At 69.5% G+C, this 57543-nt stretch carries 50 protein-coding genes, 2 tRNA genes and 1 pseudogene (1 of these 53 running past the window's edge); 23 read left to right on the forward strand and 30 right to left on the reverse strand.

From position 1 onward, the window contains the following. Positions 1-28 precede the first annotated feature (28 nt). Positions 29-101: transfer RNA gene (locus tag ABD236_RS27600), tRNA-Ala, on the reverse strand. Positions 102-252: 151 nt separating this feature from the next. Between ABD236_RS27600 and ABD236_RS27605 the strand changes: the two genes are divergently transcribed. Continuing rightward, on the forward strand, positions 253-801 hold the full coding sequence (locus ABD236_RS27605) for a helix-turn-helix domain-containing protein (protein WP_101389140.1): 549 nt from the start codon (positions 253-255) through the stop codon (positions 799-801). Positions 802-825: 24 nt separating this feature from the next. Continuing rightward, the gene (locus tag ABD236_RS27610) at positions 826-2196 is read left to right on the forward strand and encodes a serine/threonine-protein kinase (RefSeq protein ID WP_344078121.1); all 1371 of its coding nucleotides are present in this window, start codon (positions 826-828) and stop codon (positions 2194-2196) included. A gap of 99 nt (positions 2197-2295) precedes the next feature. On the opposite strand, the gene ABD236_RS27615 is transcribed toward ABD236_RS27610, so the two are convergent. Together ABD236_RS27615 and ABD236_RS27620 are read right to left on the reverse strand one after the other, a co-directional pair. Then, positions 2296-3606 carry a hypothetical protein gene (locus ABD236_RS27615; RefSeq protein ID WP_344078123.1) on the reverse strand — a complete coding sequence of 437 codons (1311 nt, stop codon included), beginning with the start codon at positions 3604-3606 and terminating at the stop codon, positions 2296-2298. Positions 3607-3749: 143 nt separating this feature from the next. Beyond that, the gene (locus ABD236_RS27620; RefSeq protein ID WP_003958712.1) at positions 3750-3884 is read right to left on the reverse strand and encodes a DLW-39 family protein; all 135 of its coding nucleotides are present in this window, start codon (positions 3882-3884) and stop codon (positions 3750-3752) included. Between the two features lie 210 nt (positions 3885-4094). Here ABD236_RS27620 and ABD236_RS27625 point away from each other — a divergent pair, with 210 nt between their 5' ends. Next, the gene (locus tag ABD236_RS27625; RefSeq protein ID WP_344078125.1) at positions 4095-4469 is read left to right on the forward strand and encodes a DUF6344 domain-containing protein; all 375 of its coding nucleotides are present in this window, start codon (positions 4095-4097) and stop codon (positions 4467-4469) included. Positions 4470-4749: 280 nt separating this feature from the next. On the opposite strand, the gene ABD236_RS27630 is transcribed toward ABD236_RS27625, so the two are convergent. From ABD236_RS27630 to dnaA, 9 genes are all read right to left on the reverse strand, one after another. After that, positions 4750-4823, reverse strand: a tRNA-Ile gene (locus ABD236_RS27630). Positions 4824-4934: 111 nt separating this feature from the next. After that, the gene (locus tag ABD236_RS27635; RefSeq protein ID WP_344078127.1) at positions 4935-5504 is read right to left on the reverse strand and encodes a DUF3566 domain-containing protein; all 570 of its coding nucleotides are present in this window, start codon (positions 5502-5504) and stop codon (positions 4935-4937) included. Positions 5505-5591: 87 nt separating this feature from the next. After that, positions 5592-8204, reverse strand: a complete 2613-nt coding sequence (gene gyrA, locus ABD236_RS27640; RefSeq protein WP_344078129.1) for a DNA gyrase subunit A — start codon at positions 8202-8204, stop codon at positions 5592-5594. A gap of 44 nt (positions 8205-8248) precedes the next feature. Beyond that, positions 8249-10312 carry a DNA topoisomerase (ATP-hydrolyzing) subunit B gene (gene gyrB / locus ABD236_RS27645; protein WP_344078131.1) on the reverse strand — a complete coding sequence of 688 codons (2064 nt, stop codon included), beginning with the start codon at positions 10310-10312 and terminating at the stop codon, positions 8249-8251. A 523-nt stretch (positions 10313-10835) separates the two neighbouring features. Further along, positions 10836-11387: a DciA family protein gene (locus tag ABD236_RS27650; protein WP_283142577.1), complete on the reverse strand. Its 552-nt coding sequence runs from the start codon at positions 11385-11387 to the stop codon at positions 10836-10838. Further along, on the reverse strand, positions 11384-12505 hold the full coding sequence (gene recF / locus ABD236_RS27655; protein WP_344078135.1) for a DNA replication/repair protein RecF: 1122 nt from the start codon (positions 12503-12505) through the stop codon (positions 11384-11386). The genes ABD236_RS27650 and recF overlap by 4 nt, the downstream gene beginning before the upstream one ends. Before the next feature lie 43 nt (positions 12506-12548). Further along, positions 12549-13427: a phosphogluconate dehydrogenase (NAD(+)-dependent, decarboxylating) gene (gene gnd, locus ABD236_RS27660; RefSeq protein ID WP_067162137.1), complete on the reverse strand. Its 879-nt coding sequence runs from the start codon at positions 13425-13427 to the stop codon at positions 12549-12551. A 119-nt stretch (positions 13428-13546) separates the two neighbouring features. Then, on the reverse strand, positions 13547-14677 hold the full coding sequence (dnaN, locus tag ABD236_RS27665; protein ID WP_101389151.1) for a DNA polymerase III subunit beta: 1131 nt from the start codon (positions 14675-14677) through the stop codon (positions 13547-13549). Between the two features lie 928 nt (positions 14678-15605). Beyond that, the gene (dnaA, locus tag ABD236_RS27670; protein ID WP_344078140.1) at positions 15606-17384 is read right to left on the reverse strand and encodes a chromosomal replication initiator protein DnaA; all 1779 of its coding nucleotides are present in this window, start codon (positions 17382-17384) and stop codon (positions 15606-15608) included. 386 nt (positions 17385-17770) lie between these two features. On the opposite strand from dnaA, the gene rpmH reads away from it, so the two are divergent. From rpmH to ABD236_RS27715, 9 genes are all read left to right on the forward strand, one after another. Then, complete coding sequence (rpmH, locus tag ABD236_RS27675) at positions 17771-17908, forward strand: 50S ribosomal protein L34 (protein ID WP_006381191.1); 138 nt, start codon at positions 17771-17773, stop codon at positions 17906-17908. 18 nt (positions 17909-17926) lie between these two features. Then, positions 17927-18298, forward strand: a complete 372-nt coding sequence (gene rnpA / locus ABD236_RS27680) for a ribonuclease P protein component (protein WP_344078143.1) — start codon at positions 17927-17929, stop codon at positions 18296-18298. Continuing rightward, the gene (yidD, locus tag ABD236_RS27685; RefSeq protein WP_067162142.1) at positions 18295-18630 is read left to right on the forward strand and encodes a membrane protein insertion efficiency factor YidD; all 336 of its coding nucleotides are present in this window, start codon (positions 18295-18297) and stop codon (positions 18628-18630) included. Before rnpA ends, yidD begins: the two co-directional genes overlap by 4 nt. A 3-nt stretch (positions 18631-18633) precedes the next feature. Continuing rightward, entirely contained in the window at positions 18634-19920 is a 1287-nt protein-coding gene (gene yidC / locus ABD236_RS27690; protein ID WP_344078146.1) for a membrane protein insertase YidC, read from the forward strand. 14 nt (positions 19921-19934) lie between these two features. Continuing rightward, positions 19935-20444 carry a Jag family protein gene (locus ABD236_RS27695; RefSeq protein ID WP_344078148.1) on the forward strand — a complete coding sequence of 170 codons (510 nt, stop codon included), beginning with the start codon at positions 19935-19937 and terminating at the stop codon, positions 20442-20444. 148 nt (positions 20445-20592) lie between these two features. After that, entirely contained in the window at positions 20593-21312 is a 720-nt protein-coding gene (rsmG, locus tag ABD236_RS27700) for a 16S rRNA (guanine(527)-N(7))-methyltransferase RsmG (protein WP_344078150.1), read from the forward strand. A 280-nt stretch (positions 21313-21592) separates the two neighbouring features. Continuing rightward, positions 21593-22672 (forward strand): ParA family protein, encoded by a 1080-nt coding sequence (locus tag ABD236_RS27705; protein ID WP_344078152.1) that lies wholly within the window; start codon positions 21593-21595, stop codon positions 22670-22672. Beyond that, the gene (locus ABD236_RS27710) at positions 22669-23772 is read left to right on the forward strand and encodes a ParB/RepB/Spo0J family partition protein (RefSeq protein WP_344078154.1); all 1104 of its coding nucleotides are present in this window, start codon (positions 22669-22671) and stop codon (positions 23770-23772) included. Before ABD236_RS27705 ends, ABD236_RS27710 begins: the two co-directional genes overlap by 4 nt. 330 nt (positions 23773-24102) lie before the next feature. Further along, positions 24103-24720 (forward strand): GNAT family N-acetyltransferase, encoded by a 618-nt coding sequence (locus tag ABD236_RS27715; protein ID WP_344078157.1) that lies wholly within the window; start codon positions 24103-24105, stop codon positions 24718-24720. A 115-nt stretch (positions 24721-24835) separates the two neighbouring features. On the opposite strand, the gene trxA is transcribed toward ABD236_RS27715, so the two are convergent. The 7 genes from trxA to ABD236_RS27750 all read right to left on the reverse strand — a co-directional run bounded on the left by trxA (position 24836) and on the right by ABD236_RS27750 (position 34456). Continuing rightward, positions 24836-25168, reverse strand: coding sequence for a thioredoxin (gene trxA, locus ABD236_RS27720; protein ID WP_344078159.1), 333 nt, complete (start codon positions 25166-25168; stop codon positions 24836-24838). Between the two features lie 56 nt (positions 25169-25224). Next, positions 25225-26187 carry a thioredoxin-disulfide reductase gene (gene trxB, locus ABD236_RS27725; RefSeq protein WP_344078162.1) on the reverse strand — a complete coding sequence of 321 codons (963 nt, stop codon included), beginning with the start codon at positions 26185-26187 and terminating at the stop codon, positions 25225-25227. 105 nt (positions 26188-26292) lie between these two features. Beyond that, entirely contained in the window at positions 26293-27264 is a 972-nt protein-coding gene (locus ABD236_RS27730) for an anti-sigma factor family protein (RefSeq protein ID WP_344078165.1), read from the reverse strand. Beyond that, positions 27261-27974 carry an RNA polymerase sigma factor SigM gene (gene sigM / locus ABD236_RS27735; protein ID WP_344078168.1) on the reverse strand — a complete coding sequence of 238 codons (714 nt, stop codon included), beginning with the start codon at positions 27972-27974 and terminating at the stop codon, positions 27261-27263. Before sigM ends, ABD236_RS27730 begins: the two co-directional genes overlap by 4 nt. A 62-nt stretch (positions 27975-28036) precedes the next feature. Beyond that, on the reverse strand, positions 28037-29764 hold the full coding sequence (locus ABD236_RS27740) for a protein kinase family protein (RefSeq protein WP_344078171.1): 1728 nt from the start codon (positions 29762-29764) through the stop codon (positions 28037-28039). Between the two features lie 129 nt (positions 29765-29893). Beyond that, entirely contained in the window at positions 29894-32065 is a 2172-nt protein-coding gene (gene murJ / locus ABD236_RS27745; RefSeq protein WP_344078174.1) for a murein biosynthesis integral membrane protein MurJ, read from the reverse strand. A gap of 54 nt (positions 32066-32119) precedes the next feature. Next, on the reverse strand, positions 32120-34456 hold the full coding sequence (locus ABD236_RS27750) for a DUF6049 family protein (RefSeq protein ID WP_344078177.1): 2337 nt from the start codon (positions 34454-34456) through the stop codon (positions 32120-32122). Between the two features lie 240 nt (positions 34457-34696). Between ABD236_RS27750 and ABD236_RS27755 the strand changes: the two genes are divergently transcribed. Further along, positions 34697-36139 (forward strand): CCA tRNA nucleotidyltransferase, encoded by a 1443-nt coding sequence (locus ABD236_RS27755; protein ID WP_344078180.1) that lies wholly within the window; start codon positions 34697-34699, stop codon positions 36137-36139. Between the two features lie 185 nt (positions 36140-36324). Here the strand turns inward: ABD236_RS27755 and ABD236_RS27760 are convergent, their stop codons facing one another. The 4 genes from ABD236_RS27760 to ABD236_RS27775 all read right to left on the reverse strand — a co-directional run bounded on the left by ABD236_RS27760 (position 36325) and on the right by ABD236_RS27775 (position 40108). After that, positions 36325-36849: an LppU/SCO3897 family protein gene (locus ABD236_RS27760; protein ID WP_344078183.1), complete on the reverse strand. Its 525-nt coding sequence runs from the start codon at positions 36847-36849 to the stop codon at positions 36325-36327. A gap of 108 nt (positions 36850-36957) precedes the next feature. Then, positions 36958-38211 (reverse strand): MFS transporter, encoded by a 1254-nt coding sequence (locus ABD236_RS27765; protein WP_344078186.1) that lies wholly within the window; start codon positions 38209-38211, stop codon positions 36958-36960. A gap of 80 nt (positions 38212-38291) precedes the next feature. After that, positions 38292-39374 carry an inositol-3-phosphate synthase gene (locus ABD236_RS27770; protein WP_344078189.1) on the reverse strand — a complete coding sequence of 361 codons (1083 nt, stop codon included), beginning with the start codon at positions 39372-39374 and terminating at the stop codon, positions 38292-38294. 50 nt (positions 39375-39424) lie between these two features. Then, a complete protein-coding gene (locus ABD236_RS27775; RefSeq protein ID WP_344078192.1) occupies positions 39425-40108 on the reverse strand; it encodes a PadR family transcriptional regulator in 684 nt (227 codons plus the stop codon). A gap of 375 nt (positions 40109-40483) precedes the next feature. On the opposite strand from ABD236_RS27775, the gene ABD236_RS27780 reads away from it, so the two are divergent. Together ABD236_RS27780 and ABD236_RS27785 are read left to right on the forward strand one after the other, a co-directional pair. Then, positions 40484-43171: a transglycosylase domain-containing protein gene (locus tag ABD236_RS27780; protein WP_344078195.1), complete on the forward strand. Its 2688-nt coding sequence runs from the start codon at positions 40484-40486 to the stop codon at positions 43169-43171. A 112-nt stretch (positions 43172-43283) separates the two neighbouring features. After that, entirely contained in the window at positions 43284-44798 is a 1515-nt protein-coding gene (locus ABD236_RS27785) for a glycosyltransferase family 87 protein (RefSeq protein WP_344078198.1), read from the forward strand. 76 nt (positions 44799-44874) lie between these two features. Here ABD236_RS27785 and ABD236_RS27790 read toward each other — a convergent pair whose 3' ends face one another. The 3 genes from ABD236_RS27790 to ABD236_RS27800 all read right to left on the reverse strand — a co-directional run bounded on the left by ABD236_RS27790 (position 44875) and on the right by ABD236_RS27800 (position 47538). Then, positions 44875-45906: an alanine racemase gene (locus tag ABD236_RS27790; protein WP_344078201.1), complete on the reverse strand. Its 1032-nt coding sequence runs from the start codon at positions 45904-45906 to the stop codon at positions 44875-44877. Between the two features lie 68 nt (positions 45907-45974). After that, on the reverse strand, positions 45975-47093 hold the full coding sequence (locus ABD236_RS27795) for a lipid II:glycine glycyltransferase FemX (RefSeq protein WP_344078204.1): 1119 nt from the start codon (positions 47091-47093) through the stop codon (positions 45975-45977). Between the two features lie 124 nt (positions 47094-47217). Continuing rightward, positions 47218-47538 carry a hypothetical protein gene (locus ABD236_RS27800; protein ID WP_344078206.1) on the reverse strand — a complete coding sequence of 107 codons (321 nt, stop codon included), beginning with the start codon at positions 47536-47538 and terminating at the stop codon, positions 47218-47220. Between the two features lie 271 nt (positions 47539-47809). Here ABD236_RS27800 and rpsF point away from each other — a divergent pair, with 271 nt between their 5' ends. From rpsF to rplI, 4 genes are all read left to right on the forward strand, one after another. Continuing rightward, on the forward strand, positions 47810-48100 hold the full coding sequence (gene rpsF, locus ABD236_RS27805) for a 30S ribosomal protein S6 (RefSeq protein WP_067162183.1): 291 nt from the start codon (positions 47810-47812) through the stop codon (positions 48098-48100). Positions 48101-48175: 75 nt separating this feature from the next. Then, complete coding sequence (locus ABD236_RS27810) at positions 48176-48766, forward strand: single-stranded DNA-binding protein (protein WP_344078209.1); 591 nt, start codon at positions 48176-48178, stop codon at positions 48764-48766. Between the two features lie 43 nt (positions 48767-48809). Continuing rightward, positions 48810-49046, forward strand: a complete 237-nt coding sequence (rpsR, locus tag ABD236_RS27815; protein WP_005315025.1) for a 30S ribosomal protein S18 — start codon at positions 48810-48812, stop codon at positions 49044-49046. 18 nt (positions 49047-49064) lie between these two features. After that, a complete protein-coding gene (gene rplI / locus ABD236_RS27820) occupies positions 49065-49511 on the forward strand; it encodes a 50S ribosomal protein L9 (protein WP_067162187.1) in 447 nt (148 codons plus the stop codon). 183 nt (positions 49512-49694) lie between these two features. Here rplI and ABD236_RS27825 read toward each other — a convergent pair. Beyond that, positions 49695-51033 (reverse strand): annotated as a pseudogene (locus ABD236_RS27825) (MATE family efflux transporter). A gap of 441 nt (positions 51034-51474) precedes the next feature. On the opposite strand from ABD236_RS27825, the gene dnaB reads away from it, so the two are divergent. Beyond that, complete coding sequence (dnaB, locus tag ABD236_RS27830; RefSeq protein WP_067162191.1) at positions 51475-52944, forward strand: replicative DNA helicase; 1470 nt, start codon at positions 51475-51477, stop codon at positions 52942-52944. Positions 52945-53086: 142 nt separating this feature from the next. Further along, the gene (locus ABD236_RS27835; protein WP_344078368.1) at positions 53087-54463 is read left to right on the forward strand and encodes a serine hydrolase domain-containing protein; all 1377 of its coding nucleotides are present in this window, start codon (positions 53087-53089) and stop codon (positions 54461-54463) included. A gap of 97 nt (positions 54464-54560) precedes the next feature. On the opposite strand, the gene ABD236_RS27840 is transcribed toward ABD236_RS27835, so the two are convergent. Together ABD236_RS27840 and ABD236_RS27845 are read right to left on the reverse strand one after the other, a co-directional pair. Beyond that, the gene (locus ABD236_RS27840) at positions 54561-55013 is read right to left on the reverse strand and encodes a GNAT family N-acetyltransferase (RefSeq protein WP_344078211.1); all 453 of its coding nucleotides are present in this window, start codon (positions 55011-55013) and stop codon (positions 54561-54563) included. A 26-nt stretch (positions 55014-55039) separates the two neighbouring features. Beyond that, entirely contained in the window at positions 55040-55498 is a 459-nt protein-coding gene (locus ABD236_RS27845) for a MarR family winged helix-turn-helix transcriptional regulator (protein ID WP_344078213.1), read from the reverse strand. 141 nt (positions 55499-55639) lie between these two features. Between ABD236_RS27845 and ABD236_RS27850 the strand changes: the two genes are divergently transcribed. Next, the gene (locus ABD236_RS27850; protein ID WP_344078215.1) at positions 55640-56851 is read left to right on the forward strand and encodes an MFS transporter; all 1212 of its coding nucleotides are present in this window, start codon (positions 55640-55642) and stop codon (positions 56849-56851) included. A gap of 62 nt (positions 56852-56913) precedes the next feature. Beyond that, positions 56914-57336, forward strand: a complete 423-nt coding sequence (locus ABD236_RS27855; protein WP_344078217.1) for a GlcG/HbpS family heme-binding protein — start codon at positions 56914-56916, stop codon at positions 57334-57336. A 60-nt stretch (positions 57337-57396) separates the two neighbouring features. On the opposite strand, the gene ABD236_RS27860 is transcribed toward ABD236_RS27855, so the two are convergent. Then, positions 57397-57543: the end of a GNAT family N-acetyltransferase gene (locus tag ABD236_RS27860; protein ID WP_344078219.1), read on the reverse strand. The gene runs 705 nt beyond the window's last position; 147 of the gene's 852 nt are visible here — the last part of the coding sequence; the start codon falls outside the window, past its right edge; it ends in the stop codon at positions 57397-57399.

A 57543-nucleotide genomic window follows, 5' to 3' on the forward strand; every position in this document is an offset into this window, starting at 1 on the left:
GTCCACGGCACCCGCCGTCGTCGTGCTGTGGAGCCTAGGGGAGTCGAACCCCTGACATCTGCCATGCAAAGACAGCGCTCTACCAACTGAGCTAAGGCCCCGGAAAGGTGATGCGCAGACCAGAGTACCGGGTGGAGACGGGTATCCCGCAAAAGGATTGGGACTCCCGGTGGGCGACCACTCTCCGTAAGATGCTCGTCGGGGTTCGCGACAGCGAAGCGCCTCAATGGGGAAGCGATGGGGAGACGCGCAATGGACGCAACGCAGCAAGAAGCGACCGCAAGAGCGAGGGAGCTTCAGCGGAGCTGGTACGGGGAGCCGCTGGGGGCGCTCTTCCGCCGGCTGATAGACGACCTGGGCCTGAACCAGGCCAGGCTCGCCGCCGTCCTCGGCCTGTCGGCCCCCATGCTGTCCCAGCTGATGAGCGGTCAGCGCGCCAAGATCGGCAACCCGGCCGTCGTCCAGCGCGTCCAGGCCCTCCAGGACCTGGCCGGGCAGGTCGCCGACGGCAGCGTCAGCGCCGCCGAGGCCACCGACCGGATGGACGAGATCAAGAAGTCCCAGGGCGGCTCGGTCCTCACCAACACCGGCCAGACCACGACCAGTTCGGGCGCGCCGACCGTGCGCCGCGTGGTGCGCGAGATCCAGTCGCTGCTGCGCTCGGTCGCGGCCGCCGGGGACATCATCGACGCAGCCGACACCCTCGCCCCGGCCCACCCCGAGCTGGCAGAGTTCCTCCGGGTGTACGGCGCCGGACGCACCGCCGAGGCGGTCGCCCACTACGAGGCGCACCAGAGCTGACGGCCATGGGGGCGGGGATGCCAGGTGGGTGAGGTCTTCGCCGGTCGGTACGAACTCATCGACCCGATCGGCCGCGGTGGCGTCGGCGCCGTCTGGCGCGCCTGGGACCACCGCCGCCGCCGCTGTGTGGCGGCGAAGGTCCTCCAGCAGAGCGACGCGCACACCCTGCTGCGCTTCGTCCGCGAGCAGGCGCTGAGGATCGACCACCCTCATGTGCTGGCCCCCGCGAGCTGGGCGGCCGACGACGACAAGGTCCTGTTCACCATGGACCTGGTGACCGGCGGCTCGCTGGCCCATCTGATCGGGGACTACGGGCCGCTGCCACCCCGGTTCGTCAGCGTGCTCCTCGACCAGCTGCTGGCCGGTCTCGCCGCGGTGCACGCCGAGGGGGTCGTGCACCGCGACATCAAGCCGGCCAACATCCTCCTGGAGGCCACCGGCACCGGGCGGCCGCATCTGCGGCTGTCCGACTTCGGCATCGCGATGCGCAAGGGCGAGCCGCGGCTCACCGAGACGAATTACGTGATGGGGACTCCCGGGTACTTCGCGCCCGAGCAGATCATGGGCGCGGACCCCGACTTCCCCTCCGATCTGTTCGCGGTCGGACTGGTCGCGCTGTATCTGCTGGAGGGTCAGAAGCCGGACGCCCGGGCCCTGGTGGAGTACTTCACCGCCCATGGCACTCCCGGGGCGCCACAGGGCGTCCCGGAGCCGCTGTGGCAGGTTCTGGCGGGTCTGTTGCAGCCGGACCCGCACGTCCGCTTCCGGACGGCCACGGGGGCGCGCAAGGCGCTCGCCTCGGCCGTCGAGCTGCTGCCGGACGTCTCGCCGGACGAGGAGCCGGTCGAGGTCTTCGACCAGGTGGGGCCGCTGCCGGAAGGGTTCGTGCCACGGGACCTTCCGCCGGTGCTGCGGCACACGCCGTCGTCCGGGACGCCACAGCACCAGCGTCCGGCACCTGCCTCGTCCCCCTCGCAGGAGCAGCGGGAAAAGGAACAGGAGCAGGAGCACGAGCAGGCAGGGTGGCGCGAGCAGGCGCGGCAGGAGCCGCAACGCCCGTTTCCCGCGCACCAGTTGCCCACGCCACCCACAGCCGACGGATTCCATCCGATCCCGCCCCCCTATCCGCCCTCGTACACACCCACCCCTGTCACTAAGAGGTACACCGGCCGAAGCGCGCAGGTTCCCACTCCCGCGCCACCGGTTTCCGGGCCTGTAGAGCCCCCGATGTCCGGAGCGGCCTCGTCCCCGGCTCCCGGACCTGTTGAGCCCCCGGCTTCCGGACCCGCCGCCCGCCACAAACGGCCGGGACCGCCCCCGAAGGTGACGGTCCCGGTGCTGATCATCGCCCTGCTCTGCTTCGCCGTCGGCTTCTGGGCACTCAGCCAGGTCTGAGCGGGCGATTCCGGACCGGCAACGTCGAGCAGGCCATGCCCGGAGCAGGCGATTTCCCGACCTCCGGCCAGGAATTCGGGCACTCAGCCCTACCCCGCCCTACCCCACCGCCCCCGCCCGCCGCCGCGCCACCAGCGTCCGTACCCCCAGCCACAGCACCAGCAGCGTCCCCGTGCCGATCCCGCCCGCCGCGAGCAGCCGCATCCCCGTCGAGCCGCCGTCGTGTCGGGACGGGCCCACCGCACCCGGGGTAGGGGCGCTGGTCCGGCCGCTGGACGCGAAGTCGGGTGCGGCCCCGTCGTACGCGGGCGCCGGCCCTGCCTTCCCGCGCACGCCCAGCCGAATTGTCACGGGATACGCCCCCGCGCCGAGCGTCCGGGCGACCTTGGGGCTGAGGCTGAGCGCGAGGTAGTAGTCGCCGTCGAAGCGCAGCGCGCCGACCTGGGCCGAAGTGGAGTGGCGGTTCCGGTAGTCCACCGCCGGGAGCGGCTGGAAGGCGACGGAAGCAGGGGTCCCGTCGTACCCCGTGTACACGTCAGCAACCGGGCCGAGCGCCGGGTTGTAGAGCTGGAGGTCGATGGCCTGGGCCACGTATCCGCTCCGGCCCGCCCGGCCCAGTTCGGCGCCGGCGAAGATCTGCTGTCCCCAGCCGACCGGGACGCGGTAGAAGAGCGTGCTGCCCGGGCGCAGCGTGTCGCGCCAGGCGCCGCCGGCCAGCCGGGGCGCGTCGGCGAAGCCCGTGCCGCCGTGTGCCGTGCGCGCCGCCGAGGAGGGCGCGGGCGGTGAGGCCGTGGGCCAGCGGGTGGGCGCGGTCGTCGCCTCGTCGGCCCTGAGCCCCGGCTCCTTCGCGTACCGCAGTTCGAGCCCCCACGCGCCGGGCGCCGAGGCACCGTCCCCGATCCGCTGGACCAACACGTAGTAGGTGCCCGCCGCCTGACAGGACGTCCGGTTCGCGGCCAGACCCCGAGAGACGTACGCGGCGATCGGCCTGGCGTACTCGGCAGGGCCGAAGGCCGCGCGGCCGGTGTCGCAGGTGTTGCCGTCGCGGTCCTGGAGCGTCAGCTCGATGCCGTCGCCGAACGCGACCACGGCGTCCGGTTTCGGCACGGCCACGGCCGAGACATAGGCGTCTCCGGAGCCGCCCAGATCGACCTGGAAGTACGCCTTCGCGCCAGGGCCGACGGCCGATCGGTACACCGTTCCGGCGGCCAGCCGGGGCGCGTCCTGGCCGGTGGCGGCACCGGTGACCGGCTGGGCGTGGGGGTCGTAGCGGTAGGGGCTCTCAGCGCGCGACGGGCGGTGCAGCTGCGGCCCGTTCGCGGCCCGCGCCCCCTGACCCGAAAGGGCCGTCAGCGTGCACAGCGCGGCCATGACGGCCAGGGCCCGGACCTTCCCACGCTGGTTCGTCATGCCGCCGCGCCCCCTTCAATTTTGCTTCCGCAAGCCATTGATTTGCGCAGGTGAACCCGTGGGGTCGACTGCCCCGGGCACATGACAGCACAGAGCCCCGGTCGCGTCGGCGGCCGGGGCTCTGCAACTGGACTCTGTGGGGCTCACACACCCGAACCTGCGGGCACGGAGTCGGTCGCCTCCGTCCACAGGTCCTGCTCGGCGCGATCCGCCTGGATCTGGCGGTACACGAGGAGCCCGCCGATGGCGGCCAGTGCGACCAGGAGGAGCTTCTTCACCGCGCGACCTCGTCTTTCCTTGACGTAAGGGACCTCTGTCGCCCGACTATACACACCGATCGATATCAATCGGTGATGCTCCATCCGAGTGCAGTTCATCGGAAGATCCGCCCATAGCGGTGCGTCGCACCCTCGCTCTCAGCCGCCCGTACACATCATGAGGTACATCGCAAATCGGGCAACCCGGAACGGCACAGAAGCGAGGACGTCATGGCAAACAGCAAGCTCACGACCTGGTGGACCGCACTCATCGGCGCGTTCGCCGCCCTGTTCGCCTTCTTCGGTCTGGCCGGTCAGGCCACCGCCGCCGCTTCCGTACCCCAGCAGGGCGCCGCCCGCCACCTGAGCGTGAGCGCGGCTCCCGAGACGCCGAACGTGCGATGGGCCCTGCCCAGCGCCTCCGCGCTGCCGCCCACGATGAAGCAGCGCATCCGCGCCGAGGCCCACGGGTCCTCGCCCTCCACCCGGCATCTGCCCACCGGGTACGACGAGAACGAAGCCGGCGACGGCGCGCAGTCCACGGATTCCGACGACACGGCACAGGCCCCCGCCCTGGACGACGAGGCCCCGCCGCCCTCCTCCTGACCCCTCCCTCCCGGCTCTGCCCGAGCCCGCGAACCACGAGCCCGGCGACTCCCCCGAGTCGCCGGGCTTCTTCGTGTGCGTACGTACGTAGTACGTACGCGAAGGACGCACCCCGTACGCCAAGGACGCACCCCTCCAGGCCGCCCGCCGAACCTCCCCGTACAACGAGCCACGCACAGCAAGCCGAGCAAGCCGAACACAACAAGCCGCACGCACAAGGAAGACAAGCGCGCACAACGAAAAGGTCCCCGGACGGATCGTCCGGGGACCTTCTGCACTGTGGGGCTAACAGGATTTGAACCTGTGGCCTCATCCTTATCAGGGATGCGCTCTAACCAACTGAGCTATAGCCCCGCCGCGCTCTGCGGGGTGTCCCCCGCGCGCTGACCTCTGAAGATTAGCGCACGTGGGGGCCAGTCCCAAAATCGATGGCCGCCCCAGGTCCTACCTGCGGCGACCCGCGCTTTACTCGTCCTCCGCCAGCGTGAGCTCGATGCCGCCCACGAAGCCCGCCGACAGGTTGTAGATGAACGCGCCGAGCGTGGCCAGCGCGGTGGCGAGCACCACGTCGATGACCGCGATCACCGAGGTGAAGATCAGCACGCGCGGCAGCGACAGGAAGGACTGGAGGTCGAAGCCGTTCGACTCGTTGGAGCCGGTGGCCTCGCTGATGGTCCCGCCCACGGACGAGAAGACACCCATGGCGTCCATGACCATCCACAGCACCGCCGACGCCACCACCGTGCACACACCGAGCGCGATGGAGAGCAGGAAGCTGACCTTCATCACCGACCAGGGGTCGGCCTTGGCCACCCGCAGCCGTGCCTTGCGGGTGCGCGGCGTCGTACGCGCCCCCGTGCGGGGGCGGCGGACGGCGGGGCCGCCGCCGCGCTGCTGGCCGCCCTGCGTCCCGTTCTGGGACGTCGGGTAGGCCTGCGGCGGGTGGTACGGCTGCCCCGGGCCCGAGGCGGCCTCGCGCTCGCCGGGCAGCGCCCCGTACTCGGACCGGGCCTCCGGCCCGCGGGTGTCGGTCACCGTTACCCCCTGGGACTCCGCGGCGGGGCCACGGGCACCCTTCGCTCCGGAAGCGGCCGATCCGGCGCCCGTGGCTCCACTCACGCTTTACTCCTCGTGCTCCCCGGCCGAGGGCTCGATGCCCTCGACTGCGGCCTCGGCAGACTCGCCCTCGGCCGTGTCGATCTCGGTCCCTTCGGGACCGTCGACCTCTTCAGCCTCGCGACCGGCCTCGGCGTTACGAGCGATACCGACGACGGCATCGCGCTTGCCCAGGTTGATCAGTTGGACGCCCATGGTGTCACGGCCCGTCTCCCTGACCTCGTTGACTCGCGTACGAATCACACCACCGCCGAGCGTGATGGCGAGGATTTCGTCCGTCTCCTCGACCACCAGCGCGCCGACCAGCGAGCCCCGGTCCTCGACGATCTTGGCGGCCTTGATACCGAGGCCACCGCGACCCTGGACGCGGTACTCGTCGACGGGGGTCCGCTTCGCGTACCCGCCGTCGGTGGCGGTGAACACGAAAGTACCGGGCCGGACGACATTCATCGAGAGCAGCTCGTCGCCCTCGCGGAAACTCATCCCCTTGACGCCGGAGGTGGCGCGGCCCATCGGGCGCAGCGCGTCGTCCGTCGCCGTGAAGCGGATGGACTGCGCCTTCTTGCTGACGAGCAGCAGATCGTCCTCGGCCGACACCAGCTCGGCGCCGATGAGTTCGTCGTCGCTGCCGTCCGCGGTCTCGCGCAGGTTGATGGCGATGACACCACCCGAACGGGGCGAGTCGTAGTCCTTGAGCGAGGTCTTCTTCACCAGGCCGCCCTTGGTGGCCAGGATCAGATAGGGCGCCGCCTCGTAGTCGCGGATGGCGAGGATCTGGGCGATCTTCTCGTCCGGCTGGAAGGCGAGCAGGTTCGCCACGTGCTGGCCGCGCGCGTCCCGGCCGGCGTCCGGCAGCTCGTACGCCTTGGCCCGGTAGACCCGGCCCTTGTTGGTGAAGAACAGCAGCCAGTGGTGCGTGGTGGAGACGAAGAAGTGGTCGACGATGTCGTCCTGCTTCAGCTTGGTGCCCCGTACGCCCTTGCCGCCGCGCTTCTGCGACCGGTAGTCCTCGGTCTTGGTGCGCTTGACGTAGCCGCCGTTGGTGATGGTGACGACGATGTCCTCTTCGGCGATCAGGTCCTCGATGGACATGTCACCGTCGAAGGGCACCAGCTTGGAGCGCCGGTCGTCGCCGAACTTCTCGACGATCGCGGCCAGCTCCTCGCTGATGATCTGGCGCTGGCGCTCGGGCGAGGCGAGGATCGCGTTGTACTCGTTGATCTTCGCCTGGAGCTCGTCGTGCTCGGCGACGATCTTCTGGCGCTCCAGGGCGGCGAGCCGGCGGAGCTGCATCTCCAGAATCGCGTTGGCCTGGATCTCGTCGATGGAGAGCAGGCCCATCAGGCCCTCGCGCGCGACCTCGACGGTGTCGCTGCGCCGGATCAGCGCGATGACCTCGTCGATGGCGTCCAGCGCCTTGAGCAGACCGCGCAGGATGTGGGCCCGCTCCTCGGCCTTGCGCAGCCGGAACCTGGTGCGCCGGACGATGACCTCGATCTGGTGCGTCACCCAGTGGCGGATGAACGCGTCCAGCGAGAGCGTGCGCGGCACGCCGTCGACGAGCGCCAGCATGTTGGCGCCGAAGTTCGTCTGGAGGTCGGTGTGCTTGTACAGGTTGTTGAGGACGACCTTGGCGACGGCGTCGCGCTTGAGCACGATGACCAGGCGCTGGCCGGTACGGGAGCTGGTCTCGTCCCGGACGTCGGCGATGCCGCCGACCTTGCCGTCCTTCACCAGGTCGGCGATCTTCTGGGCCAGGTTGTCGGGGTTGACCTGGTACGGAAGCTCGGTGACCACCAGGCACTGGCGGTTCTGGATCTCCTCCACCGCGACCACCGCGCGCATGGTGATCGAGCCGCGCCCGGTGCGGTACGCCTCCTCGATGCCCTTGCGGCCGACGACGAGGGCGCCGGTCGGGAAGTCGGGGCCCTTGATGCGCTCGATCAGCGCGTCCAGGAGCTCCTCGTGCGAGGCCTCGGGGTGCGACAGGAACCACTGGGCGCCGTCCGCGACCTCGCGCAGGTTGTGCGGCGGGATGTTGGTGGCCATACCGACGGCGATACCGGCGGAGCCGTTGACCAGCAGGTTCGGGATGCGCGCCGGCAGGACCGTCGGCTCCTGGTTGCGGCCGTCGTAGTTGTCCTGGAAGTCGACGGTCTCCTCGTCGATGTCGCGGACCATCTCCATGGACAGCGGCATCATCTTGCACTCGGTGTACCGCATGGCGGCGGCCGGGTCGTTGCCCGGGGAACCGAAGTTGCCGTTGGAGTCCACCAGCGGCATCCGCATCGACCAGGGCTGGGCGAGGCGGACGAGCGCGTCGTAGATCGAGGAGTCGCCGTGCGGGTGGTATGTACCCATGACGTCGCCGACGACGCGGGCGCACTTGTAGAAGCCCTTCTCGGGCCGGTAGCCGCCGTCGTACATCGCGTACAGCACACGGCGGTGGACGGGCTTCAGGCCGTCCCGTACGTCCGGCAGCGCGCGCGAGACGATGACGGACATCGCGTAGTCGAGGTAGGAGCGCTGCATCTCCGTCTCGAGCCCGACGGGCTCGATGCGCAGGACAGGTTCTTCCTCGGTGGGTTCAGTGGTCGCGGGAGTGTTCTCGTCGGCCATTGCTGGTTCTCAAGTCCTTTCGAAGCGGTCAGCGACGGACCGACTCAGATGTCGAGGAAGCGGACGTCCTTGGCGTTGCGCTGGATGAACGAGCGCCGTGCCTCGACGTCCTCGCCCATCAGCACCGAGAACAGGTCGTCGGCCTGGGCCGCGTCGTCCAGGGTGACCTGGCCGAGCACGCGGTGGTCGACGTCCATGGTGGTGACGCGCAGTTCCTCGGCGTTCATCTCGCCCAGACCCTTGAAGCGCTGGATCGAGTCCTCGCGGATCCGCTTGCCGTTCTGCTTGCCGAGCTCCACCAGGGCGTCGCGCTCACGGTCCGAGTACGCGTACTCGAAGTCGTCCCGGCCCCACTTGATCTTGTAGAGCGGCGGGCGCGACAGATACACGTGCCCGGCCTCGACCAGCGGCCGCATGAAGCGGAAGAGGAAGGTCAGCAGCAGGGTGTTGATGTGCTGGCCGTCGACATCGGCGTCCGCCATCAGGATGATCTTGTGATAGCGGAGCTTCTCGATGTCGAAGTCCTCGTGGACTCCGGTGCCGAAGGCCGAGATCAGCGCCTGGACCTCGGTGTTCTGCAGGATCTTGTCGATTCGGGCCTTCTCGACGTTCAGGATCTTGCCGCGGATCGGCAGGATGGCCTGGTACATCGGGTTGCGGCCGGACTTCGCCGAACCACCGGCGGAGTCACCCTCGACGATGAAGATCTCGCACTTCGTCGGGTCGTTGGACTGGCAGTCCGAGAGCTTGCCGGGCAGCGAGGCGCTCTCCAGCAGACCCTTGCGGCGGGTCAGGTCGCGCGCCTTGCGGGCGGCGACCCGGGCCGTCTGCGCCTGGATCGCCTTGCGGATGATGTCCGCGGCCTCGTTGGGGTTCCGGTCGAACCAGTCGGTCAGGTGCTCGTGCACCACCTTCTGGACGAACGTCTTCGCCTCGGTGTTGCCCAGCTTGGTCTTGGTCTGGCCCTCGAACTGCGGCTCGCCCAGCTTGACGGAGATGATCGCCGTCAGACCCTCGCGGATATCCTCGCCGGAGAGGTTGTCGTCCTTCTCGCGCAGCAGCTTCTTGTCGCGGGCGTACCGGTTGACCAGGCCCGTGAGCGCGGCGCGGAAACCCTCCTCATGCGTACCCCCCTCGTGCGTGTGGATGGTGTTCGCAAAGGAGTAAACGCCCTCGCTGTACTGAGAGTTCCACTGCATCGCGATCTCGGCCGAGAGCATGCGCTCCTTGTCCTCGGCCTCCACGTCGATCACGGTCGGGTGGATCAGCTCGCCCTTGCGCGAGTTGAGGTACTTCACGAAGTCGACGATGCCGCCCTCGTAGTAGTACTTGACCGTACGGACCTGCTCTTCGTCCGCTTCCTCGACGGTGTCCGCGCCCGCGGTGGCCTTCGCCGACTCGCGCTCGTCGGTCAGCTGGATCGACAGGCCCTTGTTGAGGAAGGCCATCTCCTGGAAGCGCCGCGACAGCGTCTCGAAGGAGTACTCGGTCGTCTCGAAGATGTCGCCGTCGGCCCAGAAGGTGACCGAGGTGCCCGTCTCGTCCGTGGCCTCGTGCCGCTCGAGCGGCGCGGTCGGGGCGCCCCCCTTGTACTCCTGCGTCCAGCGGTAGCCGTCCGTCTTGATCTCGACGGCGAGCTTGGTCGAGAGCGCGTTCACGACGGAGACACCGACACCGTGCAGACCGCCGGAGACGGCGTAGCCACCACCGCCGAACTTGCCGCCCGCGTGCAACACGGTGAGCACGACCTCCACGGCCGGCTTCTTCTCCACCGGGTGGATGCCCACGGGGATGCCACGGCCGTTGTCGATCACACGGACGCCGCCGTCGGCCAGGATCGTCACGTCGATCGTGTCCGCGTGACCGGCCAGGGCCTCGTCGACGGAGTTGTCCACGACTTCCTGCACCATGTGGTGCAGACCACGCTCACCGGTCGAGCCGATGTACATGCCAGGTCGCTTACGGACCGCGTCCAGGCCTTCGAGGACGGTGATCGCGCTGGCGTCGTACGAGGAGGTGACCTCGCCGTTCTCGCCGACGACAGTGGACGGGGTGTTCTCGTTGGGGTTGCCGGAATCGGCCACGAAGCGCCCTTTCTGGCACAGCACAGCCTTCCCCTGGGCAGACAGGAGCAGCTGTGTCGTTCAGCGATGGTCAGCGCCGACCGGTGCCCTGGGGGGCACCACCCGACCGCGTCTTTCGGTGGGTCCCGCGAGGAGGGCGGGATTATTGACCAGTCTACCGGTAGCGCCGACATGAATGGGGGTTTGCCGGTACCTGAGTCCGCATGTGCCGCCCTGAGCGGGCGGCTGCCGACTCCCCATATCCGGGCAGGGGCTCTAAGAGCTTCACACCGGCATTCAGCGCTTCGGCCTGTCAACCTCCGGCTACCGTGAGGGACGCCTCACCCATACCGCCCGGTTTCCTGATGCGCGACGGGCTTCGCCAAGAGGGCGACAGCCGCTTCTTCGCGGCTGCGTCTTCGCAGGCGGGAGCGGCACGGCCGACCGTGCGCGGGCGTCTTCCACGCGCGCGTACGCATGTCTTCCACGGGCGCCCGCGTCCGCTCCGTACGCTTCCGCGCGGGCTTCCAGCGAGCTGACGGCGAGACCAGGGCGTCCCCGCCCCGCCTCATCCGTATGTGTCGCCGGGCCCCGTGCTCCCCGGGGCCCGCAGGCGCCCGTACCGGGTGGGCGGGCCACCGGGGCCCAGGACCTTGATCATGCGGACCGTGCCATGCCCCAGGTCCGCGTTGAGCCGGGCCACCAGCTGGGGCGCGAGCAGTCGCAGCTGCGTCGCCCACGCCGTGGAGTCGCACTGCACCGTGAGCACCCGCTCGTCGGGGTCCTCGTCATAGCGCAGCGGGACGCAGTGCTTGGCCAGGTCGTCGCCGACGATCTGCGGCCAGCGGCCCATCACACCGCCCACCGCGGCCGGGGTCTCCCAGCCGCGCTCGGTGATCAGCCGGTTGATGGCGGCGCCCAGCGGCTGCGGGTCGCGCCCGTCCGCGCGGGCGCCCGAGCGCAGCCCGCCGCCCCGGCGGGCCTGCTTCTTCTGCTGTGCGGCGGCGCCCCGCGCCTTGGCCTGCTCCTTGGCGGCGCGCAACGCCACGCGCGCGAGGTCGACGCCGGAGGACTCGGGAACCTTGGGGGCGGGCGTCTCGTTACCGGAGTGCTCGCTCATACCCGCGCCACCTCTCCCGCGGCGACCTCGTACCGAGCCCCCGCGAGGACGCCGGGCACATCGTCGTCCACGGCCGCCGTCACCAGCACCTGCTCGCCCGGAGCCACCAGCTCCGCCAGCCGTTCGCGGCGCCGGGCGTCCAGCTCGGCGAAGACGTCGTCCAGGACCAGCACCGGCTCGTTGCCCTCGGCCCGCAGCAGGTCGTACGAGGCGAGCCGCAGCGCCAGCGCGTAGGACCAGGACTCGCCGTGGCTGGCGTAGCCCTTGGCCGGGAGCTGGCCGAGCTTGAGCAGCAGGTCGTCGCGGTGCGGCCCGACCAGCGTGACACCCCGCTCGATCTCCTGCTTGCGCACCTCGGCGAGCGCGGCCATCAGCTGCCCGTACAGGTCCTCACGGGTGGAGGCCTCGCCCTGCGCCGACGGCCTGTACTCCAGGGCCACCGGGCCGCCGCCGGGCGCCAGCTGCTCGTACGCCTTGTCGGCGAGCGGCTGGAGGGTCGCGATCAGATCGAGCCGCTGGGCGAGCAGCTCCGCCCCGGCGCGCGCCAGATGCTGGTCCCACACGTCGAGCGTCGACAGGTCCATGCCGCGGCCGCCGTGGCGCCGGGCCATCGCGGCGGACTTGAGCAGGGTGTTGCGCTGCTTGAGGACGCGGTCGTAGTCGGAGCGGACGGCCGCCATGCGCGGGGAGCGCGCGGTGACCAGCTCGTCCAGGAACCGGCGCCGCTCGCCGGGGTCGCCCTTGACCAGCGCCAGATCCTCCGGCGCGAAGAGCACCGTGCGTACTATCCCCAGCACGTCACGCGGTCTGACCTGCGAGGACCGGTTGATACGGGCGCGGTTGGCGCGGCCCGGGTTGAGCTCCAGCTCGATCAGCTGGGAGCGCTCGCCCTGGGTCACCGCCGCCCGGATGACGGCGCGCTCGGCGCCCATCCGTACCAGCGGCGCGTCCGAGGAGACCCGGTGGCTGCAGAGGGTCGCCAGATAGCCGACGGCCTCGACGAGATTGGTCTTGCCCTGGCCGTTGGCCCCCACGAACGCGGTGACGCCCGGGTCGAGCGGAACCTCGACCCGGGCGTACGAGCGGAAGTCGGCCAGCGAGAGATGCGTGACGTGCATGGTGGTGCGCCGACCTCCCCCGGCCCTGCCAACAGCCTGTGGATTACTTCTTGGACTCGACCGCGTGGCCGCCGAACTGGTTGCGCAGCGCCGCGATCATCTTCATCTGCGGGGAGTCGTCCTGCCGGGAGGCGAACCGCGCGAACAGCGACGCGGTGATCGCGGGCAGCGGGACGGCGTTGTCGATGGCCGCCTCGACGGTCCACCGGCCCTCGCCGGAGTCCGCCGCGAAGCCACGCAGCTGGTCGAGGTGCTCGTCCTCGTCCAGGGCGTTGACCGCCAGGTCCAGCAGCCAGGAACGGATGACCGTGCCCTCCTGCCAGCTGCGGAAGACCTCGCGCACGTCGGTGACGGAGTCGACCTTCTCCAGGAGCTCCCAGCCCTCGGCGTACGCCTGCATCATCGCGTACTCGATGCCGTTGTGGACCATCTTGGCGAAGTGGCCGGCGCCGACCTTGCCCGCGTGGACCGAGCCGAACTCGCCCTCGGGCTTGAGCGCGTCGAAGACCGGCTGGACCTTCGCCACGTTCTCGGCGTCGCCGCCGTACATCAGCGCGTAGCCGTTCTCCAGGCCCCAGACGCCGCCGGAGACGCCGCAGTCGACGAAGCCGATGCCCTTGAGGCCCAGCTCGACGGCGTGCTTCTCGTCGTCCGTCCAGCGCGAGTTGCCGCCGTCGACGACGACGTCACCGGGGGAGAGCAGCTCCGCCAGCTCGTCGATGGTCGACTGGGTCGCGGCGCCGGCCGGGACCATCACCCAGACCACGCGCGGGCCCTTGAGCTTGCCCACAAGCTCTTCGAGGCTGTGGACATCGGCGACGTCCGGGTTGCGGTCGTAACCGATGACGGTGTGGCCTGCGCGGCGAATCCGCTCGCGCATGTTGCCGCCCATCTTGCCGAGGCCGACGAGACCGAGCTCCATCACATGATCCTTTGACGTTGTGGCGTTCGTACCCGTGTCCGAGACTACGCCCGGACACGGGTACACACCTGTGGGGTCGGCCGCTCAGACGAACGCGGCCCCGGCGCAGGTCAGCGAGGTCAGCCGGAGAGGCGCACCGGCATGATCAGGTACTTGTACGCGTCGTCCGCCTCGGCGTCGAGCGCGGGCTTGCCGCTCAGCAGCGCCGGCTTGGTCGAGGTGGTGAAGGAGAGCTGGGCGACCGGGGAGTCGATGGCGCTCAGGCCGTCGAGCAGGAAGGTCGGGTTGAAGGCGATCGAGATGTCGTCGCCCTCCAGGTTGGCGTCGACCCTTTCCACAGCCTGTGCGTCGTCGCTGGAGCCGGCCTCCAGGATGAGCACGCCCTGCTCGAAGCTGAGGCGGACCGGCGTGTTGCGCTCGGCGACCAGGGAGACGCGCTTGACGGCCTCCACGAAGGGCGCGGTCTCGATCACCGCGACCGAGTTGAACTCGGTGGGGAACAGCGTCCGGTACTTCGGCAGGTCGCCTTCGAGCAGGCGGGTGGTGGTGCGCCGGCCGGCGCCCTCGAAGCCGATCAGGCCCTCACCGGCGCCCGAGCCCGACAGCGCGAGCGTGACCGTGTCACCGCTGGTCAGGGCCTTGGCGGTGTCCAGGAGCGTCTTGGCGGGCACCAGGGCGACCGCGGAGGCGTCCGGGTTCTCCGGCTTCCACAGGAACTCGCGGACCGCGAAGCGGTAGCGGTCGGTCGAGGCCAGGGTGACCGTGTCGCCCTCGATCTCGATCCGCACGCCCGTCAGCACCGGCAGCGTGTCGTCGCGCCCGGCGGCGATGGCGACCTGGGCGGCGGCGGAGGCGAAGACCTCACCGGGAACGGTGCCGGTCGCGGTCGGCATCTGCGGCAGCGCCGGGTACTCCTCCACAGGCAGGGTGTGGAGGGTGAAGCGGGAGGAGCCGCAGACCACCGTCGCCCGTACACCGTCTGTGGAAATCTCCACCGGACGGTTGGGGAGGGCGCGGCAGATGTCGGCGAGCAGGCGGCCGGAGACGAGCACCGTGCCGTCCTCGTCGACCTCGGCCTCGACCGAGACCCGCGCCGAGACCTCGTAGTCGAAGCTGGAGAAGCTGAGGGCGCCGTCCTCCGCCTTCAGAAGAAGGCCCGCGAGCACGGGCGCGGGCGGACGGGCCGGGAGGCTGCGGGCCACCCACGCCACCGCCTCCGCGAGAACATCGCGCTCCACCCGGATCTTCACCGGAACCGCCTCCTGCTGTTGCTGGCTCGCCCTGCTGGCCTTCGTCGTCGGCTGTATCGCCGGGGACCAGTCTGACGTACGCCGCTGACACTCGGTGCGAGTCGGGGTCAAGTCGTGGCGAGAGGTCCGGGAGCCACCGGCGCCGAGTTGTGCACAGGCCCCACTTCGAAGCGAAATCCGAGCTAACTCTAAGTGGGAGTAGTAGTAGGGCCTGTGGAAACCGTGGATAACCCCGTTTTCCCTGGTCAGACCCTGTTTTTTGTCCACCGTGCCTGTGGGTGGAGCCGGTGGACAACTCACTGGTTCTGTGGACACCCGAAAGTTCTGCACACCCGATGCACAGGCAGGGCCCACTTCTCCCCAGAGCTGTCCCCAGCTTTACCCACGTTCCCCACAGCCCAACCGGGCTCGTTGGTGTGACGGCTTTCACTCGACCCGGTGATGGAGGGTGTTGCGTTGCCGAACAGTGGACAGCGCTGTGGAGAAGCTGTGGGCAACGTGCCCCAGCCTGTGGGCCGCCGGTGGACAACTTTGACCACAGGCTGTGGACAAAGATTTCGTCCACAGCCTGTGGAGCACGCTCACACACAAATCCACAAGTATCTGACCTGGGGTGATGGAGTATCAGGGCCCCAGCCTGTGGAAGCAATCTGGACAACTGGACAGTCCCCAGGGTGTGGACGGGGAAAAGTCCCCGGATCTGTGGAGAACCCCCTCTGACCGGCGCGTATTCGAACACCGGGTGCCGGAGCGAGCCGTACGGGAGGGCCGCGGCGGCCGTCCACAGAGGTGGGGACGACGGCCTCACGGGTCCCGGAAGAGCCCGTCTGCGGCAACTCACGCGCGCGTGGACGGACGCTCACGGACGACGAAAAGGGCGCCCGGGACGGTGTCCCGGGCGCCCTGTGAGGCTCTGTGAGCGGTCGGCTCAGCCGTTCTTGATGCGGTTGGTGAGCTCGGTGACCTGGTTGTAGATGGAGCGCCGCTCGGCCATCAGCGCACGGATCTTGCGGTCGGCGTGCATCACCGTGGTGTGGTCGCGCCCGCCGAACTGTGCCCCGATCTTCGGCAGCGAGAGATCGGTGAGCTCGCGGCACAGGTACATGGCGATCTGGCGCGCCGTCACCAGAACGCGGCTGCGCGAGGATCCGCACAGGTCCTCGACGGTCAGGCCGAAGTAGTCCGCGGTCGCCGCCATGATGGCGCCGGCCGTGATCTCGGGCGCCGAGTCCTCGCCGCCGGGGATCAGGTCCTTCAGCACGATCTCGGTGAGCCCCAGGTCCACCGGCTGCCGGTTGAGCGAAGCGAACGCCGTCACCCGGATCAGCGCGCCCTCCAGCTCACGGATGTTCCGCGAGATCCGGGACGCGATGAACTCCAGTACCTCCGGCGGGGCGTTGAGCTGCTCCTGCACCGCCTTCTTACGGAGGATCGCGATACGCGTCTCCAGCTCGGGCGGCTGCACATCGGTGGTCAGACCCCACTCGAACCGGTTGCGCAGCCGGTCCTCCAGCGTCATCAGCTGCTTGGGCGGCCGGTCGGAGGAGAGCACGATCTGCTTGTTGGCGTTGTGGAGCGTGTTGAAGGTGTGGAAGAACTCCTCCTGCGTCGACTCCTTGCTCGCCAGGAACTGGATGTCGTCGACCAGCAGGATGTCCACGTCCCGGTACCGCTTGCGGAAGGTGTCGCCCTTGCCGTCGCGGATCGAGTTGATGAACTCGTTGGTGAACTCCTCGGAGCTCACGTACCGCACGCGCGTGCCGGGGTAGAGGCTGCGGGCGTAGTGCCCGATGGCGTGCAGCAGATGCGTTTTGCCAAGGCCCGACTCCCCGTAGATGAAGAGCGGGTTGTACGCCTTGGCCGGCGCCTCGGCGACGGCCACCGCCGCCGCGTGCGCGAACCGGTTCGAGGAACCGATGACGAACGTGTCGAAGAGGTACTTGGGGTTCAGGCGCGCGTGCGGCTCACCCGGGCCGCCCGGCTGGGCCGCCGAGGACGACGAGGGGCCGCCCATCGGACGCGGGGCGCCGCCGCCCGGCTGCGGGCCGCCGTGGTGCTGCTGGGCCTGCGGCTCGGGCATCTCGTGGCGCTCGGGCTTGTACGGCTGCGCCTGCTGCTCGTACGACGGCGGCTGCTCGTACTGCGACCGCTCGGGCATCTGCGGCTGCCGGTAGTCGTGCTGCGGCTGCTGCGGGCGGGCGGTCGCGTACGGGTCGCGGTCCTGGAAGCCGCCCAGGCGCGGCTGCTGCCAGGACAGGTCCTCCTGGGCGCGCGGCCAGGCACCGGGCTCGGCGCGCGGCTGCTGGTACTCCGGATAGGCCGGGCGCACGGTCGGCAGCCCGTCGTCGGCCGGGCGGCCGTAGGCGTCGTCCTGGTAGCGCGGGGGCTGCTGCTGGGGCGGCGCGGACTGCGGGCCGGCGCCGGGGGGCTCGCCCACGGAGTCGTCGACGGTGATCGCGATCCGGATCGGGCGGCCGCACTCACGGCTGAGCGTGTCGCTGATCAGCGGCGCGAGCCGGCCCTCCAGGACGCGCTTGCCCCACTCGTTGGGAACGGCGAGCAGCGCCGTGTCGGCGACCAGGGCGAGCGGCTGGCAGCGCTCGATCCACTGCTTGTCCTTGGGCTCGATGCCCTGCTGGCCCTCTGAGAGGAGCTGCTCCAGCACTCGTGGCCACACTGCGGCAAGATCGGCAGGTACGTCAGCCACAAGGCACGCTCTCTCGCAGGTCCCACGAATGTGTGGTTCTCGGGACGGGATGGAAGGACAGGCAAGGACAGAAAGGAAAAGAGTTCGGGGTCGAGCCACGGTAGTCGCGGCGACTGACGTGGTTCAAGTTGTTGTCCACAGGCTGTGCACAGTGGGCCCCGGGATGGCGCTGGTTTGACCGGATGGCGTAGTCGCGCGTACCGTAACCAGGTCGAGTTGTCGATGGCTGCTGCCGCCTGCCTCCGATGGGCAAAGATCACGGTCTGTGATCGTGAAGCGGTGCACTCGGGCGTATTACGAGCTTCGTGTATTGCGAGCTTCTCGTGGGCGCACGGTGACAGCCAGGCGATGTCCCGCCACCACCGAATCATTTCTGGAGCCCCCGAGTGAGCAAGCGCACCTTCCAGCCGAACAACCGTCGTCGTGCCAAGACCCACGGTTTCCGCCTGCGGATGCGGACCCGTGCCGGCCGCGCCATCCTCGCGAACCGCCGTGGCAAGGGCCGCGCCAGCCTGTCCGCCTAATCGCATACAGGTCATGACGTGCTGCCTACCGAGAATCGGCTGAGGCGGCGCGAAGACTTCGCGACCGCGGTACGCCGAGGACGCCGGGCCGGTCGCCCGCTCCTCGTCGTCCATCTACGCAGCGGTGCAACGGACCCGCACGCGCCTGGGGAGAGCGCTCCCCCGACGCGTGCGGGTTTCGTCGTCAGCAAGGCCGTGGGCGTGGCGGTCGTCCGCAACCTGGTGAAGCGCAGGCTTCGCCACCTGATGCGCGATCGGCTCTCCCAGCTGCCCCCCGGTAGCCTGGTGGTCGTACGAGCATTGCCCGGTTCGGGTGATGCCGATCATGCACATCTGGCCCGAGACCTGGACGCCGCCCTTCAGCGGCTGCTGGGAGGGGGTGCGCGATGAAGTACCCGCTGCTGGCCCTGATCAAGTTGTACCAGTGGACGATCAGCCCGCTGCTCGGGCCCGTCTGCAGGTACTACCCGTCGTGTTCCCACTATGGATTCACGGCCATTGACCGGCATGGCGCGGTGAAGGGCACGGCACTGACCGCCTGGCGCATTCTGCGGTGCAATCCGTGGTCGCCGGGCGGCGTGGACTACGTCCCCGAACGCAAGCGCCCTCGATGGCACGAGGCGCTGCGCAACGCCTGGCGCGGCAGCAAGGGCGGGCAGTCCGCCGCTGAGACCGAGCCCAGCCCGGCCGCAGAGACCTCGCCCAATGCTCAAGGAGCCTGATTAGTGGACACGATTGCCAGTCTGTTCAGCTTCATCACCTGGCCTGTTTCCTGGGTCATCGTCCAGTTCCACAAGTTGTACGGCGCGATCTTCGGGCCGGACACGGGCTGGGCCTGGGGACTGTCCATCGTGTCCCTGGTGGTGCTGATCCGGATCTGTCTGATCCCGCTCTTCGTGAAGCAGATCAAGTCGACTCGGAACATGCAGGCGCTCCAGCCGAAGATGAAGGCGATCCAGGAGCGCTACAAGAGCGACAAGCAGCGTCAGTCCGAAGAGATGATGAAGCTGTACAAGGAGACGGGCACCAACCCGCTCTCCTCGTGCCTTCCCATCCTGGCGCAGTCGCCGTTCTTCTTCGCGCTCTACCACGTGCTGTCGGGCATCGCGAGCGGCAAGACCATCGGCGTCATCAACCAGCCGCTGCTGGAGAGCGCCCAGAAGGCGCACATCTTCGGCGCTCCGCTGGCGGCCAAGTTCACGGACAGCGCCAGCAAGGTCGAGGGCCTCGGCGCCACGCTCACCGACGTCCGGGTGATCACCGCGATCATGATCGTGCTGATGTCCGCGTCGCAGTTCTTCACCCAGCGCCAGCTGATGACGAAGAACGTGGACCTGTCGGTGAAGACGCCGTTCATGCAGCAGCAGAAGATGCTGATGTACGTCTTCCCGGTCATCTTCGCCGTGATGGGCATCAACTTCCCCGTCGGTGTCCTCGTCTACTGGCTGACCACCAACGTGTGGACCATGGGCCAGCAGATGTACGTGATCAACCAGAACCCGACGCCGGGCTCCAAGGCGCAGGCCAGCTACCTGGACCGGCTGAGCAAGAGCGTCACCGCCCACAGCGAGGTGCGGGGCAAGCGCCGTCGGGCCGTCGTCCAGGCGATCGTGGCCAAGGGCCCGGACCGCAACGACAACGAGCGCAAGTTCATCACCGGTCTGGCCAAGCAGGGCTTCGCCGCCCAGGCGGACGGCACCGTGCTGAAGAGCGACCCGGCCGTGGCCGAGGCGGAGGGCAGCGGGCCCAAGCGGCAGCAGCCCAAGCGCATGACCAAGGCCCAGCGCCAGTCCGGTGCGACCGCCGCGCAGGCTGGCGGCGACGGTGAGGAGCCGGCGAAGACCTCGCTGGACAAGGGCACGTCGGACGAGGGCGCCGCGGCGAAGCAGGACGCGCCGCAGGCCGCCAAGTCCAAGACGGCGGGCAAGCCCGCCTCCGGTACCGCACGCAGCAAGGCCCAGTCCGGACAGCGCAAGGGTCAGCAGCGGCCCAAGCACCCGTCCAAGAAGTAAGAAGGAGTCCATCCGTGACGGAAGGCACCACCCCGGCCGCCGAGGGTGTCGACACCCTGTCCCGCCTGGAGCAGGAGGGGGAGATCGCCGCTGACTACCTCGAGGGCCTGCTCGACATCGCCGACCTGGACGGCGACATCGACATGGACGTCGAGGCGGACCGTGCCGCGGTCTCGATCATCAGCGAGGGCGGCAGCCGTGACCTGCAGAAGCTCGTCGGCCGTGACGGTGAGGTGCTGGAGGCGCTGCAGGAGCTGACGCGACTGGCCGTGCACCGGGAGACCGGCGACCGCAGCCGTCTGATGCTCGACATCGCGGGCTTCCGGGCCAAGAAGCGCACGGAGCTGGCCGAGCTGGGTGCCAAGACCGCGGACGAGGTCAAGAGCTCCGGCCAGCCGGTGAAGCTCCAGCCGATGACGCCGTTCGAGCGCAAGGTCGTGCACGACGCGGTCGCCGCCGCCGGTCTGCGCAGTGAGTCCGAGGGCGAGGAGCCGCAGCGCTTCGTCGTCGTGCTCCCCGCCTGAGCGGTTCGTAGTACTCCGCCGAGGAGCCCGGGGGACCTCCCCGGATCCCCGGTTTCGGCCCCGTCTGTTCGCAGACGGGGCCGATCTTTGTCAGCCTGATAGTCAGCCACCCCAGCGCGGGAAGCGCGGTACGGAAGGACGGTCCCCCGTGACGGAGGCAGCAGCAGAGCTTCCCCAGGCGCCCGAAGAAGCGCGCGAGGTATTCGGCGAGTACTTCCCGGAGGCCGTCCGGTACGCCGAGCTGCTCGCGGACGCGGGAGTCAAGCGCGGCCTGATCGGTCCTCGCGAGGTGCCCCGCCTCTGGGAGCGCCATCTGCTCAATTGCGCCGTGCTCTCCGAGGTCGTTCCGGAGGGCGTCACGGTCTGCGACGTCGGCTCCGGCGCAGGCCTGCCCGGTATCCCGCTGGCGCTGGTGCGCCCGGACCTGAAGATCACGCTCCTTGAGCCGCTGCTGCGGCGCACCAATTTCCTCCAGGAAGTCGTGGAGCTGCTGGGCCTGGACCATGTGACCGTGGTGCGCGGCCGGGCCGAGGAGGTGCTGGGCAAGGTCCAGCCGGTGCATGTGGTCACCGCTCGCGCGGTGGCGCCGCTGGACCGGCTGGCCGGCTGGGGCGTGCCCCTGCTGCGTCCCTACGGCGAGATGCTGGCGCTCAAGGGTGACACCGCCGAGGAGGAGCTCCAGGGGGCGCGGGCCGCGCTGAGCAAGCTCGGTGTGGTGAACACCTCAGTGCTGCATGTCGGCGAGGGCATCGTGGACCCGCTGTCGACCGTGGTGCGGGTCGAGGTCGGGGAGAGCCCGGGCGGTGTGCGGTTCGCCGCCAAGCGTGCCAAGGCCGCCCGGACCGGTCGTACCAGGCGCCGCCGCTGACCCGGCGGGGCCCGTCCGGGGGCGGATGCTCCATAGAAGGCGCGATAGGTACGCATTTCGGAGTGTCGTGACGATCTGACCGCAGGGCGCGTGCATCGTGTTTCACGTGAAACGTCGCTCTCTGCTGCATGGAATCATCAGCCGCGGCCGTAATGCCGCGCCGCGCGACCGCAAGCCCTTGGGCGGGGCCCTGGAGTCCCCTTCACGGGCTACGGAGTTGTCCACAACGGTGGATTCATCCACAGAAGAACGGGCCTCGCTGGTTCACGACCCCGAAAGCATGGCAGGCTCTGTGCATTGCGAGCCTGAAGTCGAGGAGAGTGAATCCTTGCGGTCCGACGCCAACATCGCGGGACCGATGACCGATCCGGTCCCCGGTCCCCGTACCGAGTCGGCGGGGGAGGATGTTTCACGTGAAACACCGCCCCCGATGGACGACACCCCCATCGGTCGTGCTGCCCAGCTGGCGGTGGAAGCTCTCGGCCGTGCCGGCGAGGGTCTGCCCCGGCCGGATCAGACACGCATCATGGTGGTCGCCAACCAGAAGGGCGGCGTCGGAAAGACCACGACCACGGTCAATCTCGCCGCCTCCTTGGCGCTGCACGGGGCCCGGGTTCTGGTGGTCGACCTCGACCCGCAGGGAAATGCCTCCACCGCGCTGGGGATAGACCACCACGCCGAGGTCCCCTCGATCTACGACGTCCTGGTGGAGAGCAGACCGCTCTCCGAGGTCGTCCAGCCGGTTCGGGACGTGGAGGGCCTCTTCTGCGCACCGGCCACGATCGACCTGGCCGGTGCGGAGATCGAGCTGGTGTCCCTGGTGGCCCGGGAGAGCCGGCTGCAGCGCGCCATCCAGGCGTACGAGCAGCCGCTGGATTACATCCTGATTGACTGCCCGCCGTCGCTGGGGCTCCTCACCGTCAACGCGCTCGTGGCGGGCGCGGAGGTGCTGATCCCCATCCAGTGCGAGTACTACGCGCTGGAGGGGCTGGGGCAGCTGCTGAGGAACGTCGATCTGGTGCGGGGGCATCTGAACCCCGCGCTGCATGTGTCGACGATCCTGCTCACCATGTACGACGGTAGGACCAGACTCGCCTCCCAGGTGGCCGACGAGGTGCGCAGCCACTTCGGCCATGAAGTTCTGCGGACGAGCATCCCGCGATCGGTCCGTATCTCGGAGGCCCCGAGCTACGGCCAGACGGTGCTCACCTATGACCCGGGCTCCAGCGGCTCGCTCTCGTATCTCGAAGCCGCCCGCGAGATCGCACTGCGCGGGGTCGGCATCAACTACGACCCGACGACGCACCTGCCCGTGGGCAGTCAGAACAACCAGCACAGCATGTCGGAGGGGATCCAGTGAGTGAGCGACGTAGAGGTCTCGGGCGGGGGCTCGGTGCGCTGATCCCCGCTGCCCCACAGGAGAAGTCCGCACCCTCGGTGGGGACGGCTTCCACGTCCCCGGCGGCGGTGCCGCTGATGACGGCGGAGCGCGGAGTGGCGGCGGCGAAGGTGGCCACGCTGCCGGCGGCTCCTGTTTCACGTGAAACACCGGTGCCGGTCCAGGCGGCCGAGGCGTCGGCGCCGCAGCTGAAGGTGCCCGCCGGGGCGTACTTCGCCGAGCTGCCGCTGGACTCGATCACGCCCAACCCGCGCCAGCCGCGTGAGGTGTTCGACGAGGACGCCCTCGCCGAGCTCGTCACCTCCATCAAGGCAGTCGGCCTGCTCCAGCCCGTCGTCGTACGGCAGCTGACTACTGACCGCTTCGAGCTGATCATGGGCGAGCGGCGCTGGCGGGCCTGCCGTGAGGCGGGCCTGGAGCGCATCCCCGCGATCGTGCGGGACACGGACGACGACAAGCTGCTTCTGGACGCGCTCCTGGAGAACCTGCACCGCTCCCAGCTCAATCCGCTGGAAGAGGCGGCGGCGTACGACCAGCTGCTGAGGGACTTCAAGTGCACCCATGACCAGCTGGCCGACCGCATCGGCCGGTCGCGTCCACAGGTCTCCAACACCCTGCGGCTGCTGCGGCTCTCGCCGCCGGTCCAGCGCAGGGTGGCGGCCGGGGTGCTCTCGGCGGGCCACGCCCGGGCGCTGCTCTCGGTCGACGACTCGGACGAGCAGGACCGGCTGGCGCACCGCATCGTGGCCGAGGGGCTCTCGGTGCGGGCGGTCGAGGAGATCGTGACCCTGCTGAACTCGGAGCCCAAGAGCGCCGCCAAGGCGAAGGGCCCGCGTGCCGGGGCCCGGCTGTCGCCGGCGCTCTCGGATCTGGCCTCCCGGCTCTCGGACCGCTTCGAGACGCGGGTGAAGGTCGACCTCGGCCAGAAGAAGGGAAAGATCGTCGTCGAGTTCGCGTCGATAGACGATCTGGACCGGATCCTCGGCACCCTCGCCCCGGGCGAGGGACGGGTGCTCGACAAGAGCCTCGCCGAGGAGTCCGAGGAGGGCGACGAAGCCTGATCCGGTGACCTGCTCACCGGCTGCACCAGGCAGTTGTCGTGAAGGGCGGGCTGTGTTCCGATGCATACGGGAACACAGCCCGCCCTTTGCTGTTGCGCGGTATCCGCACCGGCGTTGGGTGGATACGATGCGTTCTGGTATGGCACATCCACCTTGGGCCACTTCGGAGGGAGGACGGGGAGCCATGCGAACGGTGAGCCGTACCCGACTGGTGACAGCGGGGCTGGGCCTCGGGGCGTTCGGCGGTTTCGTCGGCAGCCTTCTCCGGGAACGGAGTGCACTGGCAGCCGCCCAAGGGGCGGCCGGCGAGGGAAGTGAGGAACAGCCTTCATGGGGCGTCGGCTCGTACCGCTCACGCTGGACAACCTTCCGGACCTTCCCAAGCGCTGCCGGGCCTGTGTCTTCTGGGAGCTTGACCCCGTCAGCGGAGAGGCCGCGATAAAGGCGGGGACGCCCGAGCTCGAAAAGGAAGCCTGGATATCGGCCGTGCTCCTGGAATGGGGCTCCTGCGGCCGGGTCGTCTACGTCGACGATGTGCCGGTGGGCTTCGTCCTCTACGCCCCGCCCGCCTATGTACCGCGCTCCACGGCCTTCCCCACCAGCCCGGTCTCTCCCGACGCGGTGCAGCTGATGACGGCTTGGATCATGCCCGGGTATCAGGGCCAGGGGCTGGGGAGAGTGATGGTGCAGACGGTCGCCAAGGATCTGCTGCGCCGGGGCTTCAAGGCCATCGAGGCGTTCGGGGACGCCCGCTGGAGCGAGCCCGCGTGTGTACTGCCCGCCGACCATCTGCTGGCGGTGGGCTTCAAGACCGTACGGCCGCATCCTCGCCATCCCCGGCTGCGGCTGGAGCTGAGGACGACGCTCTCCTGGAAGGAAGACGTCGAGCTGGCACTGGACCGGCTGCTGGGAGCCGTCCAGAAGGAACCCGCCCTACGGCCGCTGTAGAACCCACGGCACCCGTGGACCGTGGCGGCTGTCGGGCGCCCGGAAACGCGAACGGGCCCGACCCCCGAGGGGGCCGGGCCCGTTGCGATGTTTCACGTGAAACAGCGGCGCGGTGCTACTCGCCGATGAAGACGTCCAGGTCGCGCAGGAGCGCGGCCTTCGGCTTGGCGCCGACGATGGTCTTGGCCACCTCGCCACCCTGGTAGACGTTCAGCGTCGGGATGGACATGACGCCGTACTTGGCGGCGGTGGCCGGGTTCTCGTCGATGTTGAGCTTGACGATCTGGATCTGCTCGCCGTGCTCCGCCGCGATGGCCTCCAGAGACGGGGCGATCTGGCGGCACGGGCCGCACCACTCGGCCCAGAAGTCGACCAGTACGGGCTTGTCGCTCTTGAGGACGACCTCGTCGAAGTCGGCGTCGGTCACGTTCTTCAGGGTGCCGGCCACGGCAGCCTCCTTGCGGGGTGTGGGTGAGGGGGGGTGGGGAAGGAAAGTCAGCGGGCTCAGACGGCGGCCGCGGCAGCCTTCTCGTCGTCGGCGAGCGCGGCCAGGAAGCGCTCGGCGTCGAGGGCGGCGGAGCAGCCCGTACCGGCGGCGGTGATCGCCTGGCGGTAGGTGTGGTCCACCACGTCACCGGCGCCGAAGACACCGGTCAGGTTGGTCCGGGTGGAGGGCGCGGCCACCTTGAGGTAGCCCTCGTCGTCCAGGTCGAGCTGGCCCTTGAAGAGCTCGGTGCGCGGGTCGTGGCCCACGGCGATGAAGAGGCCGGTGACCGCCAGCTCGGAGGTCTCGCCGGTCTTGGTGTTGCGCAGGGTCAGACCGGAGAGCTTCTGGTCGCCGTGGATCTCGGCGACCTCGCTGTCCCAGGCGAACTTGATCTTCGGGTCGGCGAACGCGCGCTCCTGCATCGCCTTGGAGGCGCGCAGGCTGTCACGGCGGTGGACGATGGTGACCGACTTGGCGAAGCGCGAGAGGAAGGTCGCCTCCTCCATCGCGGTGTCGCCGCCGCCGACCACGGCGATGTCCTGGTCCTTGAAGAAGAACCCGTCGCAGGTGGCGCACCACGAGACACCGCGGCCGGAGAGCTTGTCCTCGTTGGGCAGCCCGAGCTTGCGGTGCTGGGAGCCGGTGGTGACGATCACGGCCTTGGCGCGGTGGACGGTACCGGCGGTGTCCGTGACGGTCTTGATCTCGCCGCTGAGGTCCACGGAGACGACGTCGTCCGGGAGCAGCTCAGCGCCGAAGCGCTCGGCCTGCGCCCGCATGTTGTCCATGAGGTCGGGGCCCATGATCCCGTCGCGGAAGCCGGGGAAGTTCTCCACCTCGGTGGTGTTCATCAGCGCGCCACCGGCGGTGACGGCGCCCTCGAACACCAGCGGCTGAAGCGACGCACGCGCGGTGTAGAGCGCGGCCGTGTAGCCGGCCGGCCCGGAGCCAATGATGATCACGTTACGGACGTCGCTCACGGGTTTCTTCCTCGTCTCTGCGGACTGCCTACTGCCTACCGGGGCCCGGTCCAGGACTCTCACCCCACCCAACGGATCCTACGGGGCGAGCATTCCCGGACCGTCTCACCGACGGGGATAGACGTGCGTCAGCAGCAGTTTCCCCTTGGCGTCCGGCCCCGCGGTCTGGCAGCTCGCGTCGACGACATAGGCCTGGACTCGCGAGGGGTCCGTGGGATGAGGAAGGACGACGAGGTAGGCCTCGGTCCCCTGGTACTCGCCGGGTTCCGCGGCGAGCGCGTTCTCGGAGCTCTCCCGACCGATGCCCGCCTGGATGCACGGGGGCACGGAGACGCCGCCGGCCCGGAACGGGGCGTTGGACGTCACACCGAGGCTGGGCTTCTTGTCGGACGGGGAGTTCCCGGCGCTCTCCTGGCCCTGGCCGGAGGACAGGAGCGTCCGTACCTGCTCGGAGAGGGAGGAGTCCGAGAAGACGGTCCCCTGCGGGTGGTGTGAGGTGATGTCGTGCTGCTGGGCGTCGTCGGACGGCTGGAGAGTCTGCACCAGGAAGACGCCGACCCCGATCGCCGCAGCGCCGAAGACGGCTCCGAGCACGGCCGTACGGCGACGCCGGGGGGTACGCCGGCGGCCCGGCCCGGTGGCGGCCCTCGGATGCCCGGCGGGGCGGTCCGCCGCGGGAGCGTCGGCCGGGGCGGAGGATCCGAGCGATGTTTCACGTGAAACATGCGCCGGGTCGGCGTCCGCCTCGCCCTTGCCGGGGGCTTCCGGCGCCATGGACACTGCGGTCGCCCCGGCGGGTACCGGCGCCCCGGCGGGCGCCGTGGCGTCCAGGAGGGCCTCGGCGGCCAGTGCCGCGTCGATGCGGCCCGCGACGTCGGCGGGCATGCGCGGCGGCCCGGGCAGGGTCCCGAGCAGATCGCGGATCTCGGTCAGCGAGGCGTCGACGTCCGCGCACAGCTCGCAGCCGTCCAAGTGGCGGCGTACGGCAGCGGTACGAGAGGGGGGCAGCAGGCCCTCGTGGAGGTCGGAGATCTCCGAGACGTCCGGGTGCTGAGCCATGTCGGCCGTGGATGTCACGTGCGCCCACCTCCGCCCTTCACAGCAGCAGGATCATTCGGTCCTGTGTCCCTTGGCCCCGACGCAGGTGGGACGGATGTCCCCGGCGTCCGGTTCCTTCCCCCGCCTGACTCCTGGTTATCCCCGGTCCCGTCGGCACCGGCGCGCAGATGCCCGAGCAGGGGTTGCAGCCGTGCCCGGCCCCGGGCGCAGCGGCTCTTCACGGTTCCCACCGCCACGTCGAGGATCTCCGCGGCCTCCGCGACCGGATAGCCCTGCATGTCGACCAGGACCAGGGCGGCGCGCTGTTCCGTCGGCAGCGTCCCCAGCGCCTTGACCAGCTGGCGGTGGAGGTCCTCGCGCTCCGCGGGCGCCTCGGCCGACTCATGGGGCTCCAGGAGCAGCTCCAGGCGTTCCGCGTCGTCGACGGGTGAGGTCTTGCGGGACGCCGCTTTGCGGGCCCGGTCCAGGCAGGCGTTCACGGTGATGCGGTGCAGCCACGTCGTGACGGCCGACTGGCCGCGGAAGGTGTGCGCGGCCCGGTACGCCGACACCAGGGCGTCCTGGACGGCGTCGGCGGCCTCCTCGCGGTCGCCCAGCGTCCGCAAGGCGACCGCCCAGAGTCTGTCCCGGTGGCGCCGGACCAGTTCCCCGAAGGCTTCGGGTTCACCGCCGACATGGCGGGCCAGCAGGTCCTGGTCGCTCACGTCGCCGTATGTGGCGTCGTCCAACGATGAGTCCCCTCCCCGCACTGTCGGATCTCCCTGCCGGTTCCAGGCCTCGAACCCCGGCCTCAGCCGGTGAACTTCACGTCCGTTATGGCCTGCTTGAAGCCGGGATCGCTGTACTCGTCGTTGGCCGAATAGGGCGCCGCCGTAATCCAGAGCAGGACATAGCGGGTCTTCACCGGCTTCGCCGCCTTCAGGTCGGCCGTGGCTCCGCTCGTCGTCGCGGTCGCGATCTGCTTCATGGCGCTGACCGGAGTCCCCGACGACATGGAGCTCGCCGCGTACAGCGCCACCGTGGTGTGGTTGCCGCTGTACCGGAGCGCTATCGAAGCCGCCGAGACGTCCTTCTCGGACCCGAGGTCGTAGACGATGCCCACGCCCTCCTTGTAGGGGGCGAGCTTGGGTCCGTCCATGTAGCTCTTGGAGCGCCAGTACGTGGTGGGGCTGCTGTCGTAGGTGTTGCCGACGTCCTTGGCGTTCTGCAGCTTGCCGTCCGGGGCGTACTCCTCGGCGCCCTGGATGCGCAGCGGCACCGGCGCCTTCGGCTTGTCGCCGTCGCTCTTGTTGGGCTGCTGCGAGGTCCCGGACTCCCCGGAGCCCTTGTCGTGGCCCAGGAGCTTGTCCGCGAGCTGCCAGCTGCCCAGGCCCAGCGCGGCGATCAGCAGCGCCGAGACGGCCCACTTGAGCGCCCTGCCGGTGCGTCCCTGGAGGGCGGGCGGCGGGACCGGCACGACCTGGGTGGCCGCCGGGTGCGGGCCCGCGGGCGGACGGCCGTAGGTGCCCTGCTGGTAGGTGGTGCGCTGGTACTCCGGCGGCGCGGTGAACGCGGGCTCCGGCGGACGGATCCGCGGCATCGCCGAGACGGCCTTGACCAGCTCGTCCGGCGTGGTGCAGGCGGGTTCCTGGCGGGACGCGGTGGCCCCGTCGTTGGCCAGCGCCCGCATGGCGAGTTCGGACAGGCCCCGGTGTACGCCCGCGCGCACCTGGTCGGGGGCGATCAGCCCGACGCCCTTGGGCAGCCCGTGCAGCCCGTAGGCGTCGCTGTCGTACGGCCAGCGCTGGGTCAGCGAGGCGTACAGCAGCGCGCCGATCGCCTCCGTGTCGGTGCGCTGGGGGGTGTCGGAGGTGATGCCGCGCAGCGCGGCGTTCACCGCGAGCCCGCGGATGCGGTACTGCCCCGAGGAGGTCCGCAGGACCGCGCCGGGGGTGAGCCGCAGATGCGCGAGGCCCTCGCGGTGCGCGGCCGCCATGGCCTGCGACACCTGGGTGACCAGCTGATAGGCGTCGTGCGCCTCCAGCGGGCCGACGGCGAGGAGCGCGGTCAGCTCGGTGGCGTCGGGCAGCCACTCGTGGACCACGTAGACGAGGTCGTTCTCCTCCACCGCGTCCAGGACCTGGACGAAGCGCGGGTCCCCCAGGAGCGCGGACGAGCGGGCGGCCGCCAGGACGGAACGCGCCCTCGGGTGGTCCGCCGGGAGCAGATGTACCCCGACGGCGCGGCGCAGCTTCTCGTCGACCGCCCGCCAGGAGCTGAAACCGTCCAGACGGGTGACGCACTCCTCGAGCCGATAGCGTCTGGCGAGCTTGTGGCCGCTGTGCAGCTCCGGTGTGGCGATGGAGGGCTCGGCGGGCTTGCGTTCACCGCCCGTGTCGCCGGCGCCCTGGTCAGCCGTGTCTGCCGTGTCGATGGATTCCGCCACCCCGTCGGTCGTGGCCCCGTCCGCCTTGGCGGTCAGCGGGTTGTCGCCGCTGTTGTCGGCCACGTCGACGGCAGCCGTGCTACGTTCCGCCACCGTCGTTCCTGCCTCCCCATCCGTTGCGTGCTGTCGGCCAGCCATGCAAAGTCATGCCAATTGTGCCCACAGTCCGGCGCTATGCACGACACACGGCGGCGGACGATGGTTGTGCGCGGGAGAGCGGACTCAGCGTCCGAGCCGTCCGCGCACCATTCCGACCATGGAGTTGAGCTCCTCGATCCGCATCTTCTTCGCCGCGACGAAGAAAACGCCGAGCAGCGCGGCCCCGCCCACCACGAGGGCGACGAGCGAGCCGAGCGCCCCCTGGCCGACCCCCTTGAGGATCACGTAGCCCAGCGCGCCGCCGACCGCGGCCGCGGGCACGGCCGCCAGGGACAGCCTCGCGTACGTACGCAGCACCCGCGCGCCGTCCAGGTCGCCACCCAGGCGGTTGCGCAACCGTCGCCAGGCCACTCCGACGCCGACCGCGTAGGCGAGCCCGTAGGCGCCCGCCATGCCGACGACCGCCCACTGGGCGGGCAGGACCACGTAGCAGGCGGCCGAGGCGGCGGCGTTCACCGCGGCGACGATGACCGTGTTGTAGAACGGCGTCCGCGTGTCCTCGTACGCGTAGAAGCCGCGCAGGACGACGTACTGGACCGAGTAGGGGATCAGTCCCAGCGCGAACGCCATCAGGATGAAGCCCATGGACCGGCCCGCCTCGACGCCGCTGCTGGAGTACAGCAGGGTGCACATCGGCACGCCGAGCGCGAGGAACATGAAGGCGACCGGGACGATGGCGACGGCCGAGTTGCGCAGGCCCTGCGAGATGTCGTCGCGGACCGCGCCCGGGTCGTCGTCGTGCGCGGCGCGGGAGATGCGCGGCAGCAGCGCCGCCATCACCGAGACCGTGATGATCGCCTGCGGCATGCCCCAGATCAGCTGGGCGTTGGAGTAGGCGAGGAAGCCGGTGCCGTTCTTCTCGGACGCCTTTCCGGCGGCCGTGGCGAGCTGGGTGACGACGACCACGCCGGCCTGGTTGGCGAGGACGAAGAAGACCGTCCACTTCGCCAGCTTGACCGTCTTGCCGAGGCCGTGGCCCTTCCAGTCGAACCGCGGCCGGAACCGGAAACCGGTCTCGCGCAGATACGGGATCATCGCCAGCGCCTGGACGACGAGGCCGAGCAGGGTGCCCATCCCGAGGAGGCGGATGCCCTCGTGCGGGATCGTCTGCACGCCCATGTGCGACTCGGCCGACGTGCCGTACACCCAGATGAACAGGCCGAACGTGCCGATCATGACGATGTTGTTGAGGACCGGGGTCCACATCATCGCGCCGAACTTGCCACGGGCGTTGAGGATCTGCCCCATCACCACGTGCACACCCATGAAGAAGATCGTGGGCAGGCAGTAGCGGGCGAAGGTGACGGCGACGCTGTTGGCCGCCGTGTCGCCCGCGATGGTGGGCGAGAGCAGCTTGATGAGCAGCGGGGCCGCGAGCACCGCGAGGGCGACGATCGCGCCGAGCGCCACCATGACCAGGGTCAGCAGCCGGTTGGCGTACGCCTGGCCGCCGTCCTCGTCGTCCTTCATGGCGCGCACCAGCTGCGGCACGAACACCGAGTTGAGACCACCGCCGACGGTGAGGATGTAGATCATCGTGGGCAGGGTGTACGCGATGGTGAAGGTGTCGCCGAGCAGCGCGGCGCCCAGCGCGGCCGTGATCACCAGGCTGCGGACGAACCCCGTCAGCCGCGACACGAGCGTGCCCGCGGCCATCACCGCGCTCGACTTGAGCAGCCCGGAGGCGCGGCCGCCGGACTTCTGCTGCGGCTGGGCGGGCAGCGGCTCGGGCTCCGGAGCGGCCGGCGCAGGACCGGACGCCTGCTGGTCGCGGTAGAGGTAGGCGAAGGCGTCCTGCTCGGGCGGCTCCTCACCCGCCTGAGTGACCAGGTCGTCGACCCCCACGAACTGCGTGGTGCCCGCGGTGTCGCCGTACGGCAGATGGCGCGACGGGCCGTCCGGCTCGGGCGCGGGGGTCTGGGCCCAGATCCGGGGGTCCGGCGCGTACTGCTGCGCGGGGGGCTGCTGGTAGAGCGGCTGCGGCTCGGCGTAGGTGCCCGGGGGCGGCGGCGGGTGCGCGGCGCGGTCGTACAGCGCCTCGGTCACCGGGTCCTGGGCGTACAGGTCCTGCGCCCGGTACGGATCGTTGCCGTAGGCGTCCTGGAAGTACGGGTCCGGCACCGGCTGCTGCGGCGGCACCTGCTCGGCGTAGGGAGGCACCGGGGGCGTGTTCCCGGAGGACGCGGAGCCGCCGCCCGCGCCCTGCCCGCGGTCACCGTCGTACGGCGCGTTCATGGTTACCCCACCTCATCGACCCCGGCCTGGCCGGCCACGGTGCATAGCGATAGCTCAATGCTCCACTTTCTCACCCGTGCCGGGCGAGGCCCCGCTTTCCGGACCGGTGTCCGGTGTCGGGTCACTCGGCTGCTCGGGATCGTCACCGCCGTCCGCCTCCGCCCCGTCGCCCTCCCCGGACTCCTTCCGGGCCGTCGACCGCTTGCGCTGGGTGTACATCCTGATGCCCGCGAGGACGAGCAGCAGGACACCTCCGGCGATCACCAGCATCACGGTCGGGGTGATCTCGGAGACCTTGACCGTGAACTCCATCGGGTCGCCGTAGGGCGTGCCGTCCTGCGTGTAGAGCCGCGCGGTCACCTGGACGGGGCCGTTGGCGTTCGCCGTGGCGGTGAACTTCACCGACTGGCTGTGGCCACCGTCGATCTTGACCGGCTGTCCGCCGTTCGCGTCCTCGTTGGTGGTCACCTTGAGGCGGGAGGGGTTGCTCGGCTCCAGCCGGAGCACCAGGTTGCCGACCGGCTGGACCAGCTGGTTCTGCACGGTGACGGCGAGGGTGGCGCTGCGCCCCGACATGGTGGCGGTGGACTTCTGGATGAGCCGTACCTCGCCGGTGAGGCTGTCCAGATAGCTCTGCACCCCGGCCCGGTAGATCACGGCCCCTTCGCGGTCCTCGCGCCAGGAGGTCGACATCTCGCGGTTGATGGCGTTGCCGAACGGCGTGACCACGCGGTCCGGGGCCGTGAGGATCATCCGGAACTTGTCCAGGGTGCCCTGGGTGCTCTTCATGTCCTGGAACGCCTGCACCGGCAGTTCCTGCTTGCGCAGCGATCCGGGGTACGAGGAGGAGCCGGGCACCCGGGTGGTGGCGCGGGCGTCCGGCTTGGCCGTGGCGGCCTGGCCGAGGTCGAGCGGCTGGGTCCAGCGCTGCCCGGCGAGCGCGTGGAGAGCGCTCGCCATCGTCTGGGCCTGGCTGGCGGACGGCATCCGCTGCGGGGCGACGACGATGCTGCGCTGCTTCTCGGTGTCCTGGAGCGTGATCGCCAGGGTCTGGGCGAGGAACTCCTGGACGGCCAGCGTGGAGCTGGTGGCCCGGGACATGTCGCCCTCGAAGGCCGTCGAGAGGCGGGCGTCGGAGACCACGGCCGTGGTGCCGCCGCCGATCGGCCGGGCGGCCGAGGGCGAGTAGCTGAGACCGCCGGTCTCACGGAGGCTGTCGCTGCGGGCGATCACGTTGTGGGCGCCCGCTGAGGTGGCCACATCGACGATCGAGGGGTCCACCGCGCCCTGCACCGGCCAGGCGAAGTCGACGGAGGGCGTCACATGGAGGATGGTCTCCACGGTCTTCTCGGCCACCTCGGTGGCGCCCTGGAGATGGCTCAGCGACCCGGAGACGTCCTTGCCGCGATGGGCCAGCGAGGCCAGGTCCGGGTCGGCGAAGGGCAGCGCCACGACCTTCTGGTCCCGTACGGCGTCCTCCAGCTCGCCCAGCCACTGCTTGGCCACGTCCTGGTTGCTGCCCGCCACATCGCCGTCGCCGGACTTCACCCGGTAGTTACGGGTCATCGCGTCGACGGTGGCGAGCAGATCGGGGTCGATCACCCAGGTCACCGGCAGCTGGTCGCCCAGCGAGACCATCCGCTCCAGCCGGCCGCCGGGCGCGAGCTCCGCGGCCAGCGCGTCGTCCGCGAAGACCGGGGTCTGCTGCTCGTCCGAGCCCGTCTGCGCGGTGAGGTGCGTCGAGGACATCAGCGGCCACATATAGGTGAGCTGTGACTTCTTGCCGTCCACGGCCTCCGGCTGCCACGGCAGGAAGGTCCGCTGGATGCCCAGGACCTGCTCGTACTGCTGGCTGGAGGTCTGCCCGGACAGCGAGACGGCGATCGGGTAGACACCGTCGCCACCCAGGTCCAGTTTGCTCACCGGCACGGAGAGCGTGAAGTCCCTGCTGATCCCGGGGGCCAGCTTCGGGAACTTGACCGTGTACTTGTCACCGACCTCGGCGGCGTCCAGGGTCGCCGAGTAGCCGCTGCGCTGGGAGGCCTCGTCGATGCCGGTCCGGCCGTTGAGCCGCTGGCCCACCCGCAGACCCACATGGGCGCTGGTGACGGCCTGCCTGCCGGTGTTGGTGACCGTGCCGGAGATCGTCAGCGTGTCGCTCTTGACGGGGGCGCTGGGGGTCATCGAGTCGAGGGTGACCTGGACCGTGCGCGAGACCGGCTGCGCCTTGGCCGACGCGGCCGCGGTGGTGGCGTGGGCCGCCGTCGTGGCGGCCGTGCCGGAGAGCAGACCGGCGATCAGAGGAGCGCCGAGGAGCAGCGCCGCTGTGCGGCGCCTCCACCGGCGGGCAGAAGAGGGGCCTGTCCCCTGAGAAGCTGCCGCCTCGGCCACGCGTCGCCCGTCCCTCGTCGTCGTCAGCTGTGTCGGTGGTTGTCGATTCCTGCGTCCACGCATGGTAACGAGGTGGACTGTGGCGAAGTGCCGTGGACTGCTCCACATGATCGGAAGAGTGTGACAGGGAGCCAGGTGAGGCGGCTCCCCGGGGCTGTGGAGAGTCCGCGAAGTCGGGTGGGCCCGGCAGGGCGGAAACGGTGACGCCCCGGTCGGCCGGGGCACGTACCCTTTTCTGTTGTGCCGAACGCCAACGAAGACAATCCCAGTGCCCTGAGCCAGGTGCAGCGCCGCGCGGTCAGCGAACTGCTGCGGGTGTCCCCGGTCGCCGACGACCTCGCCCGCCGCTTCCAGGAGGCCGGGTTCTCGCTTGCCCTGGTCGGCGGCTCGGTGCGGGACGCGCTCCTCGGCCGGCTCGGGAACGACCTGGACTTCACGACCGACGCCCGCCCCGAGCAGGTGCTGAAGATCGTGCGCCCGTGGGCGGACGCGGTCTGGGAGGTCGGGATCGCGTTCGGCACCGTCGGCTGCCAGAAGGACGGCTACCAGATCGAGGTGACGACGTACCGCTCCGAGGCGTACGACCGGACCTCGCGCAAGCCCGAGGTGTCCTACGGCGACTCCATCGAGCAGGACCTGGTCCGTCGCGACTTCACCGTGAACGCGATGGCCGTAGAGCTGCCCGCGAAGGAGTTCGTCGACCCGCACGGCGGGCTGGAGGACCTGGCGGAGCGCGTCCTGCGCACACCCGGCACCCCGGAGGAGTCCTTCTCCGACGACCCGCTGCGCATGATGCGGGCCGCCCGCTTCGCGGCGCAGCTCGACTTCGAGGTGGCCCCCGAGGTCGTCGCCGCGATGACGTCGATGGCCGAGCGGATCGAGATCGTCTCCGCCGAGCGCGTCCGGGACGAGCTGAACAAGCTGCTGCTCTCCGCGCACCCGCGCAAGGGGCTGCGGCTGCTCGTGGAGACCGGTCTGGCGGACCATGTACTGCCCGAGCTTCCGGCGCTGCGGCTGGAGAGCGACGAGCACCACCGGCACAAGGACGTCTACGAGCACTCCCTGACGGTCCTCGACCAGGCCATCGCTCTGGAGAAGGACGGCCCTGACCTGGTGCTGCGCCTCGCCGCGCTGCTGCACGACATCGGCAAGCCGAGGACGCGCCGGTTCGAGAGCGACGGCCGGGTCTCCTTCCACCACCACGAGGTGGTCGGCGCGAAGATGACCAAGAAGCGGATGACCGCGCTGAAGTACTCCAACGACATGGTCAAGGACGTCTCACGCCTGGTGGAGCTGCATCTGCGCTTCCACGGCTATGGGACCGGCGAGTGGACCGACTCGGCGGTTCGCCGGTACGTACGCGACGGCGGACCGCTGCTCGACCGGCTGCACAAGCTGACCCGCTCGGACTGCACCACCCGCAACAAGCGCAGGGCGACCGCGCTGTCGCGGGCGTACGACGGGCTGGAGGAGCGGATCGCACAGCTCCAGGAACAGGAGGAGCTCGACTCGATCCGCCCGGACCTCGACGGCAACCAGATCCAGGAGATCCTGGGTATCGGTCCCGGCCCGGCGGTCGGTCAGGCGTACAAGCACCTGCTGGAGCTGCGCCTGGAGAACGGACCGATGGAGCACGACGCGGCTGTCGCGGCGCTCAAGGAGTGGTGGGCCCAGCAGGGCTGAGGCCGACCGGGTCGATGTTTCACGTGAAACACCCGAGGACGCTTCACGGCCTCGGCCGAGGTTTCACGTGAAACATGGGCCGCGGCGGCGTCGCGGTTTCACGTGAAACATCGTGGTCCGCAGAGGTGCCGAGGGGCGGTGTTTCACGTGAAACACCGCCCCTCGGTCTACCGCCTCCGCTGCGACTACTTCTTGTAGTCCTCCAGGCAGAGGGTGAAGTCCTTGCTGCCGCCCGTCTCGGTGTACTCCGAGTACTTGTTGCGGTCGCAGCCGCTGTTGTCGTCCTTCTTCTGGACGACCTTGTACTTGGCCTTGGAGTCGCCGCAGTCCACGACCTTCAGGTCCGGGTGAGTCGTGGAGGTGGGGTTGCCGATGCTCATGCAGTCGCCGACCTTGGCGGTGTCGGCGTCATGACGGCTCGTCCACCAGCCCACGGCCACGGCGCTGAGCACGCTCACCGCGACGACGACCTGGATGATCCTCTTGACACCGAACCGGCGCTGCGGGGCGGGCGCCGGCGCGTGGGGTATCGGGGCGCCCTGGTTGAAGTAGGGCGACTGCTGCGGCGGGACTCCCGGCTGACCCGGCTGACCGTACGGGGCGCCTCCCTGCGGCTGACCGTACGGGGCTGCGCCCTGCGGCTGGCCGTAGGGCGCGTTGGGCTGCTGCGGCGCGTACGGGTTCGGGCCCTGGGGCGGCGGAGTGGACACGTGGGGGTTCCCCCTTGGTGAAAACAGGTGATGTATGACGCCCGTAAGGTAGCGGGCCCGGCTGACATCCCTGCTATCGGTGGGGACTCTGTGGCCCTGATGTGACACTCAGCCGCGCTGAAAGCGGGTCATAAACACTGCTACCGCCGCATAGATCACCGAGACCGTGACCACCAGGGCCGCCGACTCCCCGTCAGGAGGCAGCATCAGCGCGGCCACCGCGGCGGCGCCGACGAAGGCGACGTTGAAGAGCACGTCGTAGAGCGCGAAGATCCGGCCGCGGTAGGCGTCGTCCACCGAGGACTGCACCACGGTGTCCGTGGAGATCTTGGCGCCCTGGGTGACCAGCCCCAGGACGAAGGCCGCGACGAGTACGGGCACCGGGGCGAACGGCAGCCCCAGGGCGGGCTCCAGGACCGCCGCGGTCGCCGCGCACACCGCCATCCACCGGTAGGGCCCCAGCCGCGCCACCGCCCCCGGAGTCACCACCGCCGCCGCGAAGAACCCGGCCCCCGAGATGCCGACGGCCAGCCCCAGCAGCGCCAGCCCGTCGGAGCTGCCGTCGGACCAGGCGTACCGGCAGAGCATCAGCACCAGGACGGTCAACGCCCCGTAGCAGAAGCGCATCAGGGTCATCGCGGTCAGCACGCGTGCGGCCGTCCGCCGCTGACGCAGATGGCGCAGCCCGTCGGCGAGGCCGCGTGCCGTCGTCCCGATCGCGGCGCCGATCCCGGGCCGGACCGCGTCGGGGTCGGGCCCCAGCAGCTTCGGCGGCAGGCGCAGGGACCACAGGGCCGCGCAGAGATAGAGGAGCGAGCCGAGCAGCACGGTGACGGCGTCCGCCGGGATCACCAGGCGCAGGACGAAGGCCAGACCCCCGCCCGCGGTCGCGGCGAGCGTTCCCGCGGTCGGCGAGAGGGAGTTGGCGATGACGAGGTGTTCCTCGTCCACCACCCGGGGCAGCGCGGCGGAGAGCCCCGCCAGGACGAAGCGGTTGACGGCCGTGACGCAGAGCGCGGAGGTGTAGAAGAGCGCGTCGGGCGCCGAGGCGAGCAGCAGCAGCGCCGTGCAGCCGGCCAGCAGGGCCCGCAGCAGATTGCCGTGGAGGAAGACCTGACGGCGCTGCCAGCGGTCCAGCAGGACGCCCGCGAAGGGGCCGACGACGGAGTACGGCAGCAGCAGGACGGCCATGGCCGAGGCGATCGCCGTGGCCGAGGTCTGCTTTTCGGGGGAGAAGACCACATGGGTGGCGAGCGCGACCTGGTAGACGCCGTCCGACGCCTGGGAGAGCAGTCGTACGGCCAGCAGATGCCGGAAGTTCCTCAGGCGCAGGAGTACGCGCAGATCACGCACGACGGACATGGGTGCAAGCGTCACATATGAAGAGGGCCCCCGCGCCGACACGGCACAGGGACCCTCAACAGTCGGGTGGAAGCCGAGACTTAGCGCTCGACCTCGCCCTTGATGAACTTCTCGACGTTCTCGCGGGCCTCGTCGTCGAAGTACTGGACCGGCGGGGACTTCATGAAGTACGAGGACGCGGAGAGGATCGGGCCGCCGATGCCGCGGTCCTTGGCGATCTTCGCGGCGCGCACGGCGTCGATGATGACACCCGCGGAGTTCGGGGAGTCCCACACCTCGAGCTTGTACTCGAGGTTCAGCGGGACGTCACCGAAGGCGCGGCCCTCGAGGCGGACGTAGGCCCACTTGCGGTCGTCGAGCCACGCCACGTAGTCGGACGGGCCGATGTGGACGTTCTTCTCGCCGAGCTCCCGGTCGGGGATCTGCGAGGTGACGGCCTGCGTCTTGGAGATCTTCTTGGACTCCAGGCGCTCGCGCTCGAGCATGTTCTTGAAGTCCATGTTGCCGCCGACGTTCAGCTGCATCGTGCGGTCCAGGATGACACCCCGGTCCTCGAACAGCTTCGCCATGACGCGGTGCGTGATGGTGGCGCCGACCTGCGACTTGATGTCGTCACCGACGATCGGGACACCGGCCTCGGTGAACTTGTCCGCCCACTCCTTGGTGCCGGCGATGAAGACCGGGAGGGCGTTGACGAAGGCGACCTTGGCGTCGATGGCGCACTGCGCGTAGAACTTCGCGGCGGCCTCGGAACCGACGGGGAGGTAGCAGACCAGAACGTCGACCTGCTTGTCCTTGAGGACCTGGACGATGTCGACCGGGGCCTCGGTGGACTCCTCGATGGTCTCGCGGTAGTACTTGCCGAGACCGTCGTGGGTGTGACCGCGCTGGACGGTGACGCCCGTGGTGGGCACGTCCGCGATCTTGATGGTGTTGTTCTCGCTCGCACCGATGGCGTCCGCGAGGTCGAGGCCGACCTTCTTGGCGTCCACGTCGAACGCGGCCACGAACTCCACGTCCTTGACGTGGTAGTCGCCGAACTGGACGTGCATCAGACCCGGCACCTTGCCGGCCGGGTCGGCGTCCTTGTAGTACTCGACGCCCTGCACCAGCGAGGCGGCGCAGTTTCCTACGCCGACGATGGCTACGCGAACCGAACCCATTCCGGTTGCTCCCTGTGTGTTCTCGACGAAGTCCTGCGGATGCAGGGCCTTCAGTTGGCGGTGTCCTCGGACGGATCCGGCCGGGTGCTGTCCCGATGCCGGGGCAGGCCGCCCGTCTCTCCTGATGTGTTGTCCTGCTGAGCGGAGCCGGTGGCCGGACCGGATCGCTGATCCCGTCCCGCCCGCTCGCTCTCGATGAGCTCGTTCAGCCAGCGCACTTCGCGCTCCACGGACTCCATGCCGTGCCGCTGCAGCTCAAGCGTGTAGTCGTCCAGGCGCTCGCGCGTACGGGCCAGGGAGGCGCGCATCTTCTCGAGGCGCTCCTCCAGCCGGCTGCGACGACCTTCCAGCACGCGCATCCGCACCTCGCGCTCCGTCTGCCCGAAAAAGGCGAAACGTGCCGCGAAGTGCTCGTCCTCCCAGGTGTCGGGACCGGTGTGGGAGAGCAGTTCTTCGAAGTGCTCCTTCCCTTCGGCCGTCAACCGGTAGACGATCTTGGCCCGGCGCCCTGCGAGTGAAGCGGCGAGAGCGTCCTCGGGAGCGCTGCCCGGTTCCTCGATCAACCAGCCGCTCGCGACCAGCGTCTTGAGGCAGGGGTAGAGGGTCCCGTAACTGAAGGCCCGGAAGATCCCCAGTGAGGTGTTGAGCCGCTTGCGCAGCTCGTACCCGTGCATCGGGGCCTCGCGAAGCAGACCGAGTACGGCGAATTCGAGGATGCCGGAGCGTCTGCTCAACCTTCGCCTCCTCTGCCGCCGCGGACCTTTATGCCGTGCTGATGTATCGACTCGATACATCCTGACGATAGAACGGTGGCGCTCCTGCGACAAGGGGGGCCATCGTGAACGGCGTCACATCGTCAATTCGTGGGAAGTAAGTTGCCTGATTTGGGGTGAACTTCGGCCCTAGGCTGGTTTTGACCGTGCGTAGTCTGTGCGGCATGCAGACCACCGGTGGCCGAGTGACGTCAGGGGGCGTCGGCGCGTATCGCGCCATCGGCATACCGGATGCACGGCGGACGAGCTCGTCGCAGGGCTGGTCCGTCTGTCGGGGGGACCGGAACTCACCAGTCGCTTTCAGGCGCACTCGCCTGCCCGAGGAGTAGTCGTTCGATGAGCGAGCACCGTCGCAAACCGCCGGAGTCGCAAGGCGGGGGCCGGGCCGCGGCCCGACGGGCTGCCCAGCAGCCGTCCGGCCGCCGCGCGGCCCCCGCCCGGGACTCGGCCACCGGGTCCACCTCCGGCTCGTACGACGAGCAGCGGTCGACGGGTGGGCGCGCCGAGGCACGGCGGGCCGCCCAGCGGGGCGGACGCAGACGAGCGGCCGAGCCCGGCGGCGGTGGTCCGGCGGGTCCGGGCGGGCGCCGCGGCGGAACGGGCCCGGGCAACCGGCGCCCCGGGAAGAAGCGGTTCATCGACTACCCGCGCTACAACAAGCACGGGTGGCGGCGCTGGGTGCCCTCGTGGAAGCTGGTCAGCGGGCTGAGCCTGGGTTTCCTCAGCACTCTGGTGATCGTGATCGGCATCGCCTACTGGATGGTGAGCGTCCCGAACGTGGCCCAGGCGGCCCAGGCCGAGAACAACGTCTACTACTGGGCCGACGGCTCCCAGATGGTCGCGACCGGTGGTGAGGTCAACCGCCAGATCATCGCGTACGAGAAGATCCCGGCCGCCATGCGGTACGCGGTGATCTCGGCGGAGAACAAGACCTTCGAGACCGACTCCGGAGTCGACCCCCAGGGCATCGCGCGCGCCCTGGTGAACATGGCCAAGGGCGGCCACACGCAGGGTGGCTCCACGATCACCCAGCAGTACGTGAAGAACGCCCGGCTGGACGACCAGTCGCAGACCCTGACCCGTAAGTTCAAAGAGCTCTTCATCTCCATCAAGGTCGGCGCGACCAAGAAGAAGAGCGAGATCATGGCGGGCTATCTGAACACCGCCTACTACGGGCGCGGTGCCTACGGCCTCCAGGCAGCGGCCCGCACGTACTACAGCAAGGACGCCCAGAACCTCGACCCCAGCCAGTGCGCGTTCCTCGCCTCGCTGCTCAAGGGCGCCACCTACTTCGACCCGGCCGGCGCCACCGAGATCGACCCGGCGGCGACCCCGCAGCAGAACACCAAGAACGCCATGAACCGGTGGGCCTGGATCCTGGACGAGGAGGTGAAGGACGGCCACCTCCCGGCGGCGGAGCGGGCCAAGTACAAGACCTTCCCGATGCCGGACAAGCCCAAGAAGAACGCACAGCTCAGCGGGCAGATCGGCTATCTGGTCAGCCTCTCCAAGGCGTACTTCGTCAACAACAACACCCAGGGCATCACCGCCGGTGACCTGGACCAGGGCGGCTACGAGATCCACACGACCTTCGACAAGAAGAAGGTCCAGGCGCTCGAAGACGTGGTGAAGAAGGTCCGCAAGAAGAACATCGACCCGAAGAAGCGCCCGACGAAGGACACCTTCGTCCAGTTCGGCGCGGCCTCGGTGGACACCAAGAGCGGAGCCATCAAGGCGCTCTACGGCGGTGAGGACGCCACCAAGCACTTCACCAACAACGCCGACCAGACCGGTGCGCAGGTCGGCTCGACCTTCAAGCCGTTCGTGCTGGCCGCCGCCATGGAGTACGGCAAGCGCGACCCCAAGGGTCCCAAGGACCAGGGCGAGTCGGAGCGGACGCCGGTCTCCCCGAAGAGCATCTACAGCGGCATGAACAAGCTGAAGATCAGGAACTACGACGGGAGTGTCTGGACCGACGCCAAGGGCGGGCAGTGGCTCCAGACCAACGACGGCAACGAGTCCTACAACCCCCCCAGCTACGGGATCGACCTGCGGTACGCGATGCAGGAGTCGGCGAACACGCCGTACGTCCAGCTCGGCATGGACGTCGGCACCGACAAGGTGAAGGACGTCGCCCTCGCGGCGGGTCTGCGCAAGGACAGCCTGGCCTCCTCCAGCGTGCCGTCGTTCTCCATCGGTACCTCCTCCCCCAGCGCCATCCGGATGGCCGGCGCCTACGCCACCTTCGCGACCAGCGGGATGCACCACGACCCGTACTCGGTCGAGAAGGTCAACAAGCGCGGCCGGGTCATCTACCAGCACGACGACAAGGCGACCCGCGCCTTCTCGGCGGCGATCGCGGACAACGTGACGGACGTCCTGAAGAACGTCGTGGAGAAGGGCACCGGAACCAACGCCCAGCTCAGCGGCCGTGACGTGGCGGGCAAGACGGGTACGACCGACGGCAACCGGTCCGCCTGGTTCGTCGGCTACACGCCGCAGCTGTCGACCGCGGTGAGCATGTACCGCCTGGACGACAACGAGACCAACAAGAAGCGCGAGTTCCTGAAGATGTTCGGGACCGGCGGCCAGGAGAAGATCCACGGTGCGTCGTTCCCGTCGACCATCTGGCACGACTACATGGAGCAGGCGCTGACCGGCGTCCCGGCCGTCGACTTCCCGACGCCCGAGCCGATCGGCGACAAGGTGTACGGCGGCGGCATGTCGCCCAGCCCGTCCCCCTCCCCGTCGCCGTCGGACTCGCCGTCGCCCTCCGGCAGCCCCTCGCCCACCCCGTCCCTGACGCCCTCGCCGACCCCGAAGCCCAGCAAGTCCTGCGGCAAGTGGGACTGGAACTGCGGCGGCCCCGGGGGCCCCGGCGGCTCCAACGCGGGCACGGACGCGGGAACCGATCAGGGCAGCACCAACGGCGACATCAGCGGCCCCAGCGGCAGCCCGTCTCCCAGTAAGTCCAAACCGGGCAACGGCAGCCAAGGGAACATCTTCGGAGGACCGACCGGCTAGCGGATCCGGCGGACGCCGCTGACGCCAGGGGCGATGTTTCACGTGAAACGGTGTTTCACGTGAAACATCGCCCCTCGGCATTTCCCCAGAGCTGTACGGCAGGATGTGCGGCATGACGAGCGAGACCAGTGCCCGCGCGTACGAGGACCGGCGTGTGAAGCCCGCCGAACCCGTCGTACGGCCCACGGAGCAGGATGAGGTCGCCGCGGCCGGCAGCGAGGTGCTGGGCGGCCCGATGGGCCGCTGGGCCTGGGGGGCGGGCCACTGGCTCACTCCCGTACGGGTCATCGCCCTCGTCGCCATCGGCATGTTCGCCCTCGGTATGGCGCAGAAGGCCCCCTGCTACGAATGGGCCTGGTTCCGGGGTGTGAACTCCCAGTACACCCACGCCTGCTACTCCGACATCCCGCACCTGTACGTGGGCCGGGGCTTCGCCGACGGGAAGATCCCCTACTTCGACCGGCTCTCCGGCGACATGGACTTCCTCGAATACCCGGTGCTGACCGGGCTGTTCATGGAGGTGGCCTCCTGGCCGGTCTCCTGGATGTCCGGCAGCAGCATGCAGCACCGCGAGCAGATCTACTGGATGGTCAACGCGGGCATGCTGATGGCCTGCACGGCCGTCATCGCCGTCTGTGTCGCGCGGACCCACCGCCGCCGCCCCTGGGACGCCCTGCTGGTCGCCCTGGCACCCGCATTCGCGCTCACCGCGACGATCAACTGGGACCTCTTCGCCATCGCGCTGACGGCCGCCGCCATGCTGATGTGGTCCCGCAGCCGCCCACTCGCCTTCGGCATCCTGATCGGACTCGCGACAGCCGCCAAGCTGTACCCCGTCCTGCTTCTCGGACCGCTGCTGTTCCTGTGCTGGCGGGCCGGGAAGTGGCGGGAGTACGGAGTGGCACTGTTCGGAGCCGCGGCCGCGTGGCTGGCCGTGAACGTGCCGGTGATGCTGCTCGCCCCCGAGGGCTGGAAGAAGTTCTACACGTTCAGCCAGGAGCGGTCCGTGGACTTCGGCTCCTTCTGGCTGATCATCTCGCAGCGCACCGGCAAGTCCCTGGACGTCGACCTGGTGAACAACCTGGCGACGCTGCTGATGGTGCTGCTGTGTGTGGGCATCGCGGCGCTGACGCTGACCGCGCCGCGCCGGCCGCGCTTCGCCCAGCTCGCCTTCCTGGTCGTCGCCGCGTTCATCCTGACCAACAAGGTCTACTCGCCGCAGTACGTGCTCTGGCTGGTCCCGCTGGCCGCGCTGGCCAGGCCGCGCTGGCGGGACTTCCTGATCTGGCAGGCCGGGGAGGTCGTCTACTTCCTCGGGATCTGGATGTACCTGGCGTACACGATGAGCGGCGAGAAGCACCAGGGGCTGCCGCCGGAGGGCTATCAGCTGGCCATCGCCGCCCATCTGCTGACGACGCTCTATCTGTGTGCGGTGATCGTGCGCGACATCCTGATGCCCGAGCGGGACGTCGTACGGCGCGACGGCGCGGACGACCCGTCCGGCGGGGTGCTCGACGGGGCCGGGGACGTGTTCGTCCTGGGGCAGGCGGCGCATCCGCCCCGGCACGCGGCCCACCTGGTGGAGGGCCCGCGGGTGGAGTGGGGCACGGGGCAGCCGGGCGCCTGAGCACGCCGGATCGACGCGAAGGGCCCCCGCCGGTGGCGGGGGCCCTTCGTCACATCCGGATGCAGACTGCTCTCGTCTAGCGGTCGACCAGACGGTCGAACTGCGTCGTGGTGTGCCGCAGATGGGCCACCAGCTCGTCGCCCACGCGCGGCTCCTGGGAGTCGGACGGGACGAAGAGGATCGACACCTGCATGTGCGGCGGTTCGGCGAACCAGCGCTGCTTGCCGTCCCAGACGAAGGGCGACAGATTGCGGTTGACGGTCGCCAGACCGGCCCGGGCGACGCCCTTGGCACGCGGCATCACCCCGTGCAGCGCCTTGGGGGCCTCGAGCCCGACGCCGTGCGAGGTGCCGCCGGCGACGACGACCAGCCAGCCGTCGGAGGCGGCCTTCTGCTGGCGGTAGCCGAAACGATCACCCTTCGCGACCCGGGTGACGTCCAGGACCGCACCCCGGTACTCGGTCGCCTCGTGGTCGCCGAGCCACAGCCGCGTGCCGATACGGGCGCGGAAGCGGGTCTGCGGGAACTGCTGCTGCAGCCGCGCCTGCTCCTCGGCCCGCAGATGGCTGACGAACATGGTGTGCAGCGGCAACCGGGCCGCGCGCAGCCGGTCCATCCACGCGATGACCTCCTCGACCGCGTCCGAGCCGTCGGTGCGGTCGAGGGGGAGGTGCAGGGCGAAGCCCTCCAGGCGCACGTCGTCGATGGCGGAGTGGAGCAGGCCGAGCTCCTCCTCCTTGATGCCGTGGCGCTTCATCGAGCTCATGCACTCGATGACCACACGGGCGCCCACCAGGGCGTGCACCCCGTCCACGGACGACACGGAGCGGATGACGCGGTCCGGCAGCGGCACCGGCTCCTCGCTCCGCCGGAACGGCGTGAGCACCAGCAGGTCGCCGCCGAACCAGTCCTTGATGCGGGCGGCCTCATAGGTGGTGCCGACCGCCAGGACGTCCGAGCCGAACCGGTTCACCTCCTCGGCCAGCCGCTCGTGGCCGAAGCCGTAGCCGTTGCCCTTGCAGACCGGGACGATGCCCGGGAACTGGTCGACCACGGACTTCTGGTGCGCCCGCCAGCGAGCGGTGTCGACGTACAGGGAGAGCGCCATGGCCGGATCCGGAACCTTTCTGGTGGCTGCGGTGTATCAGAGGTATGAGAGACGAGATTACGCAACCATCAGCGCCGCGACATGTAGATGTCGAGGGCCTTGTGCAGCAGCTTGTTCAGCGGGAAGTCCCACTCACCGACGTACTCGACGGCCTCGCCGCCGGTGCCCACCTTGAACTGGATGAGACCGAAGAGGTGGTCGGTCTCATCGAGCGAGTCGGAGATGCCGCGCAGGTCGTAGACGGTCGCGCCCATGGCGTACGCATCGCGCAGCATCCGCCACTGCATCGCGTTCGAGGGCCGGACCTCACGGCCGATGTTGTCGGAGGCGCCGTAGGAGTACCAGACGTGCCCGCCCACGACGAGCATCGTCGCCGCCGACAGGTTCACGCCGTTGTGCCGCGCGAAATACAGCCGCATCCGGTTGGGGTCCTCGTTGTTGAGGACGGTCCACATGCGCTGGAAGTACGAGAGCGGGCGCGGCCGGAAGTGGTCACGGACGGCAGTGATCTCGTACAGCCGCTGCCACTCCTCAAGGTCGTGGTAGCCACCCTGGACGACCTCGACGCCGGCCTTCTCGGCCTTCTTGATGTTGCGGCGCCACAGCTGGTTGAAGCCCTTGAGGACGTCGTCGAGCGAGCGGTTGGCGAGCGGCACCTGGAAGACATAGCGCGGCTGCACATCGCCGAAGCCCGCGCCGCCGTCCTCACCCTGCTGCCAGCCCATCTTCCGCAGCCGGTCGGCGACTTCGAAGGCACGCGGCTCGATGTGGGTGGCCTCGACGTCCCGCAGACGCTTGACGTCCGGGTCCTGGATGCCGGACTTGATGGCGGCCGAGTCCCAGCGCCGGATGACGACGGGCGGCCCCATCTTCACCGAGAATGCGCCCTGGTGCTTGAGGTGCGCCAGCATCGGCTGGAGCCAGTCGTCGAGGTTCGGGGCGTACCAGTTGATGACCGGGCCCTCGGGCAGGTACGCGAGATACCGCTTGATCTTCGGCAGCTGCCGGTAGAGCACCAGACCCGCGCCGACCATCTGGCCGCTCTTGTCGAACCAACCGAGGTTCTCCGAGCGCCACTCGGTCTTCACCTCAGCCCACGCCGGGACCTGGCAGTGGCTCGCCGCGGGCAGGCTCTGGATGTACGCCAGATGCTGCTCTCGGCTGATGGTCCTCAGGGTCAGGCTCATGCGGGGCGCTCCTCGGCAGGTGTGTCCCCATGGGTACAGGGGCTCCGGCTCTCGCGCCGAAGCCTACTGCGCCCGGGGAGCGCCCCGGATGGCCGTACGGGCCCTGGGTCGGTGCGGGCTGCTCTCAGCCGCCGACGACACCGCCGAAGAGGCCGCCGTGTGCCATGCCCAGGAAGAAGCCGACCGCGGAGGCGCCGAGCCCGAGGATCAGCAGGAACCGCTCGCGGGTCGTCTCCGAGATGAACTGTCCGTACGCCCCGGTGAGGATTCCGACGAGGCCCGCCCACGAGCTGAGCAGATGCAGGTTGTGGAAGAACGCGGTGATGAAGGCCAGTGCGCCGAGGACGACGGTCACCGCCATGAAGGCGTCCTGGAGGGGGTGGGGCTTGCCGTCGGTGGCGAAGAGGGAGACGACGGACGAGTTCGATCGCATTGCCTGTGCCATGGGGCACCTCCTGGCGGAAGCGGAACGCGGCGAAGGGTAGCGCCGCGCACACCCGATGTGTACAGATTGTGCCCCCTGACCGCCGGATTTCAACCGGAAGCGGGTGTGCAGGTACTCTGTACGGTCTGCACCGGTGTCTGCCCTGGCCAGGACGCGGTCCCCCTCCCTCGGAGCGGGATTGTCAGTGGCGGCGGATACCGTTGCGTACGCATCACGACCCTCCTGCCACGGAACGACCGTGGCCGCTGAGTCCAAAGGAGGTGGGTTCCACATGCGTCACTACGAGGTGATGGTCATCCTCGACCCCGATCTGGAGGAGCGCGCTGTCTCCCCCCTGATCGAGAACTTCCTCTCCGTCGTCCGTGAGGGCAACGGAAAGGTCGAGAAGGTCGACACCTGGGGCCGTCGTCGTCTCTCCTACGAGATCAAGAAGAAGCCCGAGGGCATCTACACGGTCATCGACCTCCAGGCCGAGCCTGCGGTCGTCAAGGAGCTCGACCGTCAGATGAACCTGAACGAGTCGGTCCTCCGGACCAAGGTCCTCCGTCCCGAGACCCACTGAGCTTCCGCTCAGAAGTCTTCGGGTTCCGAGTAGCAACACAGCAGCCAGCAGCAATCCCCGCCGAGAGGTTCACCCATGGCAGGCGAGACCGTCATCACGGTCGTCGGCAATCTCGTCGACGACCCCGAGCTGCGCTTCACCCCGTCCGGTGCGGCCGTCGCGAAGTTCCGTATCGCGTCGACTCCCCGCACCTTCGACCGTCAGACCAATGAGTGGAAGGACGGCGAGAGCCTGTTCCTGACCTGCTCGGTCTGGCGTCAGGCGGCGGAGAACGTCGCCGAGTCGCTTCAGCGAGGCATGCGCGTCATCGTGCAGGGCCGGTTGAAGCAGCGGTCCTACGAGGACCGCGAGGGCGTCAAGCGCACGGTCTACGAGCTGGACGTCGACGAGGTCGGCCCCAGCCTCAAGAGCGCCACGGCCAAGGTCACCAAGACCACCGGTCGAGGCGGCCAGGGTGGTTACGGCGGCGGTGGCCAGCAGCAGGGCGGCGGCAGCTGGGGCGGAGCCCCCAGCGGTGGTCCCCAGGGCGGCGGCGCTCCCGCCGACGACCCCTGGGCCTCCAGCGCGCCGGCCGGCGGTGGCCAGCAGCAGGGTGGCGGCGGTGGCGGCTGGGGCGGAAGCTCCGGCGGCTCCGGCGGCGGCTACTCGGACGAGCCGCCCTTCTAGGGCAGCCCGTACCCCCACTTCTTGATCACACAGGAGAAACACCATGGCGAAGCCGCCTGTGCGCAAGCCTAAGAAGAAGGTCTGCGCTTTCTGCAAGGACAAGACCGCTTACGTGGACTACAAGGACACGAACATGCTGCGGAAGTTCATTTCCGACCGCGGCAAGATCCGTGCCCGCCGCGTGACCGGCAACTGCACGCAGCACCAGCGTGACGTCGCCACGGCCGTCAAGAACAGCCGTGAGATGGCGCTGCTGCCCTACACGTCCACCGCGCGATAAGGGAAGGGTGACCGAAAAATGAAAATCATCCTCACCCACGAGGTCTCTGGCCTCGGTGCCGCTGGCGACGTCGTCGACGTCAAGGACGGCTACGCTCGCAACTACCTGGTCCCGCGTGGTTTCGCGATCCGCTGGACCAAGGGCGGCGAGAAGGACGTCGAGCAGATCCGTCGTGCTCGCAAGATCCACGAGATCGCCACCATCGAGCAGGCCAACGAGATCAAGGCCCGCCTCGAGGGCGTGAAGGTGCGTCTGGCCGTTCGCTCCGGCGACGCCGGCCGTCTCTTCGGCTCCGTCACCCAGGCCGACGTCGCTGCGGCGATCAAGGCTGCCGGTGGCCCGGACGTGGACAAGCGTCGCGTCGAGCTCGGCTCGCCGATCAAGACCCTGGGCGCGCACCAGGTGTCCGTGCGTCTGCACGCCGAGGTTGCCGCGAAGGTTGGCGTCGAGGTCGTCGCCGCCTAAGGGCAGAGCTCAGCAGAGCATAAGAAGGGCCGCATCCTCTGGGGTGCGGCCCTTCGCCGTTGTCGGAGGGGGCGCGAGCGCGATGTTTCACGTGAAACAGCCCGCTCGCTTGGGCTGGCGCTGCGTTTCACGTGAAACATCGTGCCCGCCGCGCCCACGCGGGGCCCGGCCCTCCGTGCGGTATCAGCGCGTCGCGCCCGTCACCAGCCAGCGGCCCGAGCGGGCCCGGAGCCATAGCGTCAGCATCCGGACGGTCATCATCAGCGCCATCGCCCACCACAGGGCGGTGAGTCCGCCGCCGAGCGTCGGGACCAGCAGCGCCACGGGAGCGAAGCAGGCGAGGGTCACCAGCATGGCCCCCGCCAGATAGGGGCCGTCGCCCGCGCCCATGAGCACTCCGTCGAGGACGAAGACGACGCCCGCGATCGGCTGGGAAAGGGCGACGACGAGGAGAGCGGGCAGCAGGGTGTCCTGGACCGTGTGGTCGCCGGTGAAGAGCGGGATGAACAGCGGCCTGGCGACGGCCACGAGCAGGCCGAGCACCACGCCCGCCGCGATGCCCCACTCCACCATGCGCCGGCACGCCTGGCGGGCGCACTCCGTGTCCTCGGCCCCCAGATAGCGGCCGATGATGGCCTGCCCGGCGATGGCTATGGCGTCCAGGGCGAACGCCAGCAGGCTCCACAGGGACAGGATGATCTGGTGGGCGGCGATATCGGCATCGCCGAGACGGGCGGCGACGGCGGTGGCGATCATCAGGACGGCACGCAGGGAGAGCGTACGGACCAGCAGAGGAACCCCCGCCTGGGCGCTGGCGCGGATACCCGCCGCGTCGGGGCGCAGTGAGGCGCCGTGCCGCCGGGCTCCCCGTACGACCACCGAGAGGTAGACGGCAGCCATGGCCACCTGGGCGATGACGGTGCCCCAGGCGGATCCTGCGATGCCGAGGTCCGCTCCGTAAACGAGCCCGACGTTCAGTGCCGCGTTCAGGGCGAAGCCGCCGATGGCGACATAGAGCGGGGTTCTCGTGTCCTGGAGGCCGCGCAGGATGCCGGTGGCCGCGAGCACCATCAGCATGGCGGGGATGCCCAGCGCGGAGATACGCAGATAGGTGACGGCGTAGGGGGCAGCGGTGTCCGAGGCGCCGAAGAGGTCGATGAACCAGGGGGCCGCGGGCAGGACGACGGCTATGACGGCTGCGCCGAGGAGCAGGGCGAGCCAGACGCCGTCCATGCCCCTGGCGTATGGCTTCCTGAAGATCTCCGGCGCCGACGCGGCGGGCCACGGCGGCTGTGGTGGCGTAGGCGAGGAAGACGAAGACGCTCACGGCGGTGGTGAGGAGGGCCGCCGCGATGCCCAGGCCGGCCAGTTGCGGGGTGCCGAGGTGGCCGACGATCGCACTGTCGGCCATGACGAAGAGCGGCTCGGCGACCAGAGCGCCGAAGGCGGGGACGGCGAGCGAGACGATCTCGCGGTCGTGTCGGCGCCGGGTGTTCCTCGGTGCCACTGGGGCCTGTGTCATGAACTCAATCTAATCTTCCACAGGTAAGAGATGCAATGCATTAGTGATCCTTACCTTGGAACCGGAGTGCGGTTCTGCTGTGCGCCGTTTGTCGTGATCTTGGGCCAGCCGGGAAAGTTTTTCTCCCCCACAGCCAGTGGATGGAAAAGCCGCAGGTCAGGGTGGCGTTAGTGGGGCGGCTATGACTTTGTCCACAGTGCTGTCCCCCGGTCCGTGCACAGGTTCTGCGGGGTTCTCCACAGCATCTGGTCCGTCGTCCACATGGCCTGTGGATAACCAGATTGGCTGACGGTGCCGACGGGCCTAACGTGGACCGGCGCCCGACGCGCCGGAACCGGAGTCGGGCCTCTCGTTTTGTCAGTGTCGTGCCGTAGAAAGAGTGGCACGGCTAGGTCCGCGGAGCGGACGGGAGGAGGTGGCCCGGTGAGCATTCCCGAGCCCTTGGACGACCCCTGGGCCGACAGCGGTCCGGGTGACCGTCTGCCCGTCTCCCGACCCCGCCGCGCCGAGGGGCGGGGCCGCGGCCGCGACGACCAGCACGACCGGGGCAGCGAGAGCGAGTCCTGGGACGGCGGCGGCTCGTCGGGCTTCGAGCGGGTCCCTCCGCAGGACATCGACGCCGAGCAGTCCGTCCTCGGCGGCATGCTGCTCTCCAAGGACGCCATCGCGGACGTCGTGGAGATCATCAAGGGCCATGACTTCTACCGGCCGGCGCACGAGACCGTCTACACGGCGATCCTCGACCTGTACGCGAAGGGCGAGCCGGCCGACCCGATCACCGTGGCGGCCGAGCTGGTCAAGCGGGGCGAGATCACCCGCGTCGGGGGCGCCTCGTATCTGCACACCCTGGTCCAGTCGGTGCCGACCGCGGCCAACGCGTCGTACTACGCGGAGATCGTCCACGAGCGGGCGGTGCTCCGCCGCCTGGTCGAGGCGGGCACCAAGATCACGCAGATGGGATACGCGGCGGACGGCGACGTCGACGAGATCGTCAACTCCGCCCAGGCCGAGATCTACGCGGTCACCGAGCAGCGCACCAGCGAGGACTACCTCCCGCTCGGCGACATCATGGAGGGCGCGCTCGACGAGATCGAGGCGATCGGCTCGCGCAGCGGCGAGATGACGGGTGTGCCGACCGGCTTCACCGACTTCGACTCGCTCACCAACGGCCTGCACCCGGGCCAGATGATCGTCATCGCGGCCCGTCCCGCCATGGGTAAGTCCACGCTGGCGCTGGACTTCGCCCGGGCCTGTTCCATCAAGCACAACCTGCCCAGCGTGATCTTCTCCCTCGAAATGGGCCGCAACGAGATCGCGATGCGTCTCCTGTCGGCCGAGGCCCGGGTCGCGCTGCACCACATGCGCTCCGGCACCATGACCGACGAGGACTGGACCCGCCTCGCCCGCCGGATGCCGGATGTCTCCCAGGCCCCGCTGTACATCGACGACTCCCCGAACCTGTCGATGATGGAGATCCGCGCCAAGTGCCGTCGGCTCAAGCAGCGCAACGACCTCAAGCTCGTCGTCATCGACTACCTCCAGCTGATGCAGTCCGGTGGCTCCAAGCGCGCCGAGAGCCGCCAGCAGGAGGTCTCGGACATGTCGCGAAACCTCAAGCTGCTCGCCAAGGAGCTGGAGCTCCCCGTCATCGCGCTGTCCCAGCTGAACCGTGGCCCCGAGCAGCGCACCGACAAGAAGCCGATGGTCTCCGACCTGCGTGAGTCCGGCTCCATCGAGCAGGACGCGGACATGGTCATCCTGCTGCACCGTGAGGACGCGTACGAGAAGGAGTCGCCGCGCGCGGGCGAGGCGGACCTGATCGTGGCCAAGCACCGTAACGGCCCCACGGCCACGATCACCGTGGCCTTCCAGGGCCACTACTCGCGCTTCGTGGACATGGCGCAGACCTGATCCGTCCCTGGCATGCGCGGGCCGGAGCCTGTGGCCCACGCCGGCTCACGCGTGTCGGCCGCGAAAACCGTTCGACGGCTGTGGGGCACGGGGATACACCTGGGCCATGACCTCATCCCCGTATGTACCGATCACCCCGCCGATGACCACGGCCCCGGCCGACCTGCTGCCCAGTACCGAACGCGCGCTGATCCACCGCCTCGCCGTCGCCCAGTCCGAGGGGAGGCTGCCTTCGCTGGTCGCCGCGGTGGTCCGCGAGGGCCGGATCGTCTGGACGGGCTCGCGCACTTCGGTCGAGGGCCACGGGCCGGACGCCGACGTCCAGTACCGCATCGGCTCGATCACCAAGACCTTCACCGCCGTACTGGTCATGCGACTGCGGGACGAGGGTCTGCTGGACCTCGAAGACCCGCTGGAGAAGCATCTGCCCGGTACTGGCGTCGGCGAGGTCACGATCGCCCAACTCCTCAGTCACAGCGCGGGGTTGGCGGCCGAGACACCCGCGCCCTGGTGGGAGCGGAGCTCGGCGGCGCTTCGCCCGGAGCTCTCGGACGTGCTGGGCGAGAACCCGCTGCTGCACCCGGTCGGCAGGCTGCACCACTACTCCAACCCTGGATACACGCTGCTCGGTTCGCTGGTCGCGGCGGTACGGGGGGTCTCCTGGGAGGAGGCCCTGCAGAGCGAGATCCTCGATCCGCTGGGGCTGACGAGGACCAGCTGCCGGCCGGTCGCCCCGCACGCCGGCGGCTGGGCCGTGCACCCCTGGGCCGACGCCCTGCTTCCCGAGCCGTCCGAGGACCTGGGGATCATGGCCCCGGCGGGCCAGCTCTGGTCGACCGCCGCCGACCTCTGCCGCTTCGCCGCCTTCCTCGCGGTGGGAGACGACCGGGTGCTGAGCGCCGCGAGCGTACGGGAGATGCGCACGCCGTCCGCCCCGCCCGAGGCGGGGGACTGGCACAGCGGCTACGGACTCGGTCTCCAGGTGACCCGCCAGGGCGACCGCCGCACGCTCACCGGGCACACCGGCTCCCTGCCCGGATTCGTGGCCGGTCTGTGGATCAGCGTCGAGGACGGCGTCGGGGCGGTCGCCCTCGCCAACTCCACCACGGGTGCGGCCGCCACAATCGCCGCCGATCTCATTCGGATCGTCGTCGATGCCGAGCCGAAGCTGCCCGCGCCGTGGCGGCCCCTGTCCGAGGTCGATCCGGCGCTCCTTGAGCTCACCGGGCCCTGGTACTGGGGGACTTACTCCTACGGCCTGCGGCTGAACTCCGACGGCTCGGTGGCGCTGGAGCCGCTGCGCGGCCCCGGTCGCGCGGCGAAGTTCGAGGCCCGGACGGACGGCAGCTGGATCGGGCTCGACGGCTATTACCAGGGCGAGATCCTGCGAGCTGTGCGCCGACCGGACGGTTCGGTGAGCCATCTCGACCTCGGGTCGTTCGTCTTCACCCGGGAGCCATACGGGCCGGCCGAGGCGGTCCCCGGAGGCGTCGACCCCGAAGGCTGGCGCGGGGTCTGATGTTTCACGTGAAACACGGCCTGTTCTACGGTCTGGTTTCACGTGAAACGCGACCCACGAGCCCCCGGGGTACGCGGCGAGTGACCGGCCCGGAGGGTCAGAGGGTCTTTTTGAAGCCCAGATGGGACGCCTCGAAGCCCAACCGCTCATAGAAGCGGTGGGCGTCGATCCGGGTGGCGTCCGACGTCAGCTGGACCAACTGGCAGCCTTGGCGCCCGGATTCCTCGACGGCCCACTCGATGAGCCGGGTGCCGAGGCCACTGCCTCGCTCATCGGCGTGGATGCGTACGCCTTCGATGATCGAGCGGGTGGCACCGCGCCGGGAGAGCCCGGGAATGACGGTCAGCTGGAGCGTGCCGACGACCTGGTCGCCGCGGACGGCGACGACCAGGTGCTGATGGGGATCCTCGGCCAGCCGCTGGAAGGCGGCGAGGTACGGGGCGAGGTCGTCCGGCGACTCCCGCTGGGCGCCCAGCGGGTCATCGGCGAGCATCGCCACGATCGCCGGGATGTCCTGCGGCGCGGCCGCTCGTATCTCAAGATCGCTCATGGCCCGGAGACTACGCCGGGGGAGCGCTACGCAGGGACGCGGAGTTCCTCGACGGCCCGGACCAGCGGGGCGAGCTCCGGGTTCCGTGCGGCCTCGTCGAGCGCCTCGCGCAGTGCGCGGTCGTTGGTGGGCCGGGCCTCGGCGAGCAGGGCCTGCCCGGACTCCGTCACGTCCGTGTAGATCCCGCGCCGGTCGGTGTCGCAGAGATAGCGGGTCAGCAGACCGCGGTCCTCCAGGCGGGTGACCAGGCGGGTGGTGGCCGACTGGCTGAGCACGACGGCGTCGGCGACCTGCTTCATCTGCAGATGTCCGCCCGGACCGCTGTGCTGGCGGCTGAGGACGTCCAGCAGCGAGTACTCGCGCACGCTCAGCTCGTGCCCCGACTGCAGGGCCCGCTCGATATGGGCCTCGATCTTCCCGTGCAGCAGCGAGAGGGCGCACCAGCCCTGGGAGAGGGCGGTGAGTGCGGGGTCCGTCGCGGTCATGCGTCTGTCCTCCGTCCGGAGCGGCTTGAGACCAGGATAGGTCACGAGTGCAATAGCCCGCGTTTGCAATTAACCCGCGTCTGCAATTATTGTGGACGCTCGTAAGGCGCTCGTGCAATCTCCTGGAAGGGTGAGAACCCCATGCCACTCGCGCTCCTAGCCCTGGCCATCGGGGCGTTCGGTATCGGCACCACCGAATTCGTGATCATGGGTCTGCTCCCGGAGGTGGCCGACACCTTCGACGTGACCATCCCCATGGCCGGCTACCTGGTGACCGGATACGCGCTCGGTGTGGTGCTCGGCGCCCCGCTGATGACGGTCCTGGGCACCCGGATCTCCCGCAAGCGCATGCTGATGCTGCTGATGGGCTTCTTCATCGTCGGCAACGTGCTCTCCGCCGTCGCCCCCGTCTTCGGGCTGATGCTCGCCGGACGGATCGTCGCCTCCCTGGCGCACGGCGCGTTCTTCGGCATCGGCTCGGTCGTCGCGGCCGATCTGGTCGCCCCCGAGAAGAAGGCCGGAGCCATCGCGATGATGTTCACCGGCCTCACCGTCGCCAATGTCGTCGGCGTCCCGCTGGGCACCCTGGTCGGCCAGCAGATCGGCTGGCGCACCACGTTCTTCGTCGTGGCCGCACTCGGTGTGGTCGGGCTGCTGGGCGTCGCCAAGCTTGTCCCCGACATGCCCAGGGCCGAGGGCGTCCGGCTGCGGCACGAGATCGCCGCGTTCCGCAACGTGCAGGTGCTGCTCGCCATGGCGATGACCGTGCTCGGCTTCGGCGGCGTCTTCGCCGCGATCACCTACATCACGCCGATGATGACCCATGTCACGGGCTACGCCGACGGCTCCGTCACCTGGCTGCTCGTCCTCTTCGGACTCGGCATGGTCGTCGGGAACCTGATCGGCGGCCGGTTCGCGGACCGGGCCCTGATGCCGATGCTCTACACGTCGCTGAGCGGCCTCGCCGTCGTCCTGGCCCTGTTCACCCTCACCGCCCATGACAAGACCGCCTCGGCCGTCACCGTCTTCCTGATCGGCGCGCTCGGCTTCGCGACCGTGCCACCGCTCCAGAAGCGCGTGCTCGACCAGGCCGCGGGCGCCCCCACCCTGGCCTCCGCCATGAACATCGGCGCCTTCAACCTCGGCAACGCGCTCTCCGCCTGGCTCGGCGGGCTCGTCATCGCCGCTGGCCTCGGCTACACCGCCCCGAACTGGGTCGGCGCCGCGCTCGCCGCCTCGGCTGTCGTCCTCGCCGTCGTCTCCAGCGCGCTGGAGAGGCGTACGGGGACGGACAGCCGGATCGTCACGGGCGCTGCGCCCGAGCCCGCCCGCGCCACCGCGGCGCACCACTGACCACCCGAACCACTCCGGTCACCCTGACCGGCCGCTCTGACCCACCAAGGAGTTCACCCCTCATGAGCACCACCACCGCTGTCGCCCCGCTCACCATCCAGGACGCCGAAGCCCTCGTGGAGGCCGCCCGGGCCGCGGCCGAGCATGCCGGGGCCACGGTAGCCGTCACCGTCCTCGACGCGGGCGGCCATCTGCTGGCCTTCCGTCGCGACGACCGCGCCGTACTGATCGCGGGCGAGACCAGCACGCGCAAGGCGTACACCGCCCTCCAGCTCGGCGCCCCGACCGCCGACCTCGTCGACGCGGTCCAGCCCGGCGGGCCCTTCCACACCCTGCCGACCGCGCTCGACCGGCCGCTGCTCTTCATCGCGGGCGGCGTCCCGGTCCACCGTGACGGCCGGCTGGTCGGAGCGATCGGCGTGGGCGGCGGCTCCCCCGAGCAGGACCATGGCTTCGCCACGGAGGCCGTCCAGCGCCTCGTCTGAACCATGGGCATGCCTCGACGCCGTACGGCAGGCCACAGTTCCGCCGTACGGTCGGCAGGCTCAGCCCGCGGCGACCGTCAGCGGGGCGAAGCGGCGGGTCCAGTCACCGGGCAGGCCCGGGATGGCGCGGGTCATGACGGCGTTGAAGGCGATCGGTTCCAGACCGCTCGCCTTCAGCCAGTCGAGCAGCTCCTCGTGGCGTACGTC

It is taken from the genome of Streptomyces crystallinus (genome assembly GCF_039521265.1).
Classification (GTDB): domain Bacteria; phylum Actinomycetota; class Actinomycetes; order Streptomycetales; family Streptomycetaceae; genus Streptomyces; species Streptomyces crystallinus.

What these genes read in the sequence shown, in the direction of transcription:
- ABD236_RS27605 (WP_101389140.1), top strand. Translation starts at nt 253, where the DNA reads ATGGACGCAACGCAGCAAGAAGCGACCGCAAGAGCGAGGGAGCTTCAG.
- ABD236_RS27615 (WP_344078123.1), bottom strand. Translation starts at nt 3,606, where the DNA reads ATGACGAACCAGCGTGGGAAGGTCCGGGCCCTGGCCGTCATGGCCGCG.
- ABD236_RS27625 (WP_344078125.1), top strand. Translation starts at nt 4,095, where the DNA reads ATGGCAAACAGCAAGCTCACGACCTGGTGGACCGCACTCATCGGCGCG.
- gyrA (WP_344078129.1), bottom strand. Translation starts at nt 8,204, where the DNA reads ATGGCCGACGAGAACACTCCCGCGACCACTGAACCCACCGAGGAAGAA.
- ABD236_RS27650 (WP_283142577.1), bottom strand. Translation starts at nt 11,387, where the DNA reads ATGAGCGAGCACTCCGGTAACGAGACGCCCGCCCCCAAGGTTCCCGAG.
- recF (WP_344078135.1), bottom strand. Translation starts at nt 12,505, where the DNA reads ATGCACGTCACGCATCTCTCGCTGGCCGACTTCCGCTCGTACGCCCGG.
- gnd (WP_067162137.1), bottom strand. Translation starts at nt 13,427, where the DNA reads ATGGAGCTCGGTCTCGTCGGCCTCGGCAAGATGGGCGGCAACATGCGC.
- yidD (WP_067162142.1), top strand. Translation starts at nt 18,295, where the DNA reads ATGAAGTACCCGCTGCTGGCCCTGATCAAGTTGTACCAGTGGACGATC.
- ABD236_RS27705 (WP_344078152.1), top strand. Translation starts at nt 21,593, where the DNA reads ATGGCAGGCTCTGTGCATTGCGAGCCTGAAGTCGAGGAGAGTGAATCC.
- ABD236_RS27715 (WP_344078157.1), top strand. Translation starts at nt 24,103, where the DNA reads ATGGGGCGTCGGCTCGTACCGCTCACGCTGGACAACCTTCCGGACCTT.
- murJ (WP_344078174.1), bottom strand. Translation starts at nt 32,065, where the DNA reads ATGAACGCGCCGTACGACGGTGACCGCGGGCAGGGCGCGGGCGGCGGC.
- ABD236_RS27765 (WP_344078186.1), bottom strand. Translation starts at nt 38,211, where the DNA reads ATGTCCGTCGTGCGTGATCTGCGCGTACTCCTGCGCCTGAGGAACTTC.
- ABD236_RS27770 (WP_344078189.1), bottom strand. Translation starts at nt 39,374, where the DNA reads ATGGGTTCGGTTCGCGTAGCCATCGTCGGCGTAGGAAACTGCGCCGCC.
- ABD236_RS27780 (WP_344078195.1), top strand. Translation starts at nt 40,484, where the DNA reads ATGAGCGAGCACCGTCGCAAACCGCCGGAGTCGCAAGGCGGGGGCCGG.
- ABD236_RS27785 (WP_344078198.1), top strand. Translation starts at nt 43,284, where the DNA reads ATGACGAGCGAGACCAGTGCCCGCGCGTACGAGGACCGGCGTGTGAAG.
- ABD236_RS27790 (WP_344078201.1), bottom strand. Translation starts at nt 45,906, where the DNA reads ATGGCGCTCTCCCTGTACGTCGACACCGCTCGCTGGCGGGCGCACCAG.
- ABD236_RS27795 (WP_344078204.1), bottom strand. Translation starts at nt 47,093, where the DNA reads ATGAGCCTGACCCTGAGGACCATCAGCCGAGAGCAGCATCTGGCGTAC.
- ABD236_RS27800 (WP_344078206.1), bottom strand. Translation starts at nt 47,538, where the DNA reads ATGGCACAGGCAATGCGATCGAACTCGTCCGTCGTCTCCCTCTTCGCC.
- rpsF (WP_067162183.1), top strand. Translation starts at nt 47,810, where the DNA reads ATGCGTCACTACGAGGTGATGGTCATCCTCGACCCCGATCTGGAGGAG.
- ABD236_RS27810 (WP_344078209.1), top strand. Translation starts at nt 48,176, where the DNA reads ATGGCAGGCGAGACCGTCATCACGGTCGTCGGCAATCTCGTCGACGAC.
- rpsR (WP_005315025.1), top strand. Translation starts at nt 48,810, where the DNA reads ATGGCGAAGCCGCCTGTGCGCAAGCCTAAGAAGAAGGTCTGCGCTTTC.
- rplI (WP_067162187.1), top strand. Translation starts at nt 49,065, where the DNA reads ATGAAAATCATCCTCACCCACGAGGTCTCTGGCCTCGGTGCCGCTGGC.
- ABD236_RS27835 (WP_344078368.1), top strand. Translation starts at nt 53,087, where the DNA reads ATGACCACGGCCCCGGCCGACCTGCTGCCCAGTACCGAACGCGCGCTG.
- ABD236_RS27840 (WP_344078211.1), bottom strand. Translation starts at nt 55,013, where the DNA reads ATGAGCGATCTTGAGATACGAGCGGCCGCGCCGCAGGACATCCCGGCG.
- ABD236_RS27845 (WP_344078213.1), bottom strand. Translation starts at nt 55,498, where the DNA reads ATGACCGCGACGGACCCCGCACTCACCGCCCTCTCCCAGGGCTGGTGC.
- ABD236_RS27850 (WP_344078215.1), top strand. Translation starts at nt 55,640, where the DNA reads ATGCCACTCGCGCTCCTAGCCCTGGCCATCGGGGCGTTCGGTATCGGC.
- ABD236_RS27855 (WP_344078217.1), top strand. Translation starts at nt 56,914, where the DNA reads ATGAGCACCACCACCGCTGTCGCCCCGCTCACCATCCAGGACGCCGAA.